The sequence below is a fragment of the Sphingopyxis sp. genome (genome assembly GCF_035998965.1).
GTDB lineage: Bacteria > Pseudomonadota > Alphaproteobacteria > Sphingomonadales > Sphingomonadaceae > Sphingopyxis.
Genome location: NZ_DASYHE010000087.1, coordinates 1 through 54722, shown reverse-complemented (window position 1 = coordinate 54722; position 54722 = coordinate 1). Strand labels below are relative to the sequence as shown.

The 54722-nt window shown below is 64.8% G+C and carries 59 protein-coding genes and 2 pseudogenes (1 of these 61 running past the window's edge); 32 read left to right on the top strand and 29 right to left on the bottom strand.

The features are described 5' to 3' along the window. Window positions 1–1085, bottom strand: the 5' portion of a protein-coding gene (gene dnaK / locus VGN68_RS15435; RefSeq protein WP_327477705.1) for a molecular chaperone DnaK. It extends 823 nt beyond the left edge of the window; the window shows 1085 of its 1908 coding nt (coding positions 1–1085); its start codon is at window positions 1083–1085; the stop codon falls past the left edge of the window. 152 nt (window positions 1086–1237) lie between these two features. Between dnaK and VGN68_RS20555 the strand changes: the two are divergent. The 4 genes and pseudogenes from VGN68_RS20555 to VGN68_RS15415 form a co-directional block, all read left to right on the top strand. Continuing rightward, window positions 1238–1579: pseudogene (locus tag VGN68_RS20555) on the top strand (copper chaperone PCu(A)C); the annotation flags it as partial. A 312-nt stretch (window positions 1580–1891) separates the two neighbouring features. Further along, complete coding sequence (locus VGN68_RS15425) at window positions 1892–2368, top strand: vgr related protein (protein ID WP_327477703.1); 477 nt, start codon at window positions 1892–1894, stop codon at window positions 2366–2368. Beyond that, the gene (locus tag VGN68_RS15420) at window positions 2365–2937 is read left to right on the top strand and encodes a hypothetical protein (RefSeq protein WP_327477702.1); all 573 of its coding nucleotides are present in this window, start codon (window positions 2365–2367) and stop codon (window positions 2935–2937) included. The genes VGN68_RS15425 and VGN68_RS15420 overlap by 4 nt, the downstream gene beginning before the upstream one ends. A 50-nt stretch (window positions 2938–2987) precedes the next feature. Beyond that, window positions 2988–4343 carry a DNA recombination protein RmuC gene (locus VGN68_RS15415; protein WP_327477701.1) on the top strand — a complete coding sequence of 452 codons (1356 nt, stop codon included), beginning with the start codon at window positions 2988–2990 and terminating at the stop codon, window positions 4341–4343. Window positions 4344–4489: 146 nt separating this feature from the next. Here VGN68_RS15415 and VGN68_RS15410 read toward each other — a convergent pair whose 3' ends face one another. The 8 genes from VGN68_RS15410 to VGN68_RS15375 form a co-directional block, all read right to left on the bottom strand. After that, complete coding sequence (locus tag VGN68_RS15410; RefSeq protein ID WP_327477699.1) at window positions 4490–5197, bottom strand: META domain-containing protein; 708 nt, start codon at window positions 5195–5197, stop codon at window positions 4490–4492. 177 nt (window positions 5198–5374) lie between these two features. Further along, window positions 5375–6187, bottom strand: coding sequence for an RNA methyltransferase (locus tag VGN68_RS15405; protein ID WP_327477697.1), 813 nt, complete (start codon window positions 6185–6187; stop codon window positions 5375–5377). Window positions 6188–6191: 4 nt separating this feature from the next. Beyond that, the gene (locus VGN68_RS15400) at window positions 6192–6470 is read right to left on the bottom strand and encodes an HPr family phosphocarrier protein (RefSeq protein WP_293698990.1); all 279 of its coding nucleotides are present in this window, start codon (window positions 6468–6470) and stop codon (window positions 6192–6194) included. Next, entirely contained in the window at window positions 6467–6871 is a 405-nt protein-coding gene (locus VGN68_RS15395; RefSeq protein WP_327477741.1) for a PTS sugar transporter subunit IIA, read from the bottom strand. The genes VGN68_RS15400 and VGN68_RS15395 overlap by 4 nt, the downstream gene beginning before the upstream one ends. 38 nt (window positions 6872–6909) lie before the next feature. Then, on the bottom strand, window positions 6910–7848 hold the full coding sequence (gene rapZ, locus VGN68_RS15390; protein ID WP_327477694.1) for an RNase adapter RapZ: 939 nt from the start codon (window positions 7846–7848) through the stop codon (window positions 6910–6912). Then, the gene (locus tag VGN68_RS15385; RefSeq protein WP_327477692.1) at window positions 7845–8291 is read right to left on the bottom strand and encodes a serine kinase; all 447 of its coding nucleotides are present in this window, start codon (window positions 8289–8291) and stop codon (window positions 7845–7847) included. Before VGN68_RS15385 ends, rapZ begins: the two co-directional genes overlap by 4 nt. Before the next feature lie 79 nt (window positions 8292–8370). Beyond that, window positions 8371–10002 (bottom strand): sensor histidine kinase, encoded by a 1632-nt coding sequence (locus tag VGN68_RS15380; protein ID WP_414713049.1) that lies wholly within the window; start codon window positions 10000–10002, stop codon window positions 8371–8373. Next, a complete protein-coding gene (locus tag VGN68_RS15375; protein WP_293698982.1) occupies window positions 9968–10678 on the bottom strand; it encodes a response regulator transcription factor in 711 nt (236 codons plus the stop codon). Before VGN68_RS15375 ends, VGN68_RS15380 begins: the two co-directional genes overlap by 35 nt. A gap of 357 nt (window positions 10679–11035) precedes the next feature. Here VGN68_RS15375 and VGN68_RS15370 point away from each other — a divergent pair, with 357 nt between their 5' ends. Continuing rightward, window positions 11036–12637, top strand: coding sequence for a phosphoenolpyruvate carboxykinase (locus VGN68_RS15370; RefSeq protein WP_327477689.1), 1602 nt, complete (start codon window positions 11036–11038; stop codon window positions 12635–12637). Window positions 12638–12685: 48 nt separating this feature from the next. After that, window positions 12686–13132, top strand: a complete 447-nt coding sequence (locus VGN68_RS15365; RefSeq protein ID WP_327477687.1) for a hypothetical protein — start codon at window positions 12686–12688, stop codon at window positions 13130–13132. 208 nt (window positions 13133–13340) lie between these two features. Here the strand turns inward: VGN68_RS15365 and VGN68_RS15360 are convergent, their stop codons facing one another. Together VGN68_RS15360 and VGN68_RS15355 are read right to left on the bottom strand one after the other, a co-directional pair. Then, window positions 13341–15173 (bottom strand): DUF885 domain-containing protein, encoded by a 1833-nt coding sequence (locus tag VGN68_RS15360; RefSeq protein WP_327477737.1) that lies wholly within the window; start codon window positions 15171–15173, stop codon window positions 13341–13343. A gap of 168 nt (window positions 15174–15341) precedes the next feature. After that, entirely contained in the window at window positions 15342–15743 is a 402-nt protein-coding gene (locus VGN68_RS15355; protein ID WP_327477685.1) for a DUF3597 domain-containing protein, read from the bottom strand. Between the two features lie 177 nt (window positions 15744–15920). Between VGN68_RS15355 and VGN68_RS15350 the strand changes: the two genes are divergently transcribed. Next, window positions 15921–16553, top strand: a complete 633-nt coding sequence (locus VGN68_RS15350) for a DUF937 domain-containing protein (RefSeq protein ID WP_327477683.1) — start codon at window positions 15921–15923, stop codon at window positions 16551–16553. Window positions 16554–16594: 41 nt separating this feature from the next. On the opposite strand, the gene VGN68_RS15345 is transcribed toward VGN68_RS15350, so the two are convergent. From VGN68_RS15345 to rplU, 3 genes are all read right to left on the bottom strand, one after another. Beyond that, the gene (locus VGN68_RS15345) at window positions 16595–17209 is read right to left on the bottom strand and encodes a GNAT family N-acetyltransferase (RefSeq protein WP_327477681.1); all 615 of its coding nucleotides are present in this window, start codon (window positions 17207–17209) and stop codon (window positions 16595–16597) included. 251 nt (window positions 17210–17460) lie between these two features. Continuing rightward, window positions 17461–17730, bottom strand: a complete 270-nt coding sequence (gene rpmA / locus VGN68_RS15340) for a 50S ribosomal protein L27 (protein ID WP_293698969.1) — start codon at window positions 17728–17730, stop codon at window positions 17461–17463. Window positions 17731–17778: 48 nt separating this feature from the next. Continuing rightward, window positions 17779–18303, bottom strand: coding sequence for a 50S ribosomal protein L21 (gene rplU, locus VGN68_RS15335; protein WP_327477678.1), 525 nt, complete (start codon window positions 18301–18303; stop codon window positions 17779–17781). Window positions 18304–18533: 230 nt separating this feature from the next. Between rplU and VGN68_RS15330 the strand changes: the two genes are divergently transcribed. Continuing rightward, window positions 18534–19055, top strand: coding sequence for a hypothetical protein (locus VGN68_RS15330; protein ID WP_327477676.1), 522 nt, complete (start codon window positions 18534–18536; stop codon window positions 19053–19055). Window positions 19056–19209: 154 nt separating this feature from the next. On the opposite strand, the gene pspF is transcribed toward VGN68_RS15330, so the two are convergent. Next, entirely contained in the window at window positions 19210–20241 is a 1032-nt protein-coding gene (gene pspF / locus VGN68_RS15325; protein ID WP_327477674.1) for a phage shock protein operon transcriptional activator, read from the bottom strand. A gap of 180 nt (window positions 20242–20421) precedes the next feature. On the opposite strand from pspF, the gene VGN68_RS15320 reads away from it, so the two are divergent. From VGN68_RS15320 to VGN68_RS15275, 10 genes are all read left to right on the top strand, one after another. Then, window positions 20422–20592 (top strand): hypothetical protein, encoded by a 171-nt coding sequence (locus tag VGN68_RS15320; protein WP_327477672.1) that lies wholly within the window; start codon window positions 20422–20424, stop codon window positions 20590–20592. 104 nt (window positions 20593–20696) lie between these two features. Further along, window positions 20697–21362, top strand: coding sequence for a phage shock protein PspA (pspA, locus tag VGN68_RS15315; protein ID WP_327477670.1), 666 nt, complete (start codon window positions 20697–20699; stop codon window positions 21360–21362). Between the two features lie 12 nt (window positions 21363–21374). Then, window positions 21375–21650, top strand: coding sequence for an envelope stress response membrane protein PspB (pspB, locus tag VGN68_RS15310; protein ID WP_327477668.1), 276 nt, complete (start codon window positions 21375–21377; stop codon window positions 21648–21650). Between the two features lies 1 nt (window position 21651). Beyond that, entirely contained in the window at window positions 21652–22032 is a 381-nt protein-coding gene (gene pspC / locus VGN68_RS15305) for an envelope stress response membrane protein PspC (protein ID WP_293698950.1), read from the top strand. A 32-nt stretch (window positions 22033–22064) separates the two neighbouring features. Then, the gene (locus tag VGN68_RS15300; RefSeq protein WP_088442934.1) at window positions 22065–22364 is read left to right on the top strand and encodes a hypothetical protein; all 300 of its coding nucleotides are present in this window, start codon (window positions 22065–22067) and stop codon (window positions 22362–22364) included. An 11-nt stretch (window positions 22365–22375) separates the two neighbouring features. Next, window positions 22376–22693, top strand: coding sequence for a hypothetical protein (locus VGN68_RS15295; RefSeq protein WP_293698946.1), 318 nt, complete (start codon window positions 22376–22378; stop codon window positions 22691–22693). 11 nt (window positions 22694–22704) lie between these two features. Continuing rightward, complete coding sequence (locus VGN68_RS15290) at window positions 22705–22953, top strand: hypothetical protein (RefSeq protein ID WP_293698943.1); 249 nt, start codon at window positions 22705–22707, stop codon at window positions 22951–22953. 37 nt (window positions 22954–22990) lie between these two features. Beyond that, a complete protein-coding gene (locus tag VGN68_RS15285; RefSeq protein WP_088442929.1) occupies window positions 22991–23257 on the top strand; it encodes a hypothetical protein in 267 nt (88 codons plus the stop codon). Between the two features lie 27 nt (window positions 23258–23284). After that, entirely contained in the window at window positions 23285–23542 is a 258-nt protein-coding gene (locus tag VGN68_RS15280; RefSeq protein WP_293698935.1) for a hypothetical protein, read from the top strand. Between the two features lie 147 nt (window positions 23543–23689). Continuing rightward, window positions 23690–24100, top strand: coding sequence for a SufE family protein (locus VGN68_RS15275; protein ID WP_327477663.1), 411 nt, complete (start codon window positions 23690–23692; stop codon window positions 24098–24100). Window positions 24101–24203: 103 nt separating this feature from the next. On the opposite strand, the gene VGN68_RS15270 is transcribed toward VGN68_RS15275, so the two are convergent. The 6 genes from VGN68_RS15270 to VGN68_RS15245 all read right to left on the bottom strand — a co-directional run bounded on the left by VGN68_RS15270 (window position 24204) and on the right by VGN68_RS15245 (window position 33186). After that, on the bottom strand, window positions 24204–26900 hold the full coding sequence (locus tag VGN68_RS15270) for a TonB-dependent receptor (RefSeq protein ID WP_327477661.1): 2697 nt from the start codon (window positions 26898–26900) through the stop codon (window positions 24204–24206). Window positions 26901–27199: 299 nt separating this feature from the next. Next, the gene (gene clpX / locus VGN68_RS15265; RefSeq protein ID WP_327477659.1) at window positions 27200–28471 is read right to left on the bottom strand and encodes an ATP-dependent Clp protease ATP-binding subunit ClpX; all 1272 of its coding nucleotides are present in this window, start codon (window positions 28469–28471) and stop codon (window positions 27200–27202) included. Window positions 28472–28664: 193 nt separating this feature from the next. Then, on the bottom strand, window positions 28665–29315 hold the full coding sequence (locus tag VGN68_RS15260) for an ATP-dependent Clp protease proteolytic subunit (RefSeq protein ID WP_327477657.1): 651 nt from the start codon (window positions 29313–29315) through the stop codon (window positions 28665–28667). 264 nt (window positions 29316–29579) lie between these two features. Next, entirely contained in the window at window positions 29580–29918 is a 339-nt protein-coding gene (fdxA, locus tag VGN68_RS15255; protein ID WP_088442917.1) for a ferredoxin FdxA, read from the bottom strand. A gap of 113 nt (window positions 29919–30031) precedes the next feature. Beyond that, complete coding sequence (locus VGN68_RS15250; RefSeq protein ID WP_327477654.1) at window positions 30032–30391, bottom strand: RNA-binding S4 domain-containing protein; 360 nt, start codon at window positions 30389–30391, stop codon at window positions 30032–30034. Next, window positions 30391–33186, bottom strand: a complete 2796-nt coding sequence (locus VGN68_RS15245) for a helicase-related protein (protein WP_327477735.1) — start codon at window positions 33184–33186, stop codon at window positions 30391–30393. The genes VGN68_RS15250 and VGN68_RS15245 overlap by 1 nt, the downstream gene beginning before the upstream one ends. A 374-nt stretch (window positions 33187–33560) precedes the next feature. On the opposite strand from VGN68_RS15245, the gene VGN68_RS15240 reads away from it, so the two are divergent. The 4 genes from VGN68_RS15240 (at window position 33561) to VGN68_RS15225 (ending at window position 39104) form a co-directional block, all read left to right on the top strand. After that, window positions 33561–35102 carry a M23 family metallopeptidase gene (locus VGN68_RS15240; RefSeq protein ID WP_327477733.1) on the top strand — a complete coding sequence of 514 codons (1542 nt, stop codon included), beginning with the start codon at window positions 33561–33563 and terminating at the stop codon, window positions 35100–35102. A 175-nt stretch (window positions 35103–35277) separates the two neighbouring features. Further along, window positions 35278–36276: a porphobilinogen synthase gene (gene hemB / locus VGN68_RS15235; RefSeq protein ID WP_327477652.1), complete on the top strand. Its 999-nt coding sequence runs from the start codon at window positions 35278–35280 to the stop codon at window positions 36274–36276. Window positions 36277–36297: 21 nt separating this feature from the next. Beyond that, window positions 36298–38553 (top strand): fused MFS/spermidine synthase, encoded by a 2256-nt coding sequence (locus tag VGN68_RS15230; protein WP_327477650.1) that lies wholly within the window; start codon window positions 36298–36300, stop codon window positions 38551–38553. Next, the gene (locus VGN68_RS15225; RefSeq protein ID WP_327477648.1) at window positions 38550–39104 is read left to right on the top strand and encodes a gamma carbonic anhydrase family protein; all 555 of its coding nucleotides are present in this window, start codon (window positions 38550–38552) and stop codon (window positions 39102–39104) included. The genes VGN68_RS15230 and VGN68_RS15225 overlap by 4 nt, the downstream gene beginning before the upstream one ends. A 148-nt stretch (window positions 39105–39252) precedes the next feature. On the opposite strand, the gene VGN68_RS15220 is transcribed toward VGN68_RS15225, so the two are convergent. From VGN68_RS15220 to VGN68_RS15195, 6 genes are all read right to left on the bottom strand, one after another. After that, on the bottom strand, window positions 39253–39825 hold the full coding sequence (locus tag VGN68_RS15220) for a urate hydroxylase PuuD (protein WP_327477646.1): 573 nt from the start codon (window positions 39823–39825) through the stop codon (window positions 39253–39255). A gap of 100 nt (window positions 39826–39925) precedes the next feature. Next, on the bottom strand, window positions 39926–40588 hold the full coding sequence (locus tag VGN68_RS15215) for an inner membrane-spanning protein YciB (protein WP_327477644.1): 663 nt from the start codon (window positions 40586–40588) through the stop codon (window positions 39926–39928). Next, window positions 40585–41511 carry a signal recognition particle-docking protein FtsY gene (gene ftsY / locus VGN68_RS15210; RefSeq protein ID WP_327477642.1) on the bottom strand — a complete coding sequence of 309 codons (927 nt, stop codon included), beginning with the start codon at window positions 41509–41511 and terminating at the stop codon, window positions 40585–40587. The genes VGN68_RS15215 and ftsY overlap by 4 nt, the downstream gene beginning before the upstream one ends. Further along, window positions 41508–42842 (bottom strand): radical SAM protein, encoded by a 1335-nt coding sequence (locus VGN68_RS15205; protein ID WP_327477639.1) that lies wholly within the window; start codon window positions 42840–42842, stop codon window positions 41508–41510. The genes ftsY and VGN68_RS15205 overlap by 4 nt, the downstream gene beginning before the upstream one ends. Continuing rightward, on the bottom strand, window positions 42839–43645 hold the full coding sequence (gene dapF, locus VGN68_RS15200) for a diaminopimelate epimerase (RefSeq protein ID WP_293698893.1): 807 nt from the start codon (window positions 43643–43645) through the stop codon (window positions 42839–42841). The genes VGN68_RS15205 and dapF overlap by 4 nt, the downstream gene beginning before the upstream one ends. 106 nt (window positions 43646–43751) lie before the next feature. Then, entirely contained in the window at window positions 43752–45386 is a 1635-nt protein-coding gene (locus VGN68_RS15195) for a putative bifunctional diguanylate cyclase/phosphodiesterase (protein ID WP_327477636.1), read from the bottom strand. Between the two features lie 246 nt (window positions 45387–45632). Between VGN68_RS15195 and ffh the strand changes: the two genes are divergently transcribed. From ffh to VGN68_RS15175, 4 genes and pseudogenes are all read left to right on the top strand, one after another. Then, window positions 45633–47081 carry a signal recognition particle protein gene (gene ffh / locus VGN68_RS15190; protein ID WP_327477634.1) on the top strand — a complete coding sequence of 483 codons (1449 nt, stop codon included), beginning with the start codon at window positions 45633–45635 and terminating at the stop codon, window positions 47079–47081. A gap of 52 nt (window positions 47082–47133) precedes the next feature. After that, window positions 47134–47607: pseudogene (rpsP, locus tag VGN68_RS15185) on the top strand (30S ribosomal protein S16); the annotation flags it as partial. Window positions 47608–47820: 213 nt separating this feature from the next. Beyond that, window positions 47821–48315 (top strand): ribosome maturation factor RimM, encoded by a 495-nt coding sequence (gene rimM, locus VGN68_RS15180; RefSeq protein WP_327477631.1) that lies wholly within the window; start codon window positions 47821–47823, stop codon window positions 48313–48315. A gap of 76 nt (window positions 48316–48391) precedes the next feature. After that, window positions 48392–49900: a serine hydrolase domain-containing protein gene (locus VGN68_RS15175; protein ID WP_327477629.1), complete on the top strand. Its 1509-nt coding sequence runs from the start codon at window positions 48392–48394 to the stop codon at window positions 49898–49900. Window positions 49901–49909: 9 nt separating this feature from the next. Here VGN68_RS15175 and VGN68_RS15170 read toward each other — a convergent pair whose 3' ends face one another. Together VGN68_RS15170 and VGN68_RS15165 are read right to left on the bottom strand one after the other, a co-directional pair. Next, complete coding sequence (locus VGN68_RS15170) at window positions 49910–51154, bottom strand: diguanylate cyclase (protein ID WP_327477627.1); 1245 nt, start codon at window positions 51152–51154, stop codon at window positions 49910–49912. A gap of 221 nt (window positions 51155–51375) precedes the next feature. Beyond that, window positions 51376–51555, bottom strand: a complete 180-nt coding sequence (locus tag VGN68_RS15165) for a hypothetical protein (RefSeq protein WP_327477625.1) — start codon at window positions 51553–51555, stop codon at window positions 51376–51378. Between the two features lie 103 nt (window positions 51556–51658). Here VGN68_RS15165 and VGN68_RS15160 point away from each other — a divergent pair, with 103 nt between their 5' ends. From VGN68_RS15160 to rplS, 6 genes are read left to right on the top strand one after another with little or no spacing between them, the layout of a single operon-like run. Further along, window positions 51659–52579 carry a LysR substrate-binding domain-containing protein gene (locus tag VGN68_RS15160; RefSeq protein ID WP_327477623.1) on the top strand — a complete coding sequence of 307 codons (921 nt, stop codon included), beginning with the start codon at window positions 51659–51661 and terminating at the stop codon, window positions 52577–52579. A 57-nt stretch (window positions 52580–52636) separates the two neighbouring features. Continuing rightward, window positions 52637–52924 carry an AbrB/MazE/SpoVT family DNA-binding domain-containing protein gene (locus tag VGN68_RS15155; protein WP_327477621.1) on the top strand — a complete coding sequence of 96 codons (288 nt, stop codon included), beginning with the start codon at window positions 52637–52639 and terminating at the stop codon, window positions 52922–52924. Next, window positions 52921–53298: a type II toxin-antitoxin system VapC family toxin gene (locus VGN68_RS15150; protein ID WP_327477619.1), complete on the top strand. Its 378-nt coding sequence runs from the start codon at window positions 52921–52923 to the stop codon at window positions 53296–53298. Before VGN68_RS15155 ends, VGN68_RS15150 begins: the two co-directional genes overlap by 4 nt. Window positions 53299–53308: 10 nt before the next feature. Next, the gene (locus VGN68_RS15145; protein WP_327477617.1) at window positions 53309–53596 is read left to right on the top strand and encodes a hypothetical protein; all 288 of its coding nucleotides are present in this window, start codon (window positions 53309–53311) and stop codon (window positions 53594–53596) included. Next, window positions 53593–54330 carry a tRNA (guanosine(37)-N1)-methyltransferase TrmD gene (gene trmD, locus VGN68_RS15140; protein WP_327477615.1) on the top strand — a complete coding sequence of 246 codons (738 nt, stop codon included), beginning with the start codon at window positions 53593–53595 and terminating at the stop codon, window positions 54328–54330. The genes VGN68_RS15145 and trmD overlap by 4 nt, the downstream gene beginning before the upstream one ends. A gap of 4 nt (window positions 54331–54334) precedes the next feature. Beyond that, window positions 54335–54712 (top strand): 50S ribosomal protein L19, encoded by a 378-nt coding sequence (gene rplS / locus VGN68_RS15135; RefSeq protein ID WP_293698837.1) that lies wholly within the window; start codon window positions 54335–54337, stop codon window positions 54710–54712. The last annotated feature ends 10 nt before the right edge of the window (window positions 54713–54722 follow it).

Below are 54722 nucleotides of genomic sequence, written 5' to 3'. Positions count from 1 at the left end.
GGGTTCACGCCGGTGTGCGGTTCCTTGCCAAAGAAGTCTTTCACGACTTCACGCACCCGCGGCATGCGGGTCATCCCGCCGACGAGGACGACTTCGTCGATCGCGCTCGCCGAAATGCCGGCGTCCTTGATCGCCTTTTTGCAGGGTTCCAGGGTGCGCTTGACCAGCTCTTCGACCAGCTTTTCGAGGTCGGCGCGGGTGATCGTCTTGACCAGATGCTTCGGCCCGTTGGCGTCGGCGGTGATGAAGGGCAGGTTGACCTCGGTCGTCGCGGCCGACGACAGTTCGATCTTCGCCTTTTCGGCGGCTTCCTTCAGGCGCTGGAGCGCGAGCTTGTCGCCGCGCAGGTCGATGCCTTCGTCCTTCTTAAAGGTGTCGGCGAGGAATTCGACGATCTTGCTGTCGAAATCTTCACCGCCCAGGAAGGTGTCGCCGTTGGTCGACTTCACCTCAAACACGCCGTCGCCCACCTCGAGGATCGAGATGTCGAAGGTGCCGCCGCCAAGGTCATAGACCGCGATCGTCTTGTTCTCGGTCTTGTCGAGCCCGTAAGCGAGCGCCGCCGCGGTTGGTTCGTTGATGATGCGCAGCACTTCCAGGCCCGCGATCTTGCCGGCGTCCTTGGTCGCCTGACGCTGTGCGTCGTTGAAATAAGCGGGAACGGTGATCACCGCCTGCTCGACCTTTTCGCCGAGATACGCTTCGGCAGTTTCCTTCATCTTCTGCAGGATGAAGGCGCTAATCTGCGACGGCGAATAATCCTCACCGCCCGCCTTGACCCACGCGTCGCCATTGCTGCCCTTGACGATCGTGTAGGGGACCAGCTCGGTGTCCTTCTTGGTGATCGGGTCGTCGAAGCGGCGGCCGATCAGGCGCTTCACTGCGAACACGGTGTTTTCGGGGTTGGTGACCGCCTGGCGCTTGGCCGGCTGGCCGATCAGGCGCTCGCCATCCTTGGCAAAGGCGACGATCGACGGCGTCGTCCGCGTGCCTTCGACATTTTCGATAACCTTGGGCTTGCCGCCTTCCATCACCGCGACACAGCTGTTGGTGGTGCCGAGGTCGATCCCGATCACTTTTGCCATTTATACTCGTCCTTGTTGCTTCTGCGGCGCCCTGAAAAGGCACGCCGGACATGGGGTTCTGGGCGCGATATAGGTGCGCTTATCCTTGGCACAAGGGCTTTGAGGGCTTATCGGGGATGTGAAATCATGCGCTGTTACGGAGTCTTCGCAAAATGAAAGCTTTTGTCCTTGCCGCCCTTGCCGTCCCCTTGCTCACCCTGACGGCGTGCGGGGAAAAGCTGATCGCGGACAAGCCGCTCAATGTCGTCAGCGGCCATATCGTCATGGGGGCGACCGCCGATCGTCCGGCGGTTGGCTATTTCCGGGTTCAAGGCGGGCCGCAGCCGGTGGAACTGGTCGCGGTGACCACCGACCTCGCGCAGCGGGTCGAAATGCACGAAAGCGTGCGCGAAAATGGCATGATGACGATGAAGCCACTGGCGCGCGCCGCCGTCCCGGCCAAGGGCGAGTTGGTGTTCAAGCAGGGCGGCAAGCATCTGATGATCTGGGGCATCAACGGCGCCGCGGTGCGCGCGGGCAAATTGCCGATGCAGTTCGTCTTCACCAACAACGCCAATGAGCGCATCCTGTTCGACATGGTGATCAAGCCCGCCGAAGGCGCGGCGGCGGGCAGCGAAGCGGCGATGGATCACAGCGCGATGGGGCATGGTGAGGACAAGGCGTCAGATGCTGCGCCCGAAAAGAAGGCGGCTGCGACAAAATAACTGTGCCGATCAACAGATCGTCATTGCGAGCGAAGCGCAGCAATCCAGAGCGGTTTACGCCACGCTGGATTGCTGCGCTTCGCTCGCAATGACGAGGTTCTGATGGCGCGACCTTCGCGCCCTCTCACCACGGGCGAAGTCGCGCTCTCCCGAACGGTGTTCGGCGACGCGATCGCTTATGACCGGGTCCGCATCTGCCATCACAAATGGATATTCTTCCAGCCGCGCGGTGTCGTCATGGCGCCGATGGGCAGCCTGCATTTCAACCCGCATGGCGACCTCTATTGCGACGATTTCAGCGCCGCGTCGCAGCGATTGCAAGGGCTGTTCATCCACGAAATGGTGCATGTGTGGCAGGCGCAGACGCGCGGCCGCTGGTATCTGGTGCTGATGCGCCACCCGTTCGCGACCTACAGCTATAGCCTGAAACCCGGCTGGCTGCTGGAACGCTATGGGCTGGAACAGCAGGCCGAGATTGTCCGCCACTATTGGCTACTCGCGCAGGGCATGGTCGTCGGCGGCGGTCCGGGGGTCGAGGCGTATCGCGCGATCCTGCCCGAGGAATGGGGCGCGGCATGAGCGATTTCGAATTTGTCTTCGCGCTCTACAGTCTGCTGCTTGGCCTCTCGATGGTCGAACTGCTCGGTGGATTGGGCCGCGCGCTCGAAGTGCGATTTGCCGCGCAGGCGGAGCGCGAGGCGTTTTCGATCGGCTGGCTCACGCCGCTGCTCGCGATCTTCGTGATGCTCGACCTCTTGTCCTTCTGGAGCGCCGCGTGGACCGCGCGCGGCAGCCTGACCGTGTCGAACACGGTGTTGATGGGCGTTGCCGGTTTTGCCGCGGTCTATTTCCTCGCCGCGCGGCTGGTGTTTCCCTCGCATCCCGAAGGCTTTGCGAATCTCGACGTCCATTTTTTCCGCGTCCGGCGCATTGTGCTCGGCCTGCTGCTGGTGCTGCTCGGCGCCCAGCTCGGCTTCTACCTGTCACAGCCCGATCTCGCGGTCAGCCTGGCGCGTCCGCTTGCGTGGATCATGACGATCGTACTTGTCGTGCTGATGGCCGCGGCGATGGCGGTCAACGACCGCCGCTGGAGCATCGCGATCCTTGCGGCGCTGATCCTGCGCTACGTCGTCATCTACCTGCTTTGATCAGAAATACCGACTAGCCAGACGGATGGCGTTCGTCCTATGTTCCGCGGATGGATGGACTCTCACTGCTCGTCGCCCTTGTTGCCCTTGCCATTGGCGGTCTGATCGGCTGGCTGTTTGCCGGGCGGCAGGCAGGCGGACTGAAGGCCGAGCGCGACGGACTGGCCGAGCGATTCAAGGCGGCGGTGACTGACCTTGCCGCTGAGGCCGAGGCGCGCAAGGCCGCCGATATCCAACTGGCGTCGCTGCTCAGCGAACAGCGTGCACGCGACGCCGCGCATGATGCGCAGATTGAGCAGCTCAAGGACGCGCAGGCGGCGCTCACCGCGCAATTCCGCGAGGTCGGGCAGGTGATGCTCGACAGTGCGCAAAAGGCGTTCCTTGAGCGCGCCGAGGCTCGCTTCAAGGAAAGCGAGGCGACCGCCGGGCAGAATCTGAAGGCGCTGCTGAGCCCCGTCCACGAGCGGCTTCAGAAATATGAGGAAGCGGTCGGCAAGGTCGAGGCCGAGCGGCGCGACGCCTTTGGCCTGCTCCATGGCCAGATCGCGGCGATGCGCGAAGGCACCGAACGCGTGTCGAGCGAGGCGGCGAAGCTGGTCAACGCGCTGCGCAACGCGCCCAAGGCGCGCGGGCGCTGGGGCGAGCAGCAGCTCAAGAACGTTCTCGAAAGCTGCGGCCTCAGCGAACACGCCGATTTCCAGACCGAGGTCAGCGTGACCGATGGCGACGGCGGGCGTCTGCGCCCCGATGTCGTCGTCAAGGTGCCGGGCGGGCAGAGCCTGGTGATCGACGCCAAGGTGTCACTCAACGCCTATCAGGATGCGTTCGGCGCGGTCGAGGAGCGCGAAAAGGCACTGCATCTCGCCGCCCACGCCGCGGCGATGAAGGCGCATGTCAACACGCTGGGCGCCAAGGCCTATTGGAACCAGTTCGACGACACCCCCGATTTTGTCGTGATGTTTGTGCCGGGCGAACATTTTCTTGCCGCGGCGCTCGATCAGGACCCGACGCTGTGGGACTATGCGTTCGAGCGCAAAGTGCTGCTCGCGACCCCGACCAACCTGATCGCGATCGCGCGCACCGTCGCGGCGGTGTGGCGGCAGGAAAAGCTCGCCAATCAGGCGCGCGAAATCGCCGCGCTCGGCAAGGAGCTGTATGCGCGCATGTCGGTGATGGGTTCGCACATCGCCAAGGTCGGGCGCAATCTCGATCAGGCGACCGGCGCGTACAACGCCTTTGTCGGCAGCTTCGAATCGCAGGTGTTGACGCAGGCGAAACGCTTCGAGGCGCTGGACATCGAAACCGGCGACAAGGAGATCGCGGTGCTGCCGGTCGTCGAACAGGCGGCGCGCCCGCTTGCCAAGCTGGCGGCGGCGCCGGCGGCAGTCAACGACGGGGGGCAGTAGTTCCGCCCCCCATCCCTAAATCCGTTCGCCCTGAGCTTGTCGAAGGGCTGTTCTTGTCTTTGAGCCCGGATAAGAAAGAACGGTGCTTCGACAAGCTCAGCACGAACGGAAGTATGGCGTGACAGTCAAGAAGTATGGCGTGACAGTCAAATCGCCCGCTTCAGCACCGCCGTCTGCCCCGCGCTTCCCGTCAAAATCAGCGTCCCGTCATCGGCGAAGGTCAGGCTGACCGGCGCCGCCATCAATTGGAAGAATGCCGCTTCCTGCGTCATGCCCGGACCCGGACACGCCATTTCGGTCGCCATCAGCGGTCCCGCAGTGAGCGTGCCGTCCGCGGTCGAATAGCCACCCGAGAAGCGATTGCAGCCCGCGCTGCCGCTCAGCCGCGCGCCGTCGAATTGCAGCGACGTCGGGCGGTCTGCTGCGACCGCGAGGCCGCCGATCGACACGAAGGTCCAGCTCGATCCCGCCAATGTGTCAGGCGGCAAGATATTGCCGCCGCAGCCGTTCAGCGTCTTGCCATCGGCGACGACGCGCACCGTGTCGGCAAAACGCCGGTCGCTCATCCCGTCGCTGCACGGCGCGGTCTTGATCACCACCGACAGTCGGTCGCTGACATAGGTGCGGCCGTTCAGCGACGGTTTGGCGCCGGGGTTCGGCACCATGATCTTGGTCGCGCCATAATCGCCGTCATAGTTGAGCCGGTCGGGCGTAATTTCAAGCGTCCAGCCGGGTTCGGTGCCGAGCGCCATATAGGCCGCGGGCTGCTCACCGGGGCTCTGCGGCGGCGATTCGGTCGCGGGCGCGCAGGCGGCGAGTGCGGGAAGGGCGAGCAGGGGCAAATATCGGATCATGGGACCGTCTCCTCATCGTGTCATGCTGAACTTGTTTCAGCATCCATGGCCTGCCTTATCCCCCGGCGCGGCGCCCAAGGCAGGGTCTGGCCATGGACCCTGAAACAAGTTCAGGGTGACGAAGCTACTATGGATCGCCCCGCTTAGCGAAAGTGAATTGCGCCATCCTGAACGACGCTACTTCCGCCGCTGGTTCAGCACCTCATACGCCATCACCGCGGTCGCGACCGCGGCGTTCAGGCTGTCGGCCTTGCCCAGCATCGGCATCTTCACCCGCACGTCGGCGGCGTCGGCATAGGCGGGCGGCATCCCCTGCGATTCATTGCCGGTCAGGATGAAGGTCGGCGCGACATAGCGCACCGCCTGATAATCCTCGGTATCGTCGCCCAGCCACGTCGCCACCAGCTGCCCCGGCCCCTGCCGCAACCACGGCAGAAATTCGTCCCAGCGCGCCTGCACCAACGCCTGGGTAAAAATCGCCCCCATGCTCGCGCGCACCGCCTCGACCGCATAGGGATCGGTGCTTTCGTCGAGCAGGATCAGCCCGCCCGCGCCGACCGCATCGCCGGTGCGCAGCATCGTGCCGAGATTGCCGGGATCGCGCAGCCGTTCGGCGACCAGCCAGATCGCCGCGGTTGTGCGGTCGAGGTCGGCGAGCGTGGTTTTCGGTTCGGCGTAGATACCGACGACGGTCTGGGCATTGTCCTTGCCCGACAATTTGGAGAGGATCGCGGGCGTCGTGTCGATCACCTCGCCGCCCGCCGCCAGCGTATCGGCGACGAGCGCCGCGGCGAGCGGGTGCGCGTCGCCCTCTGGCCCCAGGAACAGCCACTGCGGCAAAACTCCCGCCTCACGCGCCTCGGTCGCGATGCGCAGCCCTTCGGCGAGGAACAGCCCTTCGGCGCGGCGATGGCGCTTTTCGCGCAACAACCGCATCCGCTTGATCAGCGGGTTCGACAGGCTTTCGATGGTGGTGCGGCGACCGGTCATCCGGTCAATCCTCGCCGAAGCTGTCCTTGACCAGCCCGACCAGCTTGAGCAGCGCAGCATCGGCCCCGTCGCCGCTGGTGTGGATGGTGATCGTATCGCCCTTGGCGGCACCCAGCATCATCAGGCCCATGATCGACGTGCCGTTAACACGCGATCCGCCCTTTTCGACCTCGACCGAGACGGTTTCGGGCAGGCGACTGACGAAGGTCACGAATTTGGCGCTGGCGCGCGCGTGTAGCCCGCGCTGGTTGGTGATCTCGACGGTTTCCGACACCGCGGTCACGAACCCACCCCCAGCATTTCCGAGGCGACAGAAATATATTTCTGCCCGGCTTCCTTGGCGGCGATCACTGCGGCGCGCAGTTCCATCGACTTGCGCGCGCTTTCCAGGCGGATCAGCATGGGCAGATTGACCCCGGCGATCACTTCGGTGCGCCCCGATTCGAGCAGGCTGATCGCCAGGTTCGACGGGGTGCCGCCAAACAGGTCGGTCAGCATGACGACGCCGCGGCCTTCGTCGACTGCGCGAATCGCGTCGGCGATTTCCTTGCGGCGCATTTCCATATTGTCGTTGGGACCGATGCAGACGGTTGCGATCGCCCGCTGCGGCCCGACGACATGCTCCATCGCGCGCACCATCTCTTCGGCCAGGCGGCCGTGGGTGACAAGGACCATTCCCAGCAATGGCAAGGCTTTATCGGTGGGCATGAGCGGCGAGACCCTTATGTTTTTCCGGCCGCTGCGGAAGGCGCAGGCGGGGGCTTGCCCTCAAGCCCATCTTGCGGGGCAGAGTCAAGGTTGCGGTGGGTCAGCACTGGCTCATATCCGGACGTGCGCAGCGTTTCGGTCACCCGGGCCGCAACATGAACCGAACGGTGGCGCCCGCCGGTACAGCCAAAGGCAATGGTGACATAGCTTTTGCCCTCAAAGCGGTACCGCGGCAGCAAGGTCAGGATAAGCTTTTCGATCTGCGCCACGCTGTCTTCATAGGCGGGATCGGCCATCACATAGGCGGCCACATCGGCGTCGAGCCCGGTGCCGGGTTTCAGTTTCGCATCCCAATGCGGGTTGCGCAGATAGCGCATGTCGAACACCAGGTCGGCGTTGCGCGGCAGCCCGCGGGCGAAACCGAAGCTCAATATATTGAGTACCGGTTCATCATGATCGCTGTCGCCAAAGCGCTGGCGGACTTCCTGTTGCAGGTCGTTGCTGCTGTAATTGGTGGTGTCGATGACATGCTCGGCCCAGCGGCGCAGCGGCTCCATCATCTCACGTTCGCGCGCGATGCCGTCGGCGGCGGGGCGATCCTCGGCCATCGGGTGGCGGCGACGGGTTTCGGAAAAGCGGCGTTCGAGCTCGGCCCCGGCACAGTCGAGAAACAGCGTCTGGACGTCGCGCCCGCCCACCTCGCGCAGCGCCTTGATCCGCTGCACCAGCAGCGCGGGACGAAACCCCCGGCTGCGGCTGTCGATGCCGACCGCGAGCGGCCGCCCCGCCTCGCCGCGCTTCACCGGCGCGTCGATCAGCGTTTCGAGCAGCGCGAGCGGCAGATTGTCGACCACCTCCCAGCCCAGATCTTCGAGCACCTTGAGCACGGTCGATTTGCCCGCGCCCGACAGGCCCGTCACCATCAACAGTCGCGAACCGGCCGCGTCCTTCATCCCCCGCTCGCTTGCCGGTCGAGCGCGAGCAGGATCTTGATCGGGGCCGAAGCCTCGAACGCCGACAGGGTCAGCGACGGCAGTTCATGGCCCGCGACCACTTCGACCGCGCGGACGGGCGGCATACGTTCGTAGCGGTCGGCGAGACGCACCGCGAGCGCCAGCGGCACTGGCGCGGTCCACGGCTGCTCGACGATGCCCAGCCCGCGCACTTCCAGCTTGCCCGCCAGTTCTTCGGGCGGGTGACACCACAGACGCCCGCGTTCGAACCAGATGTCGCAGCGATCGTCGGCGACCAGCCGGGCGCCGCGATCGATCAGCCGCAGCGCGAGGTCGGACTTGCCATGCCCCGACAGGCCGAGCAGCAAAATGCCGCGGCTGCCCGCGGCGACGCAGCTCGCATGGATATTGACGATATCGGGTCGGGTCCGGCGGGGCAGCATCGCCCACGGCTTACCGGTGACGAAGCGGCGCCGCAAGGCGGCAAACGGTTTGTCGCCCCTGCCTCCGCAGACGCGATGGCTAGGCGGCGCCGGTCGCGCCTTCGCCGGCGGGCAGCGTAATCAGCAGGCTGCCGCCCGGCTTGCCGTCGTCGCGGTCCTTGGCGTTGATCGTGCCGCTATGCCCCTCAATGATCGTCCGCGCGATCGCCAGGCCCAGGCCGCTGTGGCGGCCAAAGGCCTCACCCGCCGGACGTTCGCTGTGAAAACGGCGGAAAATCGCCTCGCGCTGGTCGGGATCGATCCCGGGTCCGTCGTCATCGACCCGGATATGCACCTCGTCGCTCAGCCGTGTCGCGGCGATGCAGACCAGCCCTGTTGGTGGCGAGAAACTGATCGCATTGTCGATGACATTGTCGATCGCCCGCTCCAGCCGGTGGCCATCGCCCATCACCAGGGTCGTCCCCTTGCGCGGGCGGGCAAAGGCGATGCGGGGGTGCGGCGCGTCGGCATCGATCCGTGCGGCGCGCGACGCGAGCATCGATTCGATCATCATCCCGACGTCGATCGGCTCGAACCGGGTACGCGACAATTGCGCATCGACGCGGCTCGCCTCGCTGATGTCGTTGACCAGCCGGTCGAGCCGACGGACATCCTCGTCGGCGATCGCGAGCAGCTGCGCGCGCTGCTCGTCATTCTTGACGCGGCCCAGCCCCTCGATCGCCGAACGCACCGACGCGATCGGATTTTTCAGCTCGTGCGTCACATCGGCGGCAAAATGTTCGCCCGCGTCGATGCGCTGACGCAGCGCCTGCGTCATGTCGGACAGTGCGCGCGCCAGCGTGCCGATTTCGTCGCGGCGGCTCGGCAGACGCGGGACGACCACTTCGCGCGCGCGGCCAAGGCGAACGCGGACCGCGGCGCGTGCCAGCCGCCGCAGCGGGCGAACGATGGTGCGCGCCAGAAACAACGACAGCAACACCGACGTAATCAGGACCATCGCGACGACGATCGCGAGGCGGAGGCGCTCGGCGCGCACGGTGCGGGTAATGTCGCGCGCGTTCAGCGTCATGAGGACCGTCTGCGGCGCTTCCAGATCGACGACGCTCGCGGCGCTCAGCAGCGGGGTGCGTTCGGGGGCGTAGCGGAAGCGGCTCGCCGTGGACCCGCCGCGCTGCGCCTCGATCACCTCGGGCCAGGCCGTGGCGGTATCGACTGCCGGTTCCTGAAAATCGGGGTAGGAGGGGGCGCCGACGATCCAGTCGATGCCGCGATCCATCGCGCGCGCGGCATCGCGCTGCCACACCTGCAAATTGGGGTCACGCAAGGTGTAGGTCGCGGGACCGGTCTCGAAACTGTCGGAAATGCGCCGCCCATCGGCATCGTAAAAGCGCAGCCGCGATTCGGTTGCCGCGGCAAATTCGCTGATCAGCGTCTCGCGCTGGTCGGGGCGGGCCGCCTCCAGCGCGCGGTCGAGCATCGCGAGCTGGTCTTTCATCACCTCGATCCGCGTATCGACCAGTCGGCTGCGATAGGTGTCGAGATAATAGAAACCACCCGCGAGCAGCGCCACCGCCAGAATGTTGACCGCCAGGATGCGCGTGGTCAGCGACCAGCGCGCCGACCAGACGAGCGGAGATTCCTCCTGCTCGGCAAGGCTGGCGTCGGGGCCGAGCGCCTCAGACATCGTCGGCAAAGCGGTAACCCGCACCATAGAGCGTCGCGATCGCGTCGAATTCGGGATCGACCTCGCGGAACTTGCGGCGCAGGCGCTTGATGTGGCTGTCGATGGTGCGGTCGTCGATATAGACATCGTCCTGATAGGCGGCGTCCATCAACTGGTTGCGGCTGCGCACGATGCCGGGGCGCGCGGCCAGCGTTTCCAGGATCAGGAACTCGGTGACGGTCAACGTCACATCCTTGCCGTCCCACGCGACCTTGTGGCGCGCCGGATCCATGCTCAGCCGCCCGCGGGTGATCGGCTCAGCCACCGGCTCGTCGTCGGCGGCGAGGGCATTCTGGTTCAGCTCGACGCGGCGCAGGATGGCGCGGATGCGCGCGATCACCAGCCGCTGCGAGAAGGGTTTGGCGATATAATCGTCGGCGCCCATCGCGAGTCCCAGCGCCTCGTCGATCTCGTCGTCCTTGCTGGTCAAGAAGATGACCGGCAGCTGGCTTTTCTCGCGCAAACGGCGCAGCAACTCCAGCCCGTCCATGCGCGGCATCTTGATGTCGAAGACGGCGAGGTCGGGCGGATTGTCGATCAGCGGTTTGAGCGCTGCCTCGCCATCGGAATAGACGCGCGTCACAAACCCCTCGGCCTGGAGCGCGATGGAGAGCGATTGCAGAATGTTGCGGTCGTCGTCGACCAGCGCGATGGTTGCCGTCATGCTCTTTCCGTTGGGCTGGGCCGGTGGCTGGGTTAGCCGATCCATGGTGCCGCGACAACAGCGCGCAGATTGCAGCGCGAGCCATAAATAGGGACAGTCCCCATTGAATTTAAATGGCGCTTGGGGCCAAAGTTTCGGGCGCGAATAGACAGGGACTGTCCCTATTTGTGGCGCCCAGGGCTCACCATGAGGGCGCTGGAATCTTTTGACCTCCCCCTTCATCCTCGCTAACGCGACCCTTGATTTACGGAATCGGCGTCACGTCGGCACCCATGGTAATGCGGGCCTGCCCTTTTGTGCGGCATCTCCTGCATACCTATGCAATCGGGGCTGACGGACATGGGAAAGGCTTGGACGATGACACAGGTGGCGATCGGCAATCAGACCGTCGAAACGCAGGCGGAGGTGGCCGAAAACTGGGGTACCTCGGCGCTGATCGAGGACGCGATCCGCCATGGCGAAGGCCTGCTGGCTAAGGATGGCCCGCTGGTTGTCGAAACCGGCAAGCACACCGGCCGCAGTGCCAAGGACAAGTTCATCGTTCAGGACGCCGAGACGGCGGACACTATCTGGTGGGGCAAGACCAATGTGGCGATGACCCCCGAACATTTCGCGGCGCTGAAGGCCGATTTCCTCGCGCACATGGCGGCGCGCCCGCGTCTTTATCGCCAGCAGCTGTTCGGCGGCTCGCAGCCCGAACACCGTGTCGGCGTACAGGTGATCACTGAATTCGCGTGGCACAGCCAGTTCATCCGCACCCTGCTCTGTCGCCCGACCGCGGCGGAGCTGGCGGCGTTCGCGGCCGAATATACGATTATCGACCTGCCCAGCTTCCGCGCCGACCCGGCGAAGCATGGCTCGCGCACCGAAACCGTCATTGCGGTCAACTTCACCGAAAAGCTGATCCTGATCGGCGGCACGCAGTACGCCGGCGAAATGAAGAAGTCGGTGTTCGGCATCCTCAACTATCTGCTGCCGGTGAAGGGCGTGATGCCGATGCACTGCTCGGCGAACATGGGTCCGAACGGCGATACCGCGGTGTTCTTTGGCCTCAGTGGCACCGGCAAGACGACCTTGTCGGCAGACGCGTCGCGTACGCTGATCGGCGACGACGAACATGGCTGGTCGGACACCGCGGTCTTCAATTTTGAAGGCGGCTGCTACGCCAAGATGATCCGCCTGTCGCCCGAAGCCGAACCCGAGATTTTCGCGACGACCAAACGCTTCGGTACCGTGCTCGAAAATGTCGTGATCGATCCGGTGACCCGCGAACTCGATTTCGACGACGCCAGCCTCGCCGAGAACAGCCGCGGTTCGTACCCGATCGATTTCATTCCGAACACGTCGGAACAGAATATGGGGCCGGTGCCGCAGAACATCATCATGCTCACCGCCGATGCCTATGGCGTGCTGCCACCGATCGCCAAGCTGACCCCCGATCAGGCGATGTATCACTTCCTGTCGGGCTACACCGCGCGCGTCGCGGGGACGGAAATCGGCGTGACCGAGCCCGAGGCGACCTTCTCGACCTGCTTCGGCGCGCCGTTCATGCCGCGTCATCCGTCGGTATACGGCAACCTGCTGAAAGAGCGAATCGCCAAGGGCGGCGTCCAGTGCTGGCTGGTCAACACCGGCTGGACCGGCGGCATGGCGACGATGGACGGGATCAAGCGGATGCCGATCAAGGCGACCCGCGCGCTGCTCAACGCTGCGCTCGACGGCAGCCTGAACGACGCCGAATTCCGCAAGGATCCCAACTTCGGCTTCATGGTACCGGTTGCGGTTCCCGGCGTCGACAGCGCGCTGCTCGACCCGCGCGAAGCGTGGGCCGACAAGGCCGCCTATGACCGTACCGCGCAAACACTGGTCGGCCAATTCATCGACAATTTCGCGCAATTTGCGGACCATGTCGACGAAGGCGTCCGCCAGGCGGCACCGCAGGCCGCCGTCGCAGCATAATTGACCCGGACAACTTCCGGGTGCTCAATCACCCGGAAGGACCGGACAATGACCACCGACCATAAACCGCGCCTGTTCGCGCGCGACACCGACATCCGCGCGATCGGCGAAGGGTTGCTGGCCTGCACCCTGCCGCGCGCGGCTTGGACGCACGAGGCGCATCTGGGCGCCTGCCTCTGGCTGCTCAGCGAGCGGCCCGATATTGATGTCGATGCCGAAATCGGCACCATCATCCGCCGCTTCAATGAAAGCGTCGGCGGCGTGAACGATGACATGCAGGGCTATCACGACAGCATCACCCGCACCTATGTCGCGGGGGTGCGATGGTTCCTGTCAGATACGGACGAGACCGAACTGGCGGCGCGCGTCAATGCGATGCTGCTGTGCGATGTCGGCCGCCGCGACTGGCCGCTGCGCTTCTACAGCCGCGATCTGCTGTTTTCGGTGGCCGCGCGGCGGGGCTTTGTCGAACCGGATCTGGCGCCTTTGCCATGAGCGTTGCGGTCATCGCACTCGCGCAAAACCGCCAAGCCCCAAACTTGTCCCAAATCCGTTCGCCCTGAGCTTGTCGAAGGGCTGCTCTTTCTTTCAGCGTCGCAAGAAAGAAGAACGGTGCTTCGACAAGCTCAGCACGAACGGCGGTGGGGCGGTCATCGTTGTGGCTGAATGGGTTTGTGCGAACTGCAATTATCGGCGGGCCGACCTAACCCTTCGCCCCCGCCACATACTCCGCGACATTCAGCGCCAGCACGTCGAGCGGGACATTGCCGCCCTTCACAACCACGTCGTTGAAATCGCGCAGATCATATTTCGGCCCCAGCGCCGCTTGCGCGAGGCCGCGTTGCCGCCCGATCTCGCTATGCCCGACCTTGTACCCGCACGCCTGTCCGGCCCAGCTGCAATAGCGATCGACCTCGCTTGCGACTTCGAGCGGGTTTGAGCCATTCTCCTGGACGAAGAACGCGACCGCCTGTTCGCGGGTCCAGCGCTTGGCGTGGAGGCCGGTATCGACGACCAGGCGGCAGGCGCGGAACGCCAGCGATTGCAGATATCCCAGCCGCCCAACCTCGAAATCGTCATAGAGCCCGAGCTCGTCGGCCAGCTGCTCGGCATAGAGCGCCCAGCCCTCCGAATAGGCATTGAACGCCAGCATGGTGCGGATGAGCGGCATCTGGTTGGCATATTCACCCTGCCAGACATGGCCCGGAATTGCTTCGTGAAACGTCAGGTCGGGCAGCGAGTATTTGCTGTGCAGGTCGGTGGTGTGCAGGTTGATCCAGAATTTCCCCGGAATGCTGCCGTCGATCGACCCCGCTCCGCCATAGGCCGCAGGTGCGCCAGGCTCCTCGGCGAGCGGCAGGCGCTTCACCTCGACATTGCCGCGCACCAGCGTGCGGAACGCGCGCGGCATTTCGGCGCGAATCTTGCCGAGCCAGGTCTGGATATACGCCATGATTTCGGCGCGGCCGGCGTCATTGTTCGGAAACTGAAAGCGCGGATCCTTGGCCAGCGCGTTCATCCGGTCGCCCACCGATCCCTGCGTATAGCCCAGCCGCTTCAGGATCGGGTCCATCTGCCCCTGCAACTCGGCCAGTTCGGCGCGGCCCATGCGATGGATTTCATCGGGGGTCATCGTCGTGGTCGTGCTGGCGCGCAGCCCCCAGGCATACCATTCGTCGCCGCCCGGCCGCGCCCACAGCCCGGCGTCCATCGTGGCGCGCGGGCGCTGTGCCTTGAGTTCGGCGAGCTGGCGTTCGAGCGCTGCGCTGACCGGGCCGCGAGCGATGGCGCCTGCGCGGGCGCCCCAGTCGCCCGCCAGCCCCGCGTCGCGCGTCTTTGTCGCCAGCGCGTCGGCCAGACTGCCGCCGCGGCGCGCGTCGGCCAGCGTCGCCTCGATCTGCGGCAAGGCCTTGTCGATCAGAAAGGCGGGGGCGATCAGGCCCTGTCCGCCCGCCGCGCGCAGCCGTTCGGTCTCGCCATCAAGGACGCCGGCAAAGGCGCCCAGGCGCGCCAGATACGCCTCGGCATCGGCGCTGGTCTTGACCGGCTGGTCGCTGGTCAGCAGGCGCGGCACGTCGATATAGGCGCCGACATTCTGGATCACGACATAGGGCGTGTTGCGCCAGCCGCCGACCGCGACATCACCGTAGGGCTGCGAAAAACCGGCGAGCGCGACGCTGTAAGCGCTGCGCACCACCGCGACGCTGGTGCGGGTCGCATGGTCGAGCGGGCGCGTATCGACATCGTTGAGCAGCGCCAGGTCGCGCATCAGCGTGTCCGCCAGCGCCAGCTGACCCGCCGCCGAGCGGTCGGCCAGCTTGCCGCGCATCGCCGCACGATCGCCGGTGTCGATCCCTAGCGACGTCGCGCCTTCGGGCGAATGGGTGAGGAGGTTGTCGGCGGCCAGGGTGAGCACCGCTTCTGCCTGGGCTTGCGGCGACTGCGCAGCCGGGGGCGGCGCACCAGCGATGCGGGCCGGTTCGCGGCTGCACGCAGCCAGCGCAAGGCCCGCGGCGCCGGTGCCGAGCGTGGCCATCGTTTGGCGGCGGGTGAACGGGGTGGACAGGCGGTGATGCACGTGGCGGCTCCCTTGCAACCTTGTTTCTGTTGAAACCTGTCTAAGCGGCGCGGCGTGACGGTCAATGAAAAGGGGGCGGGAAAGCCGATGCTTGCCCGCCCCCGAACGAATTTTATCCGCGGTTCGTCAGTCGGTCAGATCGGCGGGCACCTTGCCGCCGTTCGCGGCGAGTTCGCGCATCACCGCCTTGTGCAGCCAGATGTTCATTTCGGCGCTGCCGTCAAGTTCGCCGGTGTAACCCAGCTCGGTTGCCAGTTCCTTGCGGTTGGCGAGGCTCGAATCGATGTCGAGCAGCTTCATCAGATCGACGATCGAGGTGCGCCAGTTGAGATCTTTGCCGGCCGCCTCGGCGGTCAGGATCGCATCGACATCGACTTCGGCGGGCGGTGCGGCTGCGGCGGCCGCCATCGCACTGGTGGCGGCGTCGAGCGCGCTGCCGACCGGGTTCGGCGCGGCCGGTGCAGCGGGCTCGGCGGCGACCGCCTTCTTGCCGAAAATTGCATCCTTGATGCTGCTGAAAATGCCCATGATTTCACTCCCACTAAACCGCGGCCCGGCCCGGAACGGGCGAGTCGAATGACCGCAGGCTAGGACTATGCATTTGGAAATGACAGCCAAATGAACGACTCGTCCTCGGCCCGTCCGCTGCTTATAGTCGGCGGCAGCGGCGCGGTCCGATTGGCGCCGGAGTGGGAGGAGTGCAACATGAACCTGACCGATATTTTGGCGCAGGCTGGCGGCATCGAATCGATGGCGAAAGATCTGGGCATTCCGCCCGCCATGGCGAAACAGGGCGCCGACGCGCTGCTGCCCGCGATTCTCGGTGGCTTCAAGAAACAGGCGCAATCGGGCGGGATCGAGGGATTGGGCGGCCTCCTCGGCCAGCTGGGCGGCGGCGGGCTGCTCGATTCGGTGTTGGGGCCGCAGCCGACCCCGGTTGCGCCGGGCAACGATGTGCTCGGCCAGATTTTCGGATCAAAAGACGTCAGCCGCACCGTGGCGGGACAAGCCGCTGCACAGACCGGCCTCGATTCGGGGCTGCTCAAGAAAATGCTGCCGATCCTCGCGATGATGGTCGCGGGCTACATGGCCAAGCAGGGCGGTCAGTCGCAGGGCGGCGGCGGCTTGGGTGACCTGATCGGCGGCGCGCTGGGCGGCGGCGCGGGCGGCGGCCTTGGCGGGATGCTCGGCAATGTGCTGGGCGGCGCAATGGGTGGCGGCGCAGCACCGGCGGCCGGCGGCGGCGGGCTGGGCCGCTTGGCTAACATGCTCGACCTCGACGGCGACGGCAATCCACTCGACGACATCATGGGCATGGCGAGCAAGCTGGGACGCTGACGCTTGGCGCAGCCCCTCCGCGTGGAGGGGCTGTACTCTTTTTACGCCGCCTGCAATCGCCAGTCGTCGCGCATTTCGGCGGGCCATCGGGATTTGCCTAGCATGGCGACCGGGTCGTCGGCGTCATCCTTGTCATTGCCCGGCGCCGCGATGGCGCGCGCATATTCGATCGTCGGGGCCGGGGTGCCGCGCCCCCGGCTGGCGCGAACGACTTCGCGCCCGGTCGGCCGAAAGCCGAGCTTGCGCAGCACCGAACCCGACGCCGGGTTATCGACGAAATGCGACGCCACCAGGTTGCGGATGCCCATCGTGCGCGCCAGGTCGATCATGTGCCGACCGGCCTCGGTCGCATAGCCCAGCCCCCAGAACGGCCGCGCAACCCAATAGCCGAGCTCGACCGAGCCATCGTCCATTCGGTCCATGCCGATGCAGCCGATGATGCGCGGGTTGCTGGCAGTGCGCTGGACCATCAGAAAGCGGCTGGGGCTGGCGCTCGACCAACTGGCCAGGAATGTCCGGGCATCGTCCTCGCTATAGGGCCAGGGCGCGCTGGCAAGATTGCGGACGATCATTTCGTCGCCAATCGCCCGGGCCAGCGCCGGGGCATCTTCCTGCCAGCCGGGCCGCAGCAACAATCTTTCGGTACGCGCGAACATGCTTTTAACTCCCAATTGCCGCCGCCTTGGCGCCCGATGGTGACGCTTTGACGACAGTCGTTGTCGAGGGAGATGGATGTCCCGTTTTTCGCGCCCGTTTCCCGAGATGGGCCGCCAAGTGACGGAAGGCAGGCAAGAAAAAAGGGAGTCCGGGGGTGACCCGTCTCCCTCTTTTCGAACTTTGTTTCCGCTGCGAGCGGAAAGGACCGTTCCGGGTCATCCCTTGGTGGGCGACCCGTGCAGATCGTCCTTTATTCGGCGGCTTCAGCCATGGCGTCGACCGACACAAATTTGCGGCCTAGCTTGCCGTCGTGGAATCGGACATGGCCGTCCGCGGTCGCGAACAGCGTGTGGTCCTTGCCCATGCCGACATTGGCGCCCGGATACACCTTGGTGCCGCGCTGGCGCACGATGATGTTGCCGCCGATCACTTCCTGACCGCCGAACTTCTTCACGCCAAGGCGGCGGCCGGCTGAGTCGCGACCGTTGCGCGATGAACCGCCTGCTTTCTTATGTGCCATGACTGATGCTCCTTAATTCGTTGCAGGGGCCGAGCCGCGTTGCCGCGCTCAGGCTTCCTTCTTGGGGGCTGCCTTCTTGGCAGCGGGCTTCTTTTCGGCAGCTTCAGCCTTGGGGGCAGCTTCCTTCTTAGGAGCAGCAGCCTTCTTCGGCGCGGCTTCCTTCGCGGCAGCGGCCTTGGCCGGTGCTTCCTTGGCGGGCGCAGCAGCCTTGGCTTCGGTCGCCGGAGCGGCTTCGGCCTTCGGTGCGGCTTCCTTTTTCGGCGCGGCCTTCTTGGCTTCGCCGACGGCCAGGATGCGCAGCAGGGTCAGCGACTGGCGGTGACCGTTGCGACGGCGATAGTTGTGCCGACGGCGCTTCTTGAACACGATGACCTTTTCGCCGCGCGTCTGGGCGATGATTTCGGCCGAAACGACGAGGCCATCGGCGCTCTTCACTTCGCCGCCGTCACCGGCCAGCAGGACGTCGCCCAGCGACACGGTATCACCAGCTTCGCCGTCGATCTTTTCAACGGCGATCTTGTCTCCAGCGGCGACGCGATACTGCTTGCCGCCCGTGCGCACGATTGCGAACATGGTCTTCCATCCAATCAAAAAACTAAATCACCCGCGCTACCGATCACCCACCGAAGCAGGCGATTTTTCCGACATGCGGGAAAGTCAGCGCCACTAGCGAGCCAGCGCTTCGCTGTCAACCGCCAAATCCCGCGCTTTTCGAGCGAAAAGCGGGTCAGATCGCGAATGACACGGCGCACCGCCGATTCGGTACTTGCTGCCTTGCGCCAGCACCCATATCAGAGGCGGCGATGAAGCGCACCGTTCTTACCTTGTCATTGGCCGTTGCCGCCTCCTTGTCGCTGTCGGCCTGTGCCGCGGCGCAAAATACAGGCGCGCCGTCGCTCGCCAAACGATCGGTCGAGGGACGATTCGACGTCGCGCCGCCCCCGGTCGTCGTGGCGCCGCCGGGGCCGCTGCCGGCTGATCTTGGCGGTCGCCTCGGGCGCTGGGAATCGGACGCTGCCGCGGCGCAGCAGGCGTTCGCTGCCGAGCGGAACACCGCCGCGTCGCTTGTTTCCGCCGCTGCGGGCGCCGCAGTCGCCAGCGAGCGCTGGGTCGTCGCGCAGCAGGCCATCTCGCGCCTGACCGCCACCCGCGCCCCGCTCACCGCGGCGCTCGCCGACATCGACCGGCTGTATCTCGACCGCAGCGTTGCGGAGGCGATCGACGGTCTGCCCGAAATCTACGCGCTGCGCGACCGGTTGGCGGAAATGGTGTCGACGCAGGATGCGGTGGTCGAGGCGTTGAGCGGACAGCTGCCTGGGCAGTAGACCATAATCCTCCCTGTCGCGAAGCGATGGGGAGGGGGACTGCTCGTGAAGCGAAGGGATGGTGGGGCATTGCTACGGTAGCTCATGGCCCCTCCGTCAGCCCTCCGGGCTGCCACCTCCCATGGCTTCGCCACAGGCAGGATCAAAGGTGACGCTATTGATTCAATCCATGCTTCTTCAACGCATGACGAATCTGGTCGTAACTCAGCCCCAGCGCTTCGGCCGCGACCTTCTGGTTGAAACGGCAGCGCGCCATCGTGTCGGACAAAATCTGTCGTTCATAGGCATCGACCGCGGCGCGCAGGTCGCTGACCGGGCCGGTCGGCATCGCGGTCGATGCGGACGCGGGTTCGGCGGGGACGGGGGATGTGCCGCCTTCCGCCTTTGCTGCGGACTGACGGACCACCGGCTGCCATGGGCTGGCGAACGGATCGAAATTCACTGCATCGACCGGTTTCTCGGGATCGGCCCAGCGATAGATGGCGCGTTCGATGACGTTGCGCAGTTCGCGGACATTGCCGGGCCAGTCGTGGCCCTCCATCGCCGCCAGCGCGCGCGGGCCGAAGCCCGGCCATTCTTCCCAACCGAGGACGGTCGCCATGCGTTGGCCGAAATAGGTGGCGAGCACCTCGATATCGCCCTCGCGCGCGCGCAGCGGGGGCAGGGTGATCACCTCGAACGACAGCCGGTCGAGCAAATCGGCGCGAAACCGGTTTTCGTCGACCAGCGCCGGCAGATGCTCGTTGGTCGCCGCGACGATGCGCACATCGACGCGGATCGGACGCGATGATCCGACGCGGGTGACCTCGCCATATTCGACCGCGCGCAGCAGCCGTTCCTGCGCACCCATCGACATCGTTGCCAGCTCATCGAGGAACAGGGTGCCGCCGTCGGCCTCTTCGAACCGTCCCGCGCGGGTGCGCGTCGCGCCGGTGAAGGCGCCCGCCTCATGCCCGAACAGCTCGCTCTCGATCAGCGTCTCGGGCATCGCGGCGCAGTTCAAGATCACATAAGGGCGGTCCCAGCGCGTCGACAGGCGGTGCAGCCGCTCGGCGATCAGCTCCTTGCCGGTGCCGCGCTCGCCGATCACCAGCACCGGACGGTCGAGCGAGGCCGCCAGACTGGCGCGTTCGACCGCGTCCTGAAACGCCGCCGACTGGCCGATAAATTGGGTTTCGCGCTCCATTCCCAATCATTGGCAAAATTTCCCGCTGGTTGGCAAGGCAAATCGATGCGGAAGGTCATTGGCGCGTGAAGTTGCGCGGTTTTGCGCCGCTTGCCGCAATTGGCATGGTGTCTGCATAGTTTCCAGCGAACCGACACACATCGTGCCGGTGCAGCGAAAAAGATCAGGGAAGGTTGAACCATGAAGTCGATGTATGCCCAAGTCGCCACTTTCGTGCTGAGCACGGCGGGAGCGTTGGCCATCCTCGTCGGCGTGATCGACCAGCCGCAGATCGCGGCCAGTGTCTCCGGCAATCTTGCCGGCCCGTTGGTCGTCGCTGTCATGTCCCCGGCGGTCAGCGCTTTGGCCTGACCGGCACTGGTGCCGGGGCACTCTCCCCCCTTGCCCCGCCCCGGCACCAGCCTTTTTTTGAGACAGCAGACCAAGGTCTCATGATTTCGACAGGAGTTTTTCAAATGGGTATTTTTTCACGCACCCGCGACATCATCGCCGCTAACGTCACTGACCTGCTCGACCGGGCCGAAGATCCCGAAAAGATGATCCGCCAGATCATCTTCGAAATGAACGAAACGCTCGTCGAAGTCCGTGCTTCCGCCGCCCGCACGATTGCGGATCAAAAGGAAATGCGCCGCCACATCACCAAGCTGGAAAGCCTGCAAGACAGCTGGAAGGAAAAAGCCGAACTCGCGCTGTCGAAGGACCGCGAAGACCTGGCCACCGCCGCACTGGTCGAAAAGCAGAAGGCCGGTGACATGGCCGAGCGCCTGAAAGCCGAGATCGCCGTCCTCGACGACGCGCTCAAGGGTTATGAAGACGACATCGCCAAGCTGCAGAAAAAGCTCAGCGAAGCGCGCGCCCGCCAGTCGAACGTCTCGACGCGCCTCGAAAGCGCCGAGAACAAGTATAAGCTGCGCGAAATGACCAATGGCGACCGCGTCGAAGATGCCTTCTCGCGCTTCGAAATCCTCGAACGCCGCGTCGACGAAGCCGAAGGCCGCGCCGATGCGCTGAACCTCGGCTATAAGAAGTCGCTCGACGAGGAGATCGCCGAACTCCAGGCTGCCGACAAGGTCGCCGACGAGCTCGCCGCGCTTAAGGCCGCCCAGGTCAGCAAGCAATAAGGGATCAGACCGATGGAAGAAGTCATCGTTATTCCGATCGTCATCGGAACGCTCTTCCTCGGTCTGCCTTGGCTGATCCTCCACTACATTACCAAGTGGAAACAGGCCAAAACGCTGACCGGAGAAGACGAGCAGTTGCTCGACGAATTGTACGACACCGCGCGCCGGCTCGAAAGCCGCCTGCACACCGTCGAACGCATCATCAGCGCCGACCATCCCGACTTCCGCCCCGCGGTGCGTAGCGATGAAGAACTGGCGCAACTCGAAAATACCAGCCGGAGGAACTGAGATGTCTGCCAGCCGCACGAAATTCTACCTCGACAAGCAGAACGCCAAATGGAGCGGTGTGTGTGCCGGGATCGCCGATTACAGCGGCATCGACGTCCTCTGGGTCCGCGTCGGCGCGGTCCTGCTCACCTTGATGGGGGGCTTTCCCTGGACGCTGATCGCCTACTGGATGATCGCCTGGATGGGCACGCCCAAACCCTTCGCGCTCTATGGCTCGAACGAAGAAGCGAAATTCTGGCAGGGGGTGCGCAGCAACCCGACCGCGTCAACCCGCGACATCAAGTCGCGCTTCCGCGACATCGACCGCCGCCTGGCCGACATCGAATTGTACTACACCAGCCACAACCGTCGGCTCGCCGACGAGATCGAAAGCCTGCGCTGAGCGGCGGCTGACACGCAACAGGGAGAAGACAGATGAATTTCGGGGGTACCGGTTTCGTCCTCGCCATTATCGCATTGTCGATCGGCGGCTGGATGTTCACCACCTGGATCCGCGCCAAGCACGGCTATCCGGTGGAAAATGAATGGGGTGGCACGGTTCATCGAACCGACCCCGACGCTGATCGAAAAATCGCGCTGCTGACCGACGACAATGCCAAGCTGGCAGGCCAGGTCAGCCGCCTTGAAGAGCGGATTTCGGTGCTCGAACGCATCGCGACCGAAACCAACGGTCAGGCGGCGCAGCTCGCCGACCAAATCGACCGCCTGCGCTGAGGGGAACGACAATGAACGCCGAATTATTGAATACCATCGCCCCGGGGATGGCGGTTCTGGGCCTCGCCGCAATCGGCGGCTGGATCTTCACCACCTGGCTCCGCGTCAAGAACGGCTATCCGCTCGAAAACAGCTGGGGCAAGGCGGTCTATCCCAAGACCAGCGACGAGGCGATGGAACGCGTCAAGCTGATCAGCCAGGAAAATGCCCAGCTGCGCGCCGAACTGGGTTCGGTGAAAGACCGCCTCGCGGTGGTCGAGCGGATCGTCACCGACGAGAGCAGCCGGCTGAGCCACGAGATCGAGGCGCTGCGGCGCCCGGCGAACTGAGGAGATCCGTCATGGGCGATACCATCTGGATCCTGATCCCCCTCGCTCCCTTTCTGCTTGCCGGTTTCATCTTCTGGTCGAAGCATCAGCAGAAAATGATCGAAAAGCAGTCCGAAATGACCGCCGAAAAGGCTGCCCAATATGCGGCGGCGACCGAACGGCTGGAGCAGCGAGTGCGCGTGCTCGAACGGATCGTTACCGACAAGGGAATTGACGTCGCCGACGAGATCGAAAAACTGCGCGACGCTCCGCTGAACTGAATTGCAGCAACGATAAAATAATACGGAAGGATCCCCCATGAACCCGTTTGAAATGGTTATCGGCATCGTCCTGATCGTCACCATCGGCAGCGTCGTCCGCGCCAAATATGGAGTGCGCCGCGACAACAAGGGCAACGAGTTTTTCGCCGCCCCCGCCGACAATGCCGAGACCAAGGCACTGCAATCCGAAATCCGCGCGCTCAAGGACCGCATCCAGGTGCTCGAACGCATCGCCACCGACCACAACCGCGCCGTGACGCTCGATGAGGAAATCGAACGGCTGCGCGACCGGTCGCCCTCCTGACGACCGTGACGAAGAAGGAGCCGCATCATGGCCACCATTACGTCTGACCTTGCCACCAACCTGATGGTCAGCGCCGTTGCGCTGACCGCCCTGACCATCATGAGCCTGGCCGCGCTGCGCGGCTGGCGCGACTGGATCCAGCTGAAACGCGAAGAACTCGCCGCAGGGCATGTGTCCGTCACCCATGACGCCACCGTACCCCACGCCGGATCGCGGATCGAAATCGCCGATCTGAAAGAACGGCTGCGCAAGCTCGAAGCGATCGCAGCGGGGGTGGACCTCTAAGCGGGAAAACCGTTCGCATCGAGCGAAGTCGAGATGCCCATCGGCCTTGCGCTGACCCGACGGGTGTCTCGACTTCGCTCGACACGAACGGGCATTTTGGGCCTGACGCTCTTCCCCCATCGCCCCAAATCTGCCAGTGCCGCCGCCATGCGCAGCCTGACCGACATCCACGACGAATATGATTTCCTCGACGGCGACGATCGCTATCGGTTGTTGATCGAACTCGGCCGCGAACTGGAACCGATGCCGGACGCGCTCAAGACCGACGCGACTCTGGTCCGCGGTTGCAGCGCCAGCGTCTGGGTCTATCCGGTGCCGCAGGAGGGGGGCCGCCTGCATTTCCTCGCCGACAGTAACGCCGCGATCACCAAGGGCATCGTCGCGCTCGTCCTCGCCGCGGTGCAGGACAAACCGGCGGCCGAAGTCGCGGGCATGGACATCGCCGCCGCGCTCGCGCCCTTCGACCTCACGCGCCAGCTGTCGTCGAACCGCACCCAGGGCGTCCCCAACATGATCGCGCTGGTCCAGGACACCGCCCGCCGCATTGCTGCGGGCTGATCGCCGGACCTTTTTGGCACCACCCCCGCCAAGTATTTCGTACAAAGAAAACGGGGCGCGGGAGTTTCCTCCCGCGCCCCGTTTTCGTGTCTGCTCGTGCGGCTTAGAAGCCGACGACGATCGAGCCGATAAAGGCGCGCGGTGCGCCGATCTGCACGAACGGGACCGAGTTATCGGCCAGCTGGCCGTCGAAGCCGCCGACATACAGCTTGTCGAACAGGTTGGTGACGTTGAGCTGAATATAGGTGGTTTCGTTGAGGCCCGCCCATTCCAGACCGATGCGCGCGTCGAGATCGACGATCGTATAGGCCGGGGTCTTTGAGGGATAGACCACGGTGTTCGCGACCCCATTGACCGTCTGCAGCAGCGGCAGATTCTGGTCGTTGACGTAGCGCGGGCCGGTGCGCTTGACCTGCGCACCGAGTTCGATCGGGCCAAGCTTGCCCTGTGCGCGGCCGCCGAAGGTGTAGGTCGGCGAACCCGATTCACGCTTTCCGGCGGTCAGCGCGAATGCCGGACCACCAACGGTGGTGCAGCGGAACTGCCCGGCGGTTACCTGCGCCGCGGTGCAGATGCCGTTCTGGACATCATCCTTGATCTTCGACTTCAGGTACGAACCGAAGGCGTAGATCGAGAAGTTGTCGACCGGGCGGTACGAGATGCTGGCGTCGATGCCATATTTGTCGACACGACCGAGGTTGCGGTACACGTTACGCTCGGTTTCGGGATCGAACGACGAGGCAAGGCGATCGTTGAAGATCGTGTACCACAGACCGACCTGTGCCTGCACCTGGCTGGTACGATAGCGGACACCGACGTCGAAGTTGTCGGTGGTTTCCGGGATCGGGTTGGCCGATTCGGTGTCTGCCGGGAAGTAGAAGGCGTTGTAGAGGTTGTCGGTACCCGGAACCTGAACGCCCTTCGAATAGTTGGCGAAGACGCTGAAGTCGTCGGTCGCGTCAAAGGTCAGGCCAAGGTTCGGCGTGAACTTGTTGTATTTGCGCTTGCGCTGCTGCGGCCCCTGAACCGGCGCCGTTACGCCCGGTGCAATGGTCACGGTCGGATTGGCGGCGAGCCAAGCCTGGAGGCCTGCGGTGTTGGTGCCGAAACATTCGACAAAGCCGGTCACGCTCGACGTCGCGCAATTGTTGGTCAGTTCACGCGTGAACATCTTGTACGCGCCGCCGACCTGAACGGTCAGACGGTCGAATTCGCCGCGATATTCGCCGCCGAACATGTTCAGCAGAGCAATCGACTTGCGGTCGCGCTTTTGCAGGATGTTGCCGCCGACATCGGCCGCCGGGTTGTTAACCGCGAAAACGTCGCTCGCCGAACCGTTGAGCTTCAGAAAGTCGACTTCGCCGGTCTGGCGATGGCGCGCGCGATCATAGCTGTAGAACACGCGGACGGTGTTGCTGTCGTCGAGGTCGTAGCGCAGGCCGGCGATCACGCCATAACGACGCGTCTGGGTCTGGCTCGGGGCGAGCATGCGAATCGTGTCGAGGATGTCACCGTCGCCGTTGAGGTCGCGGCCGAAGTAGGGCGCGCCGCCGATATAACCGGTCTGACAGCTCTGGATCGCGGCAGGACTGGTCTGGCATCGCGTAGCTGCCGTACTGCTGGGACCGCCTGCAGGATTGACGTCCCGGCGGCCTTCATTCGCCACCACAGTGCCGCCGCCGTTCGCCTTCACATATTGGAAGCTCGGATCGACGGTCAGGATCAGACCTTCGGCCAGCGTGAAGCGCGAGTTGGCGCGGATGTTGCCAGTGTTCGACGGGTTGAAGCGTTCGTCAAAAGCCGAACCGCAGCTGTTGGCCAGATCGGCGACGCCAGGGCGGGCCACCGTGTTGATCTGGCACTTTGCGATGCCATAATCGCGGTCGTCCTTGCTCTGCGGAAAGATGTTCGGGACGAAGTTCGACGCGGTGTTGTGGACATTGCGCAGGCCGGTCGAACCAAAGAAGTTGTTGCGGTTCTGGTTGTAGTGGCCGGACACCGAAATGAAGTCGCCATTGTCGCCGAGCGGCTGATAGATTTTGGCGTTATACTGTTGCTTGTCGATCTTGCCGGTGCGCGAATCGATCGCGGCGCGTGCGCCAGTCGTCGGCGTTGCGGCAAAGGCGGGCTGATCTTCGTTGCCAAACACGGTGTCGTTGAGCGACGTGCTGGCCGAGAAGAAAGCGCGCGTGCCCCATGGGGTGAACACGCCAGTGTCGATCATGCCAAAAATGCGGAAGAAGCTGAAGTCACCAGCCGAACCGACCAGCTTGACGCCGAATTCTTCACCCGGGGTGCGGGTACGATAGTTGACGGTCGAACCCGAAGCGGCGGCGGTCGGACTGTCGACGTCGGTCGAGCCCAGGTTTACGTTGACCTGTTCGATCAGTTCGGGGTCGAGCTGTTGGTTCGAATAGAGCGCATAGTTACCCGAATCGTTGAGCGGGATGCCGTCGAAGGTCTGGTTGATGCGGGTGTTGTCGAAGCCGCGGATCGACAATTTACCGCCGGCCGAGCCGAACGGATCGTTGTTCTGAAAGCTGACGCCGGGCAACTGGTTGATGATGTCGTTGACAGTTTGGCCGGGCGACTGGCGCTCGATGAATTCCTGAGTCAGGACGGCTTTCGCCTTGGTCGTGTCGGGCGAGATGACGCCAGCGACGTCGGCGGTGCGGCTGCCGGTGACGACGATTTCGTCGTCAAAGTCCTGCGAACCGGTCGACTGGGCAAAGGCGGGCGTGGAGAGAAGCGCGAGCGGGATCAGCGCGCAGCTGGCGGCAAGCGTGTGACGGAAATGCATGTCAGGTAGTCCCCTTGGTGTGATGTCGTTCGGCAGGCGCGCGAAATGGGGCGCGCCAGTCCTGCGAGCGCCCCTGAAGCCCGCATGTGGCACGATTGTGACAGCAATTGTGACAGTGCAAGCCGCGTGGGCCGCGACGGGACGGAAAAGGTCAAAAAAGCACGAATTTGCGTCGCCGACGCCGAGTTATCCACAGCGACAAATGCGTTTTTCTCGGCAACTGTTGCTGCAATGCAACAATTTTGGCGCGACGCGGCTGTCGATTCGGCAATTTGCGGCGGGATCACACCCGCCGCGACTCAGGCGGCGTCGCCCGCCGCTTCTTTCACCTTGTCGGCATAGACGCGTACCGGATCCTTGCGGCCCTCGACGACATCCTTATCGACGACGATCTCCACCACATCGGTCAGGTCGGGCAGGTCGAACATCGTGTCGAGCAGGATCGCCTCGACGATCGAGCGGAGGCCGCGCGCGCCGGTCTTGCGTTCGATCGCCTTCTTGGCGACCGCGACCAGCGCGTCGTCGGTAAAGGTCAGCACGACCTCTTCCAGGTCGAACAGCTTGCGATACTGCTTTACCAGCGCGTTCTTGGGTTCGCCCAAAATCTTGACCAGCGCGTCGATGTCGAGATCTTCGAGCGTCGCAATGACGGGTAAGCGGCCGACGAACTCGGGGATCAGGCCGAATTTCAGCAGATCCTCGGGCTCGATATTCTTGAGCACTTCGCCCATGCGGCGCTCGTCGGGCCCGGCGACATGCGCGCCGAAACCGATCGACTTGCCCTGCAGGCGGTCGCCGATGATCTTTTCCAGGCCCGAAAACGCGCCGCCCGCGATGAATAGGATGTTCGTCGTGTCAACCTGCAGAAATTCCTGCTGCGGATGCTTGCGGCCGCCCTGCGGCGGAACGCTCGCAGTGGTGCCTTCCATCAGCTTGAGCAGCGCCTGCTGCACGCCTTCGCCCGACACGTCGCGGGTGATCGAGGGATTCTCGGCCTTGCGGCTGATCTTGTCGATCTCGTCGATATAGACGATGCCGCGCTGCGCCTTTTCGACATTATAGTCGGACGATTGCAGCAGCTTGAGGATGATATTCTCGACATCCTCGCCGACATAACCCGCTTCGGTCAGCGTCGTCGCGTCGGCCATGGTGAAGGGCACGTCGAGGAATCGCGCGAGCGTCTGCGCCAGCAGGGTCTTGCCGCTGCCGGTCGGACCGACGAGCAGGATGTTCGACTTCGCCAGTTCGACCTCATCACCGCGGCCGCTGTTTGCCAGGCGCTTGTAATGATTATGCACGGCGACCGACAGGACGCGCTTCGCCTTGTTCTGGCCGATCACATAGGCATCAAGGTGGTGACAGATTTCCAGCGGCGTCGGTACCGCGCCGTCCTTACGCGCGGCAACCCCGCCCTTGATCTCTTCACGGATGATGTCGTTGCACAGCTCGACGCATTCGTCGCAAATGAACACGGTCGGCCCGGCAATCAGCTTGCGGACTTCATGCTGCGACTTGCCGCAGAAGGAGCAATAGAGGGTGCTCTTGCTGTCCGAGCCGCTCAATTTCGTCATAAAACTTCCTTTGGCAGGCGCCGAAATGGCGGTGCCGTCCTTATCCTAGCCCGCGGTCACCCAATTACAATATGGCAATTGGGTGACATCGCGGCAATGTCCCGCCTAGCATCAAGGCGCCAAGCGCGCGTCAACAAATGCGGTTAAGCCTTTGTCTTGGGCCACCGCGCGCCGGTGCCGCAACCTCGCCGGCTCAGGGCGTCGGGCCTTCGCTCAAATCCTTCGCCGCGTCGCCTTCCAGCGCGCCGGGGCGGCGGTCATAGACATGATCGACCAGCCCGAATGCCTTGGCTTCGTCGGCTTCGAGGAAGGTGTCGCGGTCCATGGCTTTTTCGATGTCTTTCAGCGACTTGCCGGTGTACTTCACATACAGGTCATTCATCCGCCGGCGGATGCGCAGGATTTCCTTGGCCTGGATTTCGATGTCCGACGCCATCCCGCGCGCGCCGCCTGACGGCTGGTGGACCATGACGCGGGCGTTGGTCAGCGCGACGCGCATCCCGGGCTCGCCCGCCGCGAGCAGGAAGCTGCCCATCGACGCGGCCTGACCGATGCACACCGTGCCGACGCGCGGCCGGATATATTGCATCGTGTCGTGGATCGCCATGCCCGCCGTGACGGCGCCGCCCGGCGAGTTGATGTACATATAGATGTCCTTCTTCGGATTTTCCGATTCGAGGAACAGCAGCTGGGCGGTGATCAGCGACGCCATATTATCCTCGACCTCACCGGTGACGAAGATGATCCGTTCGCGCAGCAGGCGGGAGAAAATGTCAAAGCTGCGTTCGCCGCGGCTCGTCTGTTCGACAACCACGGGGACAAGAGCGGCGAGCGGGTCGATCATTGGAAATGCGTCCTTATGCTATTGGAGCGCCGCGCCGAAGAATCCGGCGGGCTGGCCCCTCGGTCACCTACATCGGCGGGGCGGCGGAGGGTTTCAAGGGGGCAAATGACGCCGTGTTTCCCATTCTCGTCACCCCGGACTTGATCCGGGGTGCCGCTTGGCGGCGGCGAATAGCGGAACCCCGGATCAAGTCCGGGGTGACGATGAAGGATATGTTGGCATCAAAAGGGCAAGGGCGGGAAAGTCCCGCCCTCGTTTTCCAGATCAGTCGCCGGTGCCGGGCTCGGGCGAGAACAGCGTTTCGAACTTGCCTTCGACACCCTTATACTCGTCGGCGTCGGCGGGGCTTTCTTTCTTCACCGTGATGTTCGGCCATTCGGCGCTGAACTTGGTGTTCACTTCCAGCCATTTTTCCAGGCCGCTTTCGGTGTCGGGCAGGATCGCTTCGGCGGGGCATTCGGGCTCGCAGACGCCGCAATCGATGCATTCATTGGGGTTGATGACGAGCATATTCTCGCCCTCATAGAAACAGTCGACGGGGCACACCTCGACGCAGTCCATATATTTGCACCGGACACAGGCATCGGTGACGACATAGGTCATGGTTTCAGGCTCCCTCAGGTGACGGCAAACGGGCCGTCAATCTCTCTCTTGGCTCGCCTCTATGCCGCCGGGCGTCGGTGCGTCAACGCCTAGCGAGCAGTTGCGAATCACTCTCATTGGATAGGGTCGGGCGCGGGGTTTGCATGCACAGCTTTTCCATTGCCGTTGATAGCGGGATTGCCGGTGGCGGGCGGCGCGGGGCTCAGACTTTGGTAGCAGGCCCGCGCTTCGCTCGCCGATCCGCGGCGCACGGGCAGGATCAGCAGCCGCACCACTTCGATCCGCTCGCCGACCGGCAGCACCAATGTCTGACCGACATGCACTGCGCATGACGAGCGGGTGATACGCCGCCCGTCGAGCCGGATATGCCCCGCCGCGACCACTGCCTGCGCCAGACTGCGCGAACGCGTGAAGCGCAGGAACCACAATAGCTTGTCGAGCCGGATGCTGCCCGCGGCGCCGGGACTCGCCATCAGTCCTTGCGGCCTTCGGCAAGTAAGGCCGCAAGTCCCGCGAACGGGCTGTTCGGTGACGGACTGCGCCGTGCTGGGCGATCGGGGCGCGGCGGGCGCGGGGGATCGGTGCGGGGCAGGTCGGCACGGGGAATGTCGGCGCGGGGCTTGCCGGGTGCGCCGCGTTTGCCTTTGACCTGATGGGCCGGCGGCCGCCGGACGTCGCCGCGCGCCACCGCGCGCGGCGGGGTGTCGGCACCCTTGCGGGGCGGTTTGCGGCGCGGCCGTTTGTCGGGCTTGCGCAGACCGGACCAGCGCCAGCGTTCCAGCGCAGGGTCGCCGACGCTGCGGAACCCGAAACTGCCCAGCAGCGCGCGCCGGGTGTCGCCGTCGAGCCCCAGCGAGGTGGCGAGCGCCGGGTCGATGACGAAGCCGGGTGGGGCGGCGGCCATATCGGCGTCGTCGCCGATCGGGGTGTCGTCATGGCGATCGTCGCCGCCCGCGATCGGCGCGGTCGGCGGCGCCGCGGCCTGCATCCGCGCCGCATGGGCTTGCCGCGCCAGTTTTTCGGCCATGTCGATGCGCAGCCAGCCGGTGGCGCAGCGACGAAAACCGGCGATTGTCAGACCCGCGTGACTGCCCGCTTTTTGCAGCACCGCGCCGTGCGGCGGCAGCGCCGGCATCGGCGACCCTTGCTGCGCCGCGATCAGCGCCGCGCGCCAGCGCACCGCCTCGGGCTTGAGCAGTGTCGGATGGAAAATGTCGAGCGAGCCGATGGTAAAGCCCAGTTTGCGCAGCTGCGGTCGCTCATCGGCGGCCAGCGCGTTCAGCTGGTCCTCGACCGCGGCGCGGCCGATCATGCCGCTGTTGTCGGTCAGCGCCGCGAGCAGCGCGCGGACGCGCGGCGGGGTGAACAGGTCGCCGGCCGCCTCGCCCATCGCGGCAAGCGGGCCCGCGTGCCGCGCCAGCTGCGCGGCGATAAAGCGGTGCAGCCGCTCGGTAATCGCCTGCACCTGCACGGGTTCCAGCCGCCGCAGCGACGGGTCGACCTGGATCGACGGCTGGACCAGCGTCGGTCCCTTGGCGAGGGTGGCGATCGCATTGCCGTGCCAAGCGAGCCGCGGCGGTGTGCCGGGTTCGGCGACCAGCGACAGCGCGCTGTCGTCGCCCTCGGCCAACGCCGTCGCGCGGCGCGCCAGTTCGGCGCGCAGATGCTTTTCGGCGGCGGCGAGCAGCATGCGGTGGTCGCTCGCCTTGGCCACCGGATCGACCTTGAACTGGAAACCTTTGAGCGTGCCGATCGCCTCGCCATCGACTGCAACGGTGCCGTCGGGTCCGACCGCGACCGGCAGTGCGGCATGGCGTTGCCCTGCGTCGCGCAGCAGCAGTGCCAGCCGCCGATCGACGAAGCGCTGCGCCAGCGCCGCGTGCAGCGCGTCGGACAGACGCGATTCGAGCGCCTGCGTCGCTTCGGTCCACCCGGCCGCGCCCGCGATCCAGTCGCCGCGCTGCGCGATGAAGCACAAGGTGCGCACCGCGGCGATACGGCTCGCCAACTGATCGATGTCGCCATCGACGTCGTTCAGCTTCGCCAGCCGCCGCGCGAACCAGTCGGGATCGATCATCCCGTCGCCGCTGGTGCGCCATTGCCACAATTTGAAGATCGTCCGGCTGTGGTGCTCGGCGCCCAATTGCTCAAAATCGGGCAGCCCGCAAATGTCCCACAGGCGCTGGACCGCATCGAAATCGCTGCCGCGCGCGCGTACCTCCATGTCGCCCGCCAGATGCCTGAGCACCGCGATGTCGACCGCTTCGGGAGCCGGGCGCAGCACCGGCTGCGTCGGCGGCTGCGCGAGGTCGGACAAGAGCTGGTCGAGCGAGGCAAGGCCCGGGGTCGGGTTGCGCCAGAACAGGCTGGCCAGCGGCGGGAAATGATGCCCCTCGATCGCCGCGACTTCTTCCGGGGTGAAACCACCCTGTGGCAGCCCGACGGTGCCGAAGCTGCCGTCCTGCTGATGCCGCCCGGCGCGCCCGGCGATCTGTGCCATTTCGGAAATCGTCAGGCGACGCAAACGCCGCCCGTCGAATTTCTGCAAACTGGCAAAGGCGACATGCTGGACGTCGAGGTTCAGCCCCATGCCGATTGCGTCGGTGGCGACGAGATAATCGACCTCGCCTGCCTCGAACATCGCGACCTGCGAATTGCGCGTCTTGGGGCTGAGCGCCCCCATGACCACCGCGGCACCGCCCGAAAAGCGGCGCAGCATCTCGGCGATTGCATACACCTCTTCGGCTGAGAAAGCGACGATCGCCGAGCGTTTGGGCAGGCGTGACAGCTTTGACGTGCCCGCATAGCTTAGGGTCGAAAAACGCGGCCGGGTGACGATCTCGGCTTCGGGGATCAAATTTTTCACCAGCCCGCGGATGCTCGCCGACCCTAGGATCATCGTCTCGTCGCGGCCGCGTGCGCGCAGCAGGCGGTCGGTAAAGACATGGCCGCGCTCGGGATCGGCGCCGAGCTGCGCTTCGTCGATGCCGACGAAGGCCACGTCGCGCTCGATCGGCAGCGCTTCCATCGTGCCGAGCAGATAGCGGGCGTCGGGCGGGATGATCCGTTCTTCGCCGGTCACCAAGGCAACCTGCGCCGCCCCTTTGATCGCGACGACGCGATCGTAAACTTCACGCGCCAGCAAGCGGAGCGGAAAGCCGATCATGCCGCTCGAATGGGCGGTCAGACGCTCGACCGCCAAATGGGTTTTGCCGGTGTTGGTGGGGCCAAGGACAGCCTTGACCGGCTGGGAAGAGGATGACGTCATGTTCTTGGCGGCCAAGCTGGCATGGCGGCGGGCGCCGCGCAACAACGGATCGACGAAGGCGCAGAAATCTTCTGACTCGCTTCATTTGTCATCCCGGCGAGGGCCGGGAGCGCGCCGGTGCGTGGAAAGGCGGGGTCGTCATCCAGGCCTTCGCCGTGATGGCGATGTTCAAAGATCGTTCCGGTTGCTGGCACACCATATCCCACCCTCGCCACAACTGGCCGCAACCCTCGGCGGCGAAACCGCCATTAAATTGACTTTAACGACCTTTCTTTACAGACAGGTTTGGAAAACATCATTCGGTGGCCGGGTTTTAGGGAGGTCCATCGGGCGGGGGTTACAATTTGTTTCAGCGTCACGAACCCATCGCGGGGATGTCCGGCAATGCGGCTGCGCTCGCGATGTCGCAGGCGATTGCGCCGCTGAAAACGGCGCCTGATTCGGACGCGCTCGGCTGGCGCGACCGGCTGGCACAGCTTGATCTGGTTCCCGACCTGGGCGACAATATCGGTTCGGCAGAATGGTGGCGCGGGCTGGCGACCTTAACCCTGCTCTGCGGCACGGCAATCGCAACTTTTCCTGGAATTCAACCGCTTAGCGTCGGCGGCATCCCGGCACTCGACGCTGGTGATTTCAACGAAGCGCGCGCGCAGATGATCGTGCCGCTCGCGCTGGGCGGCGACACCGGGCGGCATATGGCGGCGACCGACGCCGTGCGCCCGCTGACCCAAACCCCCGAACGGCCGCAGATCGAACTCACCGCCACTCTGGGCAGCGGCGACAGCTTCGCGCGCCTGCTCGAACGCTCGGGCGTCGGTGGCGGCGAGGCGCAGGCGCTGGCGAATCAGGTGGCGAGCGCGGTGCCGCTCGCCGACATCGCGCCGGGAACACGAATCGACCTGATCCTCGGCCGCCGTGCCGCGCGCACGATGCCGCGTCCGGTCGACGCGCTGGCGATGCGCGCGCGCTTTGACTTGCGCATCGAAATGGAGCGCGAGGGCGACCGGCTGGTCATGCGACGCATCCCGATCGCGGTCGATACCACCCCGCTGCGCATCCGCGGCCGGGTCGGCGACAGCCTGTACCGTTCGGCCCGCGCCGCCGGGGCGCCACCCGCGGCGATTCAGTCGTACCTCCGGGTCATCGGCCGCCAGATTTCGGTCGGCAGCGACATTCGCGCCAATGACGAATATGACATCATCGTCGATTATCGCCGCGCCGAAACCGGTGAGAGCGAGACCGGCAAGCTGCTCTATGCGGGGCTGATCCGCGGCGGCAAACCCAAGCTGTCGATGCTCGAATGGAATGTCGATGGCCGCACCCAATGGTTCGAGGCGTCGGGTGTCGGCGAACAGCGCGGCGGCATGGCGCGTCCGACCAACGGCCGCATCACCTCGACGTTTGGGATGCGCCGTCATCCGATCCTTGGCTATCGCCGGATGCACAGTGGCATCGATTTCGGCGGCGGTTATGGCGCGCCAATCTATGCGGTGACCGATGGCGTCGTGTCGATCGCCGGGCGTCACGGCGGTTACGGCAATTTCGTCAAGCTCAACCATGGCAACGGGCTTGGCACCGGCTATGGTCATATGAGCCGCATCGCGGTGCGCCCCGGCCAGCGTGTCAGTCGCGGTCAGGTGATCGGCTATATCGGCTCGACCGGCCTGTCGACCGGCCCGCATCTCCATTACGAACTCTATCGCAACGGCCGCGCCGTGAACCCGTCGTCGGTGACCTTCGTCACCCGCGCGCTGCTCGAGGGCAAGGCGCTCGCCGACTTCCGCGCCCGCATCCGGATGCTGACCGCGGTCGCACCGGGCGCCGCCCTGACCCCCATCGCGCCGAAACAGGTCGAGGGGCCGAAACTCGGCAGCCTCGCCGATGTCGCGTCGAAGCGCGCCGAGGGCGGGATTTAACTCCCTAGAGCGAGCATCCTCTAAATCCGTTCGTGTCGAGCGAAGTCGAGACACCCATCGACCCTACTCTGCGCCGATGGGTGTCTCGACTTCGCTCGACACGAACGGTGCTTAGGCGTTCCTGAATCCGCCAATATCCATTTGCCCCGGCGCCATCCCCCGCTATGCACGCCCGATGACCCACGCCGCCTTTCCCGACCTTCGCCTTCGCCGCACCCGCCGCACCGGCTGGAGCCGCGCGATGGTCCGCGAAACGACGCTGGCGCCGTCGAACCTCATCTGGCCGCTGTTCGTGTGCGAGGGTGCGGACAGCGAAGAACCGATCGCCAGCTTGTCCGGCGTCTCGCGCTGGTCGGTCGATCGCATAGTCGATCGCGCCCGCGATGCGGTGGCGGCCGGCATCCCGTGCCTCGCGCTGTTTCCCTACACGCAGCCCGACCGGCGCAGCGCCGACGGCGGCGAGGCGCTCAATCCCGACAATCTGATGTGCCGCGCCACCGCCGCGATCAAACAGGCGCTTGGTGACGACATCGGCGTGCTGACCGACGTCGCGCTCGATCCCTATACCAGCCACGGGCAGGACGGGCTGATCGATGATGCGGGCTATGTGCTCAATGACGAAACCGTTGATGTGCTGGTCGGGCAGGCACTGAACCAGGCCCGCGCGGGCGCCGACATCATCGCGCCCAGCGACATGATGGACGGCCGCATCGGTGCGATCCGCGAGGCGTTGGAGGTCGAGGGTTTCGGCCATGTCCAGATCATGAGCTATGCCGCCAAATATGCCTCGGCCTTCTACGGCCCGTTCCGCGACGCAGTGGGCTCGCGCGGGTTGCTCAAGGGCGACAAGAAAACTTACCAGATGGACCCCGCCAACGCCGAAGAAGCGCTGCGCGAAGTCGCGCAGGATCTGGCCGAGGGCGCCGACAGCGTGATGGTCAAACCGGGGCTACCCTATCTCGACATCGTCCGCGCGGTGAAGGATCATTTCGCGGTGCCGGTCTACGCCTATCAGGTGTCGGGCGAATATGCGATGATCGAGGCGGCAGCGGCGGTAGGCGCGGGCGACCGCGACGCGCTGGTGCTCGAAACCCTGCTGGCCTTCCGCCGCGCCGGGGCGTCGGGGGTGTTGACCTATCATGCGCTGCACGCGGCGCGGCTGCTGAACGAATAATCGAATAGGGGTGGGCTTATCATGACTGCGTTACCGCGGCGCTGGCTGTTTGTGCTGACCATATTGGTCGGCAGTTTCCTGCTTTTTCAGGTTCAGCCGATGGTGGCCCGCATGGTGCTGCCCAAACTCGGCGGCGCCCCGGCGGTGTGGAACAGCGCGATGCTGGTCTATCAGGCGCTGCTCCTTGCGGGCTATGCCTATGCCCATTGGCTCGGCCGGTTCACGGTGCAGCGGCAGGCGATGATCCACGTCGCGCTGTTTCTGGCCGCCGCTTTATGGCTCCCGATCGGCATCGCGCAAATCGCAGCGCCTGGCCCTGGGCAGGAGGCGCTGTGGGTGCCGTTGCTGCTGCTCGCGTCGATCGGTCCCGTGTTCTTTGTGGTGTCGGCGCAGGCGCCGCTGATGCAGCGCTGGTTCGCCGCCGACGCTCGCGCGGGCGATCCCTATTATCTCTACGCTGCATCCAACCTTGGCAGTTTTGCCGGTTTGATCAGCTATCCCGCGCTGGTCGAACCGAATTTGCCGCTGGCGGCGCAAAGCTGGGGCTGGACCGCGGGCTATGCGCTGCTCGTGCTGCTGGTGGCGGCGAGCGCCGCGGCGCGCTGGCATGGCCGGGCGGCTGATCCGGCCAGCGACGCCGCGGTCGCCGACGAACCGCGCCCGAACTGGCGGCGCCAGCTGCACTGGCTGCTGATAGCGGCGGTGCCGTCGGGGCTGATGCTGTCGACGACGACGCACCTCACCACCGATATCGTCGCGATGCCGCTGCTTTGGGTGCTGCCGCTCGGTCTCTATCTGCTCAGCTTCGTGATCGCCTTTTCGACGATGAACCGGTTGACCGAGGTCTTTGTTTTCATCGCGCCGACGGTGTTGCTGACGATCGGTGGGCTGGCGCTGCTCAGTTCGGGCGGGGGGTCTTTGCTGGTCGCGCTGGCCAGTCTCGCGATGCTGTTTGTCGTCGCGACCGCGCTCCACGGCTATTTGTACCATCTTCGCCCCGCGCCGCAGCATCTGACGCTGTTCTACCTCATCATGTCCGCGGGCGGGGTGCTTGGCGGCCTGTTCGCGGCGCTGCTCGCCCCGCTGCTGTTCGATTGGGTGTATGAACATCCTCTGCTCACGCTTGCGGCGGCGATGCTGCTGCCGCTGCCGGTGATCCTGCCGTGGGACAAATGGCTGAAACTGTCGGCAAGGACGGCGCGCTTGGTTGTGGGGCTGCTCGTGGCCGTCGCCGCCTTCGCCAGCCTGCAGATGGTCAACGGCTGGTCGGGCCGGCTCGACATCGATGTGGGGATGTGGGGCTTTGCCATCCTGGTGATTGGGGTGCTGGTGATCGGCTGGCGTTGGGCCTATGTCGCCGTGCTCGCGCTGCTGATGATCGGGGTCGGCGGCTGGAGCACCATGCAGGAAAGCCTGACCGGCGACCGTGTGCGCAGCTATTTCGGTGTCTATACCGTCACCGATTACCCGGCGCAGGGACAACGGCGGCTGGCGCATGGGACGACGCTGCACGGGTTGCAGCGCACCGACCCGGCACACCGCCGCGAAGCGACCACTTATTATGGTCCGAAATCGGGGGTCGGTCTGACGCTGGCCAAGGCGGAGGCGCTTGCCGGACCCGGTGCGTCGATCGGTATCGTCGGGCTGGGGGCGGGAACCCTTGCCTGTTACCGGCGTCCCGGCCAGCAATGGACCTTTTTCGAGATCGACCCGGTGATGGTCGATATCGCGCGCGACCCCAGCAAATTTACATTCTTGTCCGATTGCGCCGACGACGCTCCCGTGGTCGTGGGCGATGCGCGGTTACAGATCGCGCAGCAGCCGCCGGCGCAGTTCGATGTCGTGGTCATCGACGCCTTTTCATCCGACGCGATCCCGCTCCATCTTCTGACCAAAGAAGCGATCGGCATCTATGCACGGGCATTGAAACCCGACGGTATTTTGCTCATCCATATTTCGAACCGCTTTTTCGGGCTGGAACCGGTGCTGGCCGAAGAGGCGCGGGCGCGCGGCTGGACGGCGGCGATCCGGCTCGATCCCGGGCCGGCCACCGAGGGTATCGACGATCTGACCGCGTCGAACTGGGTCGCGCTGACGGCGACGCCGCAGCGGATGACCCAGCTGACCGGCGGCCTGCGTCCGCGGGACAAGGCTGATGAAGACGATGCCTGGGTCGCGCTGCGGTCGACCCCCGGGTTTGAACGCTGGACCGACGATTATGCCTCGACGCTGCCGGTCCTGATGTGGGGCAGCCTGATCGGAAAGCGTGACGAATGACCTATCGCGACGTCAGCATCATCAGCATCAACGGCAAGACGCCGACGATCCACCCCAGCGCGTTCATCGCGCCGGGGTGCCGGATCATCGGCGATGTGACGATCGGCCCTGATGTCAGCATCTGGTATAATTGCGTGCTGCGCGCCGACGTCAGCCGCATCGTGATTGGCGCGCGATCGAATATCCAGGACGGCAGCATCGTCCATTGCGACGGCCCGATGCCGCACCGCCCCGACGGTTTCCCGACGATCATCGGCGACGATGTGCTGATCGGCCATCTGGCGATGGTGCATGGCTGCACCTTGGCCGACCGCGCGTTCGTCGGGCTGAAGGCGACGGTGATGAACGGCTGCCGGATCGGCAGCGACGCCATGCTGGCCGCGGGCGCGCTGCTGACCGAGAATAAGGAAATCCCCGACCGTGAATTGTGGGCCGGTGCCCCGGCGCGGCGGGTCCGCGACATCGACGATGCGCAGGCGGCGGGGATGCAGATGGGCGTCGCGCATTATGTGATGAACGGGCGCATGCACAAAGCGGCGGTCGAAGGGTGAAACGATAACCCCGCCCGCTTGCGGGAGGGGCAGCGAGACTTACGAACTTGTTCGTTAGTCGCAGCGGGGTGGGCAATCGCGACGTCGCTTGCTCGCTACGCTCGCGCCCACCCCCAACCCCTCCCGCTTGCGGGAGGGGAGCGATAACTCAGCTGAAGTTCACCATCGCATAGAGCATCGGGATCGACAGCAAGGTGTTGGTGCGCGAGAAAATCATCGCGGTCTTGGCGGCCTTGGCCTTGGTCGCATCGTCGGCCTCGACGATGCCCAGCGCCTTTTTCTGGTTCGGCCAGATCACGAACCACACGTTGAACGCCATGATCAGGCCCAGCCACATACCGACGCCGATCAGCTTGTAGGGATCCTGCAATCCCAACGCCGGCACCAGATATTTCGCATGACCCGCGATGGCGACACCCAGCAGCACCGTGATCAACGCGGCCCAGCGGAACCAGAACAGCGCGGCGGGGGCGATATGCTTGCCGACCGCGGGTTTCAGTTCGGCCGGGATTTTCGGCATCGTCGGAATCTGGACGAAGTTGAAATAATAGAGCAGCCCGATCCACAGCACGCCAAAGAAAGTGTGCAGCCAGCGCATGACCGCATTGGCAGCGGAAATCCCGTCCTCGAAATTCTGGCCGTTCAGGCCCAGCATCAAGGCGATCGAAAGCACCAGCCCGGCGCCGAGCACCGCGTGCAGATTGCCAAAAAATTTATCCATATTCATTCCCCCTCGCTTATCCGGCAGGGCCGCGACCCCGAACCGATCGCGCCCGCTATGCCAGCGTCGGGGGCCGGACTCAACTTTTGTCGGTCGCCGGTTATTCAGGAACCGCCAGCCCGTTCTTCAGCATCACCGGCACCTGCGTCAGCGTGAACAGGAACGACAGCGCGGTGATCCCCCAAACCTTGACCGTCAGCCATAGGTCAAAGCTCATCTGCTTGGCCTGGATCATTTCGTACATGACATGATTGGCGATGCCGAGCGCGGCAAAGAATAGCCCCCAGTTGCGCGACAGCAGCAACCAGCCGCGGTCGGTCAAACCCTCCAGCGCCGATTGGAGCAGATATTTCAGCATCGGCTTGCCGAACCACCAGCCGCCGAGCAGCAGCACCGCAAAGGCACCATAGATGATCGTCGGCTTCATCACGATGAAACGTTCGTCGTGAAACCAGATCGTCAGCGCGCCGAACCCGATCACCAGGATGCTCGACAGCCACAGCATCGGCGAAATCTTGCCCAGCTTCCACTTCGACACCGCCATCGCGATGACGATCGCGACCATGAAGGCCACGGTGCCCTTGATCGCCGCCGCCGTCGCCGCAAAGGCACCTTCGCCGCCCGATGACAGTTTATAGGCGATGAAAAAGACCAGCAACGGCCCAAAATCGATCGCGAAGTTCAGCCAGCCATGCTTGGCGGGCGGCGGCGCGGGGATCGCTTCGGGGCCGGTCGGCGGCACGTCGAGGGGGGCGGCGGTCATCTGATATTTCCTGCAATGATGGCGGCGATCTCGTCGGCGTCGAAGGGGCGAAGGTCGTCGATGGTTTCACCGATACCGATCGCGTGGATCGGAAGGCCATGACGCTCGGCCGCCGAAACGAGCACGCCGCCGCGCGCGGTGCCGTCGAGCTTGGTCATGATGAGGCCCGTAACCCCGGCGACCTCGCGGAACACGTCAATTTGCGACAGTGCATTCTGTCCCGTCGTCGCGTCGAGCACGAGCACCACATCGTGCGGTGCCGCAGGATTGAGCCGCCCGAGCACGCGCTTGATCTTGGCGAGCTCGTCCATCAGCTCGCGCTTGTTCTGAAGGCGGCCCGCGGTATCGACGATCAGCACGTCGATCCCGGTCGCAGTCGCCTGTTTGACCGCGTCGAACACGATGCCCGCGCTGTCGCCGCCTTCGGGTCCGGCCATGATCGGGACGCCGAGCCGCTCGGCCCAGACTTTGAGCTGCCCGATCGCCGCGGCACGGAATGTGTCGCCTGCCACCAGCATCACGCCATAATCCTGTTCCTGGAACAGATGCGCCAGCTTGGCGATGGTCGTGGTTTTGCCCGACCCGTTGACCCCGATGACCAAGATGACCTGCGGGCGCGGAAAGGCGTCGATATCGAGCGGTTCGGCGACGGGCCGCAGCACCGCAGCAATTTCTTCGGCGACGATCTTGCGCAGTTCCTCGGTGCCGTTCGCGGCGACATCGCGGCGTGCAGCCAGGCGGTCGCGGATGCGCGCCGCCATCGCCGGACCCAGGTCGGCGGTGATCAACGCTTCTTCGATGCGGTCGAGATCATCCTCGTCCAGCCGCGCCTTGCCGGTCAGCCCCGCCAGATTTTCGCCCAGCCGCTCCGACGTGCGCCGGAACCCGCCAAGCAGTCGTTCGCTCCAGCTTTGTCCGCTCATGCGGCGATGTCCTGTACGATGGGGGTGGCGATCATGCGGTCTCCGTCGCGTGCGGTCATCCGCACGGCGATGATGGTGCCCGGCGCGGCAGGCGCGGTCAGGCGGATGGCGGCGAAATTTTCGGCATGGCCGGTCAGCCCGTCGCGCTCGACCAGCACCGCGGCGGTGGCGCCGATCTGGCGGTCGAGCCAGTCCTGCCGCCGCCGTGCATTGGCTTCGCGCAGCGTTGCAGCGCGCTCGCGCGCAATACTGCGCCCGACTTGCGGCATACGGGCGGCGGGGGTTCCGGCGCGCGGACTGTAGGGAAAGATGTGGCCGAAAATGATGTCACAATCGTCGATCAGCGCCAGCGAGTTCGCGAACATCGCATCATCCTCGGTCGGGAAGCCGGCGATCAGGTCGGCGCCGATCGCAATTTCGGGGCGTGCGGCTTTGAGCCGCGCGACGAGCGACACGGCGTCGGCGCGGCGGTGGCGGCGCTTCATCCGCGTCAGCACCATGTCATCGCCCGCCTGGAGCGACAGGTGGACGTGCGGCATGATGCGCGCTTCCCGGGTGATCAACGCAAACAGCGCATCGTCGATGCGGTTCGGGTCGAGCGACGACAGGCGCAGCCGTTCGATCGGCAGCGCCAGCAGCGCCTCGACCAGCGCCGCCAGCGTCGTGCCGCTGTCGTCACCATAGCTCGCCAGGTCGACCCCGGTCAGGACGATCTCGCGCTGGCCGCGGGTCAGTGCGGTGCGGGCGGCCGCGACCACCGCCCCGCCCGTCGCCGACCGCGCCATCCCGCGCGCCATGACGGTCGCGCAAAAGGTGCAGCTATGTGAACAGCCGGTCTGGACGCCAAGAAAAGCGCGCGCATGATCGGCGCCGGAGAGGGCGGGGCTGTAGGGCAAACTGCGCCCCTGCGAAGGCAGGGGCCCATCACCGGTACTATCGTCTTGCGATCGCCCTTCGTTTGGCGACGCGGTGGCAGGAGATGGACCCCCGCCTTCGCGGGGGAACAGGGAAGAGGATGAACGATAGCTCTCAACCAGCCCCTTCGCATCGTTGCGCACCACCCGCGCGCCCATGTCCGCGAACCGCTCGGCTTCCAGCTCCGCCGCACATCCGGTGACGACAATCTCTACCCCCGGCCGCTCGCGCAAGGCCCGCCGTACTGCCTGCCGCGCCTGCCGCACCGCCTCGTCGGTCACCGCGCAGCTGTTGAAGATGATGGTATCGCGCGTGCCCGCCTCGAGTGCCGCGGCGCGAACCGCTTCCCCCTCGGCGATATTCAGCCGGCAACCAAAATTGACGACGTCAACGCCGTCCAGCACCGCATCGCTCATCCGAACTGCGCCCAGTCGGTTTCGCCCTCATATACCCGCGTCGCCGCGCCGCTCATCACGATCGGTTCGCCCGGCGCCCAGCGGATGACCAGATCGCCGCCGGGCAGCGATATCGTCACCGGCGACTGGACCAGCCCGGCGCGGATCGCCGCGACAGCGGTGGCGCAGGCGCCGGTGCCGCAGGCTTGGGTCAATCCGACGCCGCGCTCCCACACGCGCAACTGCAGCTGGTTCTCGCCATCGAGGCTCGCGACATTGACGTTGACGCGTTCGGGGAACAGCGGGTCGGTCTCGATCCGCGGCCCCAGCGCATCGAGCGCCACCGCATCGGCCTCGGGCACGAAAAAGACGATGTGCGGGTTGCCGACATTGACCGCGGCGCCATGCTCCAGCTCGTCCCATGCGACGGGCATGTCGCGCGTGTCCATCGGCATCGCGAGCGGGATCAGCTCCCAGTCGAACGACGGTTCGCCCAGCGTCACTTCGGCGCCGCCGTCGGCGGGGGTAACGCGCAGCATCCCGCCCAGCGTTTCGATCACCGCGGGCTGGCCGATCAGCGTCGCGACGCAGCGTGTCGCATTGCCGCACGCCTCGACCTCGCCGCCGTCGGCGTTGAAGATCCGCATCCGGACATCGGCCTTGCTCGACGGTTCGAGCAGGATCAGTTGGTCACAGCCGATGCCATGCCGCCGGTCGGCGATCGCATGCGCGCGCGCCGGCGTCATTTCGACCGCGCTGGCGCGCGCGTCGATGACGACAAAATCATTGCCCAGCCCATGCATCTTGGTGAAGCGATCCGCCATAGTTCGCGCATGTAAGGGGGCGGGCGTGCGAAGTCTAGCGATGCGGGGCAGGGCGTGACCGCGGCTGGCGAACTCTCCCCTTCCTGAAGAAGGGAGGGGGAGCAGGTTACCCAGTCTTGCGCAGCGGTTCTTGTTCTGGTGTCGGGGAGTGGCTCGTCGGCGGTACCATCGGCGCACGCAACAAGCCGCGGTCGGCAAGCAGGCGTTCGGTGTCGGCGGCGGAGGCGGCGCGGCCGAAATACCAGCCCTGACCCTTGGCACAGCCCAGCCGCGTCAGTTCGATCGCGGTCGCTTCGTCCTCGACACCCTCGGCGGTGATCGGCATCGCCAGGCTTTCGCCCAGCCGGACAATGGCAACGACGATCGCCTGCGCATCGGGGCTGCCGCGCATCGCGGCGACAAAGCTGCGGTCGATCTTGATCCGGTCGAACGGCAGCGCACGCAGGTGCGACAGCGAGGAATAGCCGGTACCGAAATCGTCGAGGCTGAGCGACACACCCTGGTTCTTCAGGCTGGTGACGATCGAACGGACGAGCGGCAGATTTTCGAACAGCGAGCTTTCGGTAATCTCGACCTCAAGCTGGCTCGCGGGAAAACCGACCTCGACCAGCAGCTTGGTCAGCTTCTGGCTGAACCACGGATCTTTCAGTTGCTGCGGCGAGATATTGACGGCGAGCAGGATCGACGGATCCCAGCCTTTGGCGATTTCCATCGCCTGCCGGATGACCTGCAACGACAATTCGCCGATCAGCCCGCTTTCTTCTGCGACGGGGATAAAGCGTTCGGGCGGGATCAGGCCGTATTCGGGCGATTCCCAGCGCATCAGCATCTCAAAGCCGACCAGCCGGCCCGTCGCGATATCGACCTGTGGTTCGAAATGCGGCACGAATTCGCCGCGCGGCATCCCTTCGCGGATGCCGGTTTCGATCTGGTTGCGCACCTGCACCGCCATTTCCATGCCGGGTTCGAACCAGCAGAAGCGGTTCCGCCCTTCATCCTTGCAATGATACATCGCGATGTCGGCCTGGCGAACCATGGTTTCCATCGTCACGCTTGCATCGTCGGCAAGCGCGATACCGAGCGATGCACCGATGCGGATTTGCTGCGCATCATGGGCGACCGACGTTTCGAGCGCCGTGACCAGTTCGGCGGCGAGTGCGTCGATCGTGGCGCGGGCGGACGGTTCGAACGCCAGCATCGCGACAAATTCGTCGCCGCCCAGCCGCGCTTTGGTCGCGTTGGGCGGCAGGATCGCCGAAATGCGTTCGGCGGCGACCTGGAGCACGCGGTCGCCGGCGGCATGGCCGTGGATGTCGTTGACGGTCTTGAAATGGTCCAGGTCGAGCAGGAACAGCGCCACGTGGCGATGGTCTGCGATGGCATCGACGATCTGCTGCTGTCCGGTCGCAAGTAACGAGCGGCGATTGAGGAAGCCGGTCAGCGGATCGGTATCGGCCAGATAGCGGGCGCGCTGTTCCGCTTCGGTGCGCTCCCGGATTTCGCGGTTCAAATCTTCGTAACGCCGCCAGCCGAACAGGATCAGCGCGACATTCAGCACCATCGCCGCCGCCAGCGCGCGGTCGGGGCCGCCACCGATGCCGATCAGCGTGTTCACCACCGCCTGAAGAACGGTGCTGCCGGTGCCAACGAAAAGCAGGATTGCGGCGACGACGATGCCGCCCGCAACGATGTCGCGCTTGGCCCCGGTGCTGCGGTCCAACTGTTTGGGCGTGTCTGTCATCTGGTTTTCCCCACCGTTGCCCCGTAGTGCCCGCAAAGCGGTGAAATTTGGGTTAAGTCGGCGCCGGTTTCGCTCGCTTGCCTTTGCGGGATGATCGGTGTATTGGCGCCCCGTTCGGCCGCATCTTGCGAACGAGCTATCGATGTCCGCGACGGAAATTATGTCCACGGATAACCGCTGGTTGGCGAGGTTTCGCTCACCGGCGTGTTTTGCGTTGCGGGCGCCGAAACAAAGGATTTGTGGCGCATGTTCGACAGTCTGAGCAATCGGCTTGGCGATGTTTTCGGGAAGCTCCGCGGTCGCGGCGCGCTGACCGAGGCCGACGTGCGCGCGGCGATGCGCGAAGTGCGAATCGCGCTGCTCGAGGCCGATGTCGCGCTGCCCGTTGTGCGCAGCTTCGTCGATCAGGTCACCGACCTTGCGATCGGCCAGAACGTCCTGCGCTCGGTCACCCCGGGGCAACAGGTGGTCAAGATCGTCAGCGACGCGCTGACCGAAATGCTCGGCTCCGAAACCGCCGAGCTCGACCTCAACGTCGCCCCGCCCGCGGTGATCATGATGGTCGGCCTGCAAGGCTCGGGTAAAACCACCACCACCGCCAAGATCGCCAAGCGGCTCAAGGAAAAAGAACGCAAAAAGGTGCTGATGGCGTCGCTCGACGTCAATCGCCCCGCCGCGCAGGAACAGCTTGCCGTCCTCGGCAGCCAGATCGACGTCGCGACGCTGCCCATCATTGCGGGGCAACAGCCGGTCGAGATTGCCCAGCGCGCGATGCAGGCGGCGAAGCTGCAGGGCTATGACGTCCTGATGCTCGACACCGCGGGCCGTCTCCACGTCGACCAGCAGTTGATGGACGAAATGCAGGCGGTGTCGCGCGCCTCGACGCCGACCGAAACCCTGCTCGTCGTCGACAGCCTGACCGGTCAGGACGCGGTGCAGGTCGCGCAGCGCTTTAGCGATCAGGTGCCGCTCACCGGCGTTGTGCTCACCCGCATGGACGGCGATGCGCGCGGCGGCGCCGCGCTGTCGATGCGTGCGGTCACTGGCAAGCCGATCAAGTTCGCGGGTACGGGCGAGAAGCTTGACGGGCTTGAACTCTTCCAGCCGTCGCGCATTGCGGGCCGCATCCTCGGCATGGGTGACGTCGTCAGCCTGGTCGAACGCGCCGCCGAAACCATCCAGGCCGACGAGGCCGAGGCGATGGCGGCGAAGATGGCCAAGGGCCAGTTCGACCTCAACGACCTCAGAACACAGCTCAACCAGATGCGCCGCATGGGCGGCCTTGGCGCGCTCGCGGGCATGATCCCCGGGATCAAAAAGGCGCAGGTCGCGATGGCGCAGGGCGCCGCCGACGACAAGATGCTGATCCATTTCGACGCGATCATGGGGTCGATGACCCCCAAGGAACGCGCGAAGCCCGAAATCCTGACCGCGAAGCGCAAGATCCGCATCGCCAACGGGTCGGGGACGACGGTGCAACAGGTCAACAAGGTGCTGAAGATGCACCAGGAAATGGCCGGTGCGATGAAGAAGATCCGCAAGATGGGCGGGCTGAAAGGCCTCGGCGCGCTGTTCGGCAAGGGCGGCGGCATTCCCGGCATGGGCGGCGGCGGTGGCATGGGCGGAATGCCCGGCCTTGGCGGTGGTGGGTCGATCCCGCCGGAACTCGCAAATTTTATGAATAAAAAGAAGTAATTACACCCGATCTTCAGTTTCTAGTTTCAGTTTACAGACAAAGGAAAATATCATGGCTACTGCTATTCGCCTCGCCCGCGGCGGCTCGAAAAAGCGTCCCTATTACAAGATCGTCGTTGCCGATTCGCGCAGCCCGCGCGACGGCCGCTTCATCGAACGCATCGGCAGCTACAACCCGCTGCTCGCCAAGGACAATCCCGAGCGGATCAAGCTCGACGCCGACCGCGCGAAGCATTGGCTGAGCGTCGGCGCCCAGCCGAGCGACCGCGTCGCCCGCTTCCTCGATGCCGCCGGCATCCAGGAGCGCGCCGCACGCAACAACCCGAACAAGGGTGTCCCGGGCGAAAAGGCCAAGGAACGCGCCGAAGAAAAGGCGCAGAAGATCGCGGATGCCGAAGAAGCCGCTGCCGCTGCTGCCGCCGCTCCGGCCCCCGAACCCGAAGCGGTCGAAGAAGCTGCTCCGGAAGTGGCCGCTGAAGAAGCGCCCGCCGCTGAAGAAGCTGCTGCGCCCGAAGCCGCGGAATCGGATGCAACCGGTTCGGTGAAGAGCGAAGCGACCGCCGAAGCCGTTGCCGAAGCCGTCGCCGACGAAACCCCCGCCGACGCGACCGCCGACGATGCGGCTGCGATGGCCGAACAGGCTGCCGAAGGCGGCCCGGCTGAGGAAGCTCCGGCTGCTCCCGCCGCCGATGAAGCTGCCGCTGAAGAAGCCGGCGAAGAAGCAGCCAAGGCCTAAACCTTGGCCAACGCAAATCGCCCCGTCACCCTTGCCGCCATCGCCGGCGCGCATGGGGTGCGGGGCGAGGTGCGGCTGAAACTGTTCGGCGAAGGCGCGGAAGCCCTCCGCGCCTTCTCCGTTTTTTCGGCCGGCGACCGGACCCTCACGCTGAAATCGGTGCGTCCCGCCAATCAGGGCGCGGTAGCCACCTTTGCCGAAATTACCGACCGCAGCGGTGCCGAGGCGCTGCGCGGCACCGTCCTCACCGTCCCGCGTTCGGCGCTACCGCCGCTGGGCGAGGGCGAATACTACCACCATGACCTGCTCGGCCTGCCGTGCGTCTCGACCGACGGCGGCGCGGTCGGCGAAGTCGTCGCGATCGACAATTTCGGCGCGGGCGACATCCTCGAAATCGCCAAGCCCGACGGCAAACGCTTCATGGTGCCGATGAACGCGCGCGCCGTGCCGGCATGGTCCGACGACGGTGTGACGATCGACGCGGCGTTCGTCGAATAGGCAACCGGTATCTGATCGCCCGTTGCCGCTGCTGTGGCGCGCTGATAGCGTCCCCGCACCATAGGGGAGGCGGAATATGCGTTGGACATCGGGCTTGGCTTTGACATTGTTGCTGGCGGCGCCGCTTCCGGCGCTCGCTGAGGACGCTCCCCCCCAAACCCTCGAACAGATAACCCCCGAAATTGACGCACTGTTCGCCAAATTTCAGGCCGACGCGCATATCCCTGGCATGGTTTACGGCGTCGTCAAAGACGGCAAGCTCGCCCATGTAAAAGGCGTCGGTGTCCAGAATCTCGACGACAAAAGCGCCGTCACCGCCGACAGCCGCTTCCGCATCGCCTCGATGACGAAGGCGTTCACCGCGCTGGCGATCCTGAAACTGCGCGACGACGGCAAGCTGCGCCTCGACGACCTCGCTGAGGATCACATTCCCGAAATGAAGGGCTGGGTCTATCCGACCAAGGACAGCCCGCGCATTCGCGTGCGCGACCTGCTCCACCATGTCGGCGGCCTCGTCACCGACGATCCATGGGGCGACCGGCAACAGGTCTTGCCGCAGGCCGATTTCACCAAAATGATCGCCGCCGGGGTGCCGTTCAGCCGCGCGCCGCAAACAGCCCATGAATACTCCAACTATGGCTATGCGCTGCTCGGGCGGATTATCGCCAATGCGTCGGGCATGGCCTATGCGGACTATGTCCGCCAGGCGATCCTGACCCCGCTCGGCATGACGAGCAGCGGCTTCGACGTCACCAAAACCCCCAAGGCGCTCTATGCCCGCGGCTATCGCTGGGAAAATGAACGCTGGTCGCCCGAGCCCGAAATGATCGACGGCGCCTTCAACGCGATGGGCGGACTCCAGGTCAGCGCCAATGACTATGCCAAATGGGTCGCCTTCCTGCTCTCGGCCTGGCCAGCGCGCAACGACGCGGACACGGGGCCGGTCAAGCGCGCGACGGTGCGCGAAATGGCGCAGGGCTTGAATTTCGTGACGGTGGCGAACCGCATCGGCGCCAGCGGTGCGACGGCGTGCAAACAGGCGGCGGCTTATGCGATGGGCTGGCGCGTCGCGCAGGATTGCGACCTTGGCCTGACGCTGGCGCACGGCGGCGGCTATCCGGGCTATGGCAGCCATGTCATGCTGATGCCCGACCATGGCGTCGGCATATTTGCCCTTTCGAACCGCACCTACGCCGGACCATCGGCGCCCGCGTGGGACAGCGCGGTGGCGATGGACAAGGCGGGGCTGCTGCCGGAGCGGCGGATCACGACCTCGCCCGCGGTCTGGGAGATGTTCAACCGGGTGCGCGCGGCTTATGCAGAGGGCAATCTGAAACGCTTCGACGGCGGGCTGGCGATGAACTTTCTGCTCGATCGATCGGCGGAAAACTGGGCCGCGGAATTCGCGCGCCTGAAGGCTGCCGTCGGTGGCTGTTATGAGCATGAAAAACTGACCCCGACCGGAGCCTTGTCGGCCAATTTTCGCCTGATCTGCGAGCGCGGGCACCTCGACGGCCAATTGCTGCTGGCGCCGACCGAACCGATCACAGTGCAGGCGCTGCGCTTTCGCGTTGTGGAGCCCTGAGGCCGCACATCACGCGGCCTCGATAAACACCACCCGATTACGCCCGCTTTCCTTGGCGGCGTACAGATTGATGTCGGCCGACTTCATCGCCGCGCCGAAACTTGTATTGCGGCCGATATGAACCAGCCCCATGCTCGCCGTCACCGGGCGTTCGAGCAGCGGCACCATCTGTTTGACATAGGCGCCGATCCGCTGCCGCAGTCGCTCGGCCTCGATCGCGACGGCAGCGGGCGCGCCGCGGAACAGCAGCGCAAATTCCTCGCCGCCGACCCGCGCCGCCAGCGCCGAACCCGAACCCAGCGCGACCCCGGCGGCAAAGATTACCCGGTCGCCGACGTCATGGCCGTGGCGGTCGTTGATCGCCTTGAAATGGTCGAGGTCGACCAGCGCGATCGCCACAGGCGGCTCGTCGTTGAAACTTTCCTCGATCGCGCGGCGGTTGGGCAGCCCGGTCAGCGGATCGGTGTGCGCAATGATCCGCATTGCCTCGGCCTGCGCGCGCGCCTCCTGCCGCTCGCGGCGCAGACGCATCAGGCGGTCGAGGATGCCGAATGCGGTGAGCATGACTTCCAGCCCGAGCGCCGGGAACAACAGAAACAGGAAATTGTCGAACGGCTGATCCAGCACGATATCGTGAAACAGGCTGACGCCATAAACCCCGCCAATGCCGCTCCACGCCGCCGCCTGATAGCGCGCGGTGCGGCTGCCGCGCTTCAGCGCGATCACCACCGTCGCCGCGCACAGCGCCAGCATCGCGACCAGCACGGCGCTGCGCAGCATCATATAGGTGGTCGCGTCGGGCATGACCGTTGCGGGGGTGGTCAACAGGATCAGGACGGGCGGCCAGCCGAGCCAGCGATAGAGCCGCGGGCCGACCATCCCCGGTTCCAGATAGGATCGCAGGAACACGCCCGTTACGACCAGGCTCAGATCGAAAAAGATGGTGATCCAAACCTGGCGTGCGAAACTGTCGGGCGGCAGCCATGCCCCCATCGCCAGCGGCGACAGCGCGACCACAAGCGCAAAATAGGACAGCGCGCGCACGCTCTGCCAGATCAGGAAGCGTTCGCGCAGCAGGCGGTAAAAGACCGCATTATAGGCAAGCGAGAACAAGAGCAGACCCAGAAAGATGCCGGTCAGCACCCCGTCCCACGTCATGCTGGTGGCGTCGGCGAACGACGATTGCGCGCGCGCCGGTGCGGCGGCGGCCAACAGCCCCGCGCCCAACGCCAAAATTCGCGCACCTCGCGCCATGCGACCCCCGTTTTGTCTGACGGGGACGCTAGGCGCGCAGCGGCTGATTTTTGGTTAACGATGCGTTGGCTATCGGCTGTATTTTGCGAACCATAGCCGCAAGCTGGGCGAAGGGCACCTGTCAGGTAGGAGAGGGGGAACCTTCGGGCGGGGACTCCCTTCGACCAGCTTGCGGCTATGGCAAGTGCGTTGTGATCATTAACCAGCCTTGTGACTCACGGTCATGCTGCATCGTGCTGGGTCACCGGCAAAGGCTTTGCGCCTGCAATAGGGACAGGTCGCGCGACCCGGCTACCGACGCGGCGGAACGACGCGAGCAGCCACAACAGTCCGCGGTGCAAATCATTGCTGAAATGCGGATGGCCGTTGTTCCACGTCCGCATCCAAAGTTCGTCTTTCATCGCTCATCTCCTGCTGATCCGATGGTCAGCAGATGCGCCTTAGCGACGCCCACCGCCAACAAAAGCTTTGCACCACACCATAAGTCTGACTTATATATTGGCGATGCCCAAGCTACCGCCTCTCGCCGCAATTCGGACCTTCGAAGCCGCCGGAAGACTGGAAAACTTCTCGCGCGCCGCCGAGGAGCTGGGGCTGACCCAAGCGGCGGTCAGTTATCAGGTGCGCCAATTGGAGGACCGGCTTGGCCGCGCCTTGTTCGTGCGCGAGAAGGGGCGGGTCCGCTTGTCCGAAACCGGCCAGCGCCTGCTCCCTGCGATCTCGGGCGCCTTTGGCGCGATGGGCGACGCCTTTGCCGCGCTGGGCCATGACGAGGCCGATGTGCTGACGATCAGCGCGATGACGACCTTTGGCGGCACCTGGCTCAGCGCGCGGATCGGCGGGTTCCAGCTGGCCTATCCCGACCTTGCGGTGCGCATGTTGATGAACAATGATCTGGTCGATTTCAACGCGACCAATGTCGATGTCGCAATTCGGGTGGGCCGCGGCGGATGGCCTGGCCTGCGCGCTGATTTTCTCTACCGCAGCCATGTGACGCCGATCTGCGCCCCCGGCTTTCTGGACGTCAATCGCATCGCGGCGCCTGCCGACCTGCTGCGCGTTGACCGGCTGGCGCCCAACGATCCCTGGTGGGCGGGCTGGTTCGCCGCCGCGGGTGTCGCCACCGTCCCGCCGCCGCAGCGCAGTGGGATCGAACTCGACAGCCAGTTGCAAGAGGCGAGCGCGGTGCAGAGCGGTTACGGCATCGCGATGATGACCCCGCTGCTGTGGCGCGCCGAACTCGACGCCGGGCGGCTGGTCCAGCCGTTCGATACGCTCTACCAACCCGGCACCGCGCATTATCTCGTCCACCGCGAAAACCGCGTCGGGGTCCGCAAGATCGAACGCTTTCGCGAATGGCTGCGCGCCGAGTTGGAGAAAGATCGCCATCGGCTGTCCTATGAACTTTGGGAGCCGCTCGGCTGAATCGCCTCGACACGCGCTCACACAATGTATATACATCGTGTATATACGGAGTCCGGCATGACCAAAGAATATCGCGCCAAGGTTTTCAAATCGGGCAATTCGCTCGCCCTGCGCCTCCCGAAAGCGCTTGGTCTTGAAGAGGGGACCGAGATGATTGTCCGTGAGGAACGCGGCGAGTTCCGTTTCGAACCTGCCGAAAAGCCAAAAGCCAAAATCGACATCAGCGGATTTGCGGGGAAGGCGCCAGGCCTGAAGCTGGCGCCGCGGGATGATTTCGAGGAGCGTCCGAGCACAATTGCGGCACGCCAAGCGGCGGAACTTGCCCAGGCGGCCAAGAAAGCGTGATCCGATATCTGATCGACGCCAACTCGGCGGTTTATGCTATGGATGACGGGCACGAAGTGCTGACGGCCCGGATTGCCGATCACGCGCCCGGCGAGATTGCGATATCGACCATCAGCTATGCCGAGGTCGCTTATGGCACCTACGTCGGCAAGCCGCCACCGCCCGAGATACTTGAGGCTTTCGTCGCAGCCATCCCGCTGGTTCCGTTCGACGAAGCAGCGGCGCGCGAATACGCGCGATTGCCTTTCAAGCGCGCGCGCTTCGATCGCCTGCTTGCGGCGCACGCGCTAAGCCTCGGCGTAACGGTCATTACCAACAACGAAGCCGACTTCGCCGACGTGCCGGGACTGACGGTCGAGAATTGGACATTATAGGCAAATCGCCATGTATTATTCCTTGCTGTATCCCATGTTTGGACTGGTTTTCGGGCTGATCGCGGGCGCCGTCGTTCGACCGCTGTTTCGCCAGAAATGGCCCGTCTTTCTTGTCGCCCTGATAGCGCCGCTACCCTTTGTTTATGCGTTTGCGGCTTTCGGGCTGGCCTTTATGCGTGACGTTTCAATCACTGTCGGATCGCTTGTCTCGCTTATCGGATACATTTTGTTGCTTGTATGGCCCGGCAGTCTTCTCGCCGCATATCTCATTTGCCGTGAAAGTGTCCGCCGCCGATGACGTTCACCGCCGTCCCCCTGACCCTCTATCCCGACATATTCCCCGGCCCGCTGGGCCACAGCATGGCGGGGCGTGCGCTCGAAAGCGGGACGTGGAATTGCGCGCCGGTGCAAATCCGCGATTTTGCGACCGACAGGCACCGCACCGTCGACGACACCCCTGCGGGCGGCGGTGCGGGGATGGTGCTCAAGGCGGATGTGCTGGCGGCGGCGGTCGACCATGCGGTCGCGGCGCATCCGGGGCTGCCGATCCTCGCCATGACGCCGCGCGGCACCCCGATCACCCAAGCCCGCATCCGTCAGCTTGCGGCGGGGCCAGGGGCGATCATCCTCTGCGGCCGGTTCGAGGGTTTCGACGAGCGCATTTTCGACGCCCGCCCGATCGAGGAAGTCTCGATGGGCGACATCATCCTGTCGGGCGGCGAGATGGGGGCGCTGCTGCTGCTCGACGCTTGCATTCGCCTGCTTCCCGGCGTAATGGGCGCGGCTTCTAGCGGGGACGATGAGTCGTTTGAAAACGGCTTGCTCGAATATCCGCACTATACCCGGCCCGTTGAATGGGAAGGGCGCACGATCCCCGAAGTGCTGCGATCGGGGGATCATGCGAAGATCGCGGCCTGGCGGAAACAACAGGCCGAAGATCACACACGGTTACGCAGGCCGGACCTTTGGGAGCGTCATATCGATGCTCGGGCCCGACCTGCCTCTGGCGCGCGGCGAAAAGAAGAGGACTAGAGGCATGAACCTCATCCAGACGATCGAAGCCGAAGAAATTGCCAAAGCGGCAAAGACCATTCCGACCTTCCGCCCCGGCGACACCGTGAAAGTCGGCGTCAAGGTGGTTGAAGGCGAACGCACCCGCGTCCAGAATTTCGAAGGCGTGTGCATCGCGCGCTCGAACAAGGGCATGGGCTCCAACTTCACCGTGCGCAAAATGTCGTTCGGCGAGGGTGTCGAGCGCGTGTTCCCGCTCTATTCGCCGAACATCGACAGCATTACCGTCATCCGCAAGGGTGCCGTGCGTCGTGCGAAGCTTTATTATCTTCGTGGCCGCACTGGTAAATCGGCGCGTATTGCGGAGCGCCGCGACTACCGGCCGGAAGCCAGCGAGGGCTAAGGGAGACTTT

What these genes read in the sequence shown, in the direction of transcription:
- VGN68_RS15365 (WP_327477687.1), top strand. Translation starts at nt 12,686, where the DNA reads ATGACCACCGACCATAAACCGCGCCTGTTCGCGCGCGACACCGACATC.
- dapF (WP_293698893.1), bottom strand. Translation starts at nt 43,645, where the DNA reads ATGGCGGATCGCTTCACCAAGATGCATGGGCTGGGCAATGATTTTGTC.
- pspA (WP_327477670.1), top strand. Translation starts at nt 20,697, where the DNA reads ATGGGTATTTTTTCACGCACCCGCGACATCATCGCCGCTAACGTCACT.
- VGN68_RS15145 (WP_327477617.1), top strand. Translation starts at nt 53,309, where the DNA reads ATGTATTATTCCTTGCTGTATCCCATGTTTGGACTGGTTTTCGGGCTG.
- trmD (WP_327477615.1), top strand. Translation starts at nt 53,593, where the DNA reads ATGACGTTCACCGCCGTCCCCCTGACCCTCTATCCCGACATATTCCCC.
- pspB (WP_327477668.1), top strand. Translation starts at nt 21,375, where the DNA reads ATGGAAGAAGTCATCGTTATTCCGATCGTCATCGGAACGCTCTTCCTC.
- VGN68_RS15230 (WP_327477650.1), top strand. Translation starts at nt 36,298, where the DNA reads ATGACTGCGTTACCGCGGCGCTGGCTGTTTGTGCTGACCATATTGGTC.
- VGN68_RS15420 (WP_327477702.1), top strand. Translation starts at nt 2,365, where the DNA reads ATGAGCGATTTCGAATTTGTCTTCGCGCTCTACAGTCTGCTGCTTGGC.
- clpX (WP_327477659.1), bottom strand. Translation starts at nt 28,471, where the DNA reads ATGACGAAATTGAGCGGCTCGGACAGCAAGAGCACCCTCTATTGCTCC.
- pspC (WP_293698950.1), top strand. Translation starts at nt 21,652, where the DNA reads ATGTCTGCCAGCCGCACGAAATTCTACCTCGACAAGCAGAACGCCAAA.
- rpmA (WP_293698969.1), bottom strand. Translation starts at nt 17,730, where the DNA reads ATGGCACATAAGAAAGCAGGCGGTTCATCGCGCAACGGTCGCGACTCA.
- fdxA (WP_088442917.1), bottom strand. Translation starts at nt 29,918, where the DNA reads ATGACCTATGTCGTCACCGATGCCTGTGTCCGGTGCAAATATATGGAC.
- VGN68_RS15205 (WP_327477639.1), bottom strand. Translation starts at nt 42,842, where the DNA reads ATGAGCGATGCGGTGCTGGACGGCGTTGACGTCGTCAATTTTGGTTGC.
- VGN68_RS15245 (WP_327477735.1), bottom strand. Translation starts at nt 33,186, where the DNA reads ATGACGTCATCCTCTTCCCAGCCGGTCAAGGCTGTCCTTGGCCCCACC.
- VGN68_RS15275 (WP_327477663.1), top strand. Translation starts at nt 23,690, where the DNA reads ATGCGCAGCCTGACCGACATCCACGACGAATATGATTTCCTCGACGGC.
- rplS (WP_293698837.1), top strand. Translation starts at nt 54,335, where the DNA reads ATGAACCTCATCCAGACGATCGAAGCCGAAGAAATTGCCAAAGCGGCA.
- VGN68_RS15295 (WP_293698946.1), top strand. Translation starts at nt 22,376, where the DNA reads ATGAACGCCGAATTATTGAATACCATCGCCCCGGGGATGGCGGTTCTG.
- VGN68_RS15375 (WP_293698982.1), bottom strand. Translation starts at nt 10,678, where the DNA reads ATGACGGCAACCATCGCGCTGGTCGACGACGACCGCAACATTCTGCAA.
- VGN68_RS15410 (WP_327477699.1), bottom strand. Translation starts at nt 5,197, where the DNA reads ATGATCCGATATTTGCCCCTGCTCGCCCTTCCCGCACTCGCCGCCTGC.
- VGN68_RS15155 (WP_327477621.1), top strand. Translation starts at nt 52,637, where the DNA reads ATGACCAAAGAATATCGCGCCAAGGTTTTCAAATCGGGCAATTCGCTC.
- VGN68_RS15225 (WP_327477648.1), top strand. Translation starts at nt 38,550, where the DNA reads ATGACCTATCGCGACGTCAGCATCATCAGCATCAACGGCAAGACGCCG.
- VGN68_RS15380 (WP_414713049.1), bottom strand. Translation starts at nt 10,002, where the DNA reads ATGGTGCGGGTTACCGCTTTGCCGACGATGTCTGAGGCGCTCGGCCCC.
- VGN68_RS15215 (WP_327477644.1), bottom strand. Translation starts at nt 40,588, where the DNA reads ATGACCGCCGCCCCCCTCGACGTGCCGCCGACCGGCCCCGAAGCGATC.
- VGN68_RS15165 (WP_327477625.1), bottom strand. Translation starts at nt 51,555, where the DNA reads ATGAAAGACGAACTTTGGATGCGGACGTGGAACAACGGCCATCCGCAT.
- VGN68_RS15240 (WP_327477733.1), top strand. Translation starts at nt 33,561, where the DNA reads ATGTCCGGCAATGCGGCTGCGCTCGCGATGTCGCAGGCGATTGCGCCG.
- VGN68_RS15425 (WP_327477703.1), top strand. Translation starts at nt 1,892, where the DNA reads ATGGCGCGACCTTCGCGCCCTCTCACCACGGGCGAAGTCGCGCTCTCC.
- VGN68_RS15355 (WP_327477685.1), bottom strand. Translation starts at nt 15,743, where the DNA reads ATGGGCATTTTCAGCAGCATCAAGGATGCAATTTTCGGCAAGAAGGCG.
- VGN68_RS15175 (WP_327477629.1), top strand. Translation starts at nt 48,392, where the DNA reads ATGCGTTGGACATCGGGCTTGGCTTTGACATTGTTGCTGGCGGCGCCG.
- VGN68_RS15300 (WP_088442934.1), top strand. Translation starts at nt 22,065, where the DNA reads ATGAATTTCGGGGGTACCGGTTTCGTCCTCGCCATTATCGCATTGTCG.
- VGN68_RS15290 (WP_293698943.1), top strand. Translation starts at nt 22,705, where the DNA reads ATGGGCGATACCATCTGGATCCTGATCCCCCTCGCTCCCTTTCTGCTT.
- VGN68_RS15170 (WP_327477627.1), bottom strand. Translation starts at nt 51,154, where the DNA reads ATGGCGCGAGGTGCGCGAATTTTGGCGTTGGGCGCGGGGCTGTTGGCC.
- VGN68_RS15350 (WP_327477683.1), top strand. Translation starts at nt 15,921, where the DNA reads ATGAACCTGACCGATATTTTGGCGCAGGCTGGCGGCATCGAATCGATG.
- VGN68_RS15260 (WP_327477657.1), bottom strand. Translation starts at nt 29,315, where the DNA reads ATGATCGACCCGCTCGCCGCTCTTGTCCCCGTGGTTGTCGAACAGACG.
- VGN68_RS15320 (WP_327477672.1), top strand. Translation starts at nt 20,422, where the DNA reads ATGAAGTCGATGTATGCCCAAGTCGCCACTTTCGTGCTGAGCACGGCG.
- VGN68_RS15250 (WP_327477654.1), bottom strand. Translation starts at nt 30,391, where the DNA reads ATGGCGAGTCCCGGCGCCGCGGGCAGCATCCGGCTCGACAAGCTATTG.
- rplU (WP_327477678.1), bottom strand. Translation starts at nt 18,303, where the DNA reads ATGTTCGCAATCGTGCGCACGGGCGGCAAGCAGTATCGCGTCGCCGCT.
- hemB (WP_327477652.1), top strand. Translation starts at nt 35,278, where the DNA reads ATGACCCACGCCGCCTTTCCCGACCTTCGCCTTCGCCGCACCCGCCGC.
- ftsY (WP_327477642.1), bottom strand. Translation starts at nt 41,511, where the DNA reads ATGAGCGGACAAAGCTGGAGCGAACGACTGCTTGGCGGGTTCCGGCGC.
- VGN68_RS15385 (WP_327477692.1), bottom strand. Translation starts at nt 8,291, where the DNA reads ATGCTGCCCCGCCGGACCCGACCCGATATCGTCAATATCCATGCGAGC.
- VGN68_RS15280 (WP_293698935.1), top strand. Translation starts at nt 23,285, where the DNA reads ATGGCCACCATTACGTCTGACCTTGCCACCAACCTGATGGTCAGCGCC.
- rapZ (WP_327477694.1), bottom strand. Translation starts at nt 7,848, where the DNA reads ATGAAGGACGCGGCCGGTTCGCGACTGTTGATGGTGACGGGCCTGTCG.
- VGN68_RS15415 (WP_327477701.1), top strand. Translation starts at nt 2,988, where the DNA reads ATGGATGGACTCTCACTGCTCGTCGCCCTTGTTGCCCTTGCCATTGGC.
- VGN68_RS15405 (WP_327477697.1), bottom strand. Translation starts at nt 6,187, where the DNA reads ATGACCGGTCGCCGCACCACCATCGAAAGCCTGTCGAACCCGCTGATC.
- VGN68_RS15370 (WP_327477689.1), top strand. Translation starts at nt 11,036, where the DNA reads ATGACACAGGTGGCGATCGGCAATCAGACCGTCGAAACGCAGGCGGAG.
- VGN68_RS15220 (WP_327477646.1), bottom strand. Translation starts at nt 39,825, where the DNA reads ATGGATAAATTTTTTGGCAATCTGCACGCGGTGCTCGGCGCCGGGCTG.
- VGN68_RS15285 (WP_088442929.1), top strand. Translation starts at nt 22,991, where the DNA reads ATGAACCCGTTTGAAATGGTTATCGGCATCGTCCTGATCGTCACCATC.
- pspF (WP_327477674.1), bottom strand. Translation starts at nt 20,241, where the DNA reads ATGGAGCGCGAAACCCAATTTATCGGCCAGTCGGCGGCGTTTCAGGAC.
- VGN68_RS15160 (WP_327477623.1), top strand. Translation starts at nt 51,659, where the DNA reads ATGCCCAAGCTACCGCCTCTCGCCGCAATTCGGACCTTCGAAGCCGCC.
- VGN68_RS15345 (WP_327477681.1), bottom strand. Translation starts at nt 17,209, where the DNA reads ATGTTCGCGCGTACCGAAAGATTGTTGCTGCGGCCCGGCTGGCAGGAA.
- ffh (WP_327477634.1), top strand. Translation starts at nt 45,633, where the DNA reads ATGTTCGACAGTCTGAGCAATCGGCTTGGCGATGTTTTCGGGAAGCTC.
- VGN68_RS15195 (WP_327477636.1), bottom strand. Translation starts at nt 45,386, where the DNA reads ATGACAGACACGCCCAAACAGTTGGACCGCAGCACCGGGGCCAAGCGC.
- VGN68_RS15330 (WP_327477676.1), top strand. Translation starts at nt 18,534, where the DNA reads ATGAAGCGCACCGTTCTTACCTTGTCATTGGCCGTTGCCGCCTCCTTG.
- VGN68_RS15360 (WP_327477737.1), bottom strand. Translation starts at nt 15,173, where the DNA reads ATGGCCACGCTCGGCACCGGCGCCGCGGGCCTTGCGCTGGCTGCGTGC.
- VGN68_RS15270 (WP_327477661.1), bottom strand. Translation starts at nt 26,900, where the DNA reads ATGCATTTCCGTCACACGCTTGCCGCCAGCTGCGCGCTGATCCCGCTC.